The organism is Providencia sp. PROV236, assembly GCF_033676985.1.
GTDB lineage: Bacteria > Pseudomonadota > Gammaproteobacteria > Enterobacterales > Enterobacteriaceae > Providencia > Providencia manganoxydans.
The window spans coordinates 634,388-692,058 of the sequence record NZ_CP096297.1 but is presented as its reverse complement, the minus strand read 5'-3'; the positions used below and the strand labels follow the sequence as shown (position 1 = coordinate 692,058).

The following is a 57,671-nucleotide window of genomic DNA, read 5'->3' as shown; positions in this document are numbered from 1 at the left end:
CTTTCGCCGCCTCTTCCCACGCTTTTTCACTATTAGCATGAATAATAGCAAGTGGTGTTTGGCTATCAACTGTTGCACCCAGTGCCGCGATATCGCTTAAACCAACGCTATAATCAATCGGATCTGTTGCTTTGCGACGCCCACCGCCCAATGTCACCACGGACATACCCAGTGCTCTGGTATCCATAGCGCTAACAATGCCTGATTTCTCTGCATATACCGCTTTGTTCAATACGGCGGTAGGTAGATATTTGCTATAATTCTCAACGAAATCACTTGGGCCTTTTTGTGCAGCAACCATGCGTCCAAAGACTTCCGCGGCTTTACCATTATCCAACACCGCTTGTAGTTTCTGACGTGCTTCATCTCTACTGGCAGCCAAAGTACCGGATACGAGCATTTCAACACATAATGCCATAGTCACTTCATACAAACGTGGATTACGATATTCACCCGTTAAAAATTGTACCGCTTCACGTACCTCAACCGCATTACCTGCACTAGAAGCCAGTACTTCATTCATATCCGTCAGTAAAGCCGTAGTTTTACAACCCGCACCATTCGCTACTTTAACGATTGACTCGGCAAGTTGCTCTGATTTTTCATAAGTTGGCATAAATGCACCTGAGCCAACTTTGACATCCATAACTAATGCATCAAGGCCTTCAGCCAATTTTTTACCTAAAATAGATGCCGTAATTAATGGAATTGAATCTACAGTCGCTGTGATATCACGTGTCGCATAAAAACGTTTATCAGCCGGTGCGAGTGAGTTAGTTTGACCAATAATTGCCACACCAACATCACTAATGATGTCACGGAAACGTTCATCATTAGGAAAAATATCAAAATTAGGGATTGCTTCGAGCTTATCTAGCGTTCCCCCTGTATGACCTAGCCCACGCCCTGAAATCATGGGCACGTAACCACCACATGCTGCTACCATTGGGCCTAACATCAGTGAAGTCACATCACCAACACCACCCGTAGAATGCTTATCAACTAACGGGCCATTGAGGTTTAGTGATTTCCAATTTAATACAGTGCCTGAATCACGCATTGCTAACGTTAGTGCAACACGTTCATCCATTGTCATATCGTTGAAATAAATGGTCATTGCCAAAGCAGCTATCTGACCTTCTGAAACGGAATTGTCACGAACGCCATTAATAAAGAAACGAATTTCTTCTTCACTCAGTACTTTACCATCACGTTTTTTACGGATAATTTCTTGTGCCAGAAACACGGTATGCTCCTTAACTCAAACAGGATTTAGGTAATTGCTTAAATTAATAGCTACTACTTGATTTTTTTGTTTCGAAACCAAGTGTATTCAGCAAGTTAGCTAGCAAACTAGATGCACCAAAACGAAAATGGCGCGAGTCTGCCCAGCCTTTACCTAAAATACGATCTGCTAATGCTAAGTATTGAGCGGCTTCTTCTGCCGTACGAACACCACCAGCAGGTTTAAAGCCCACTGTTTTTGCAACGCCCATATCATGGATAACTTGCATCATGATCTCAGCACTTTCGAGAGTCGCATTAACCGGTACTTTACCTGTTGATGTTTTGATAAAATCCGCACCCGCTTTAATAGAAATTTCAGACGCTTTACGGATAAGAGCAGGATCTTTAAGTTCACCTGTTTCAATGATCACTTTCAATAATACATTCGCTTGTGCGCATGCATCTTTACAGGCTTTCACTAAATCAAAACCAATTTTTTCATTCCCTGCCATCAAAGCTCTATAAGGGAAAACCACATCGACTTCATCTGCACCATAAGCAATAGCAGCACGAGTTTCAGCCAATGCAATATCAATATCATCATTACCATGTGGGAAATTGGTAACTGTAGCAATGCGTACTTCTGGAGTACCTTGCTCACGTAAAGTCTTACGTGCAATCGGGATAAAACGAGGGTAAATACAGATGGCAGCAGTTTGGCCCGCAGGGCTTTTTGCTTGATGACACAACGCGATCACTTTTTCATCCGTATCGTCGTCATTTAGGGTAGTTAAATCCATCAGGTTCAGTGCGCGTTGCGCAGCTGCGGTTAAATCAGTCATAAAAACTCTCCAACGTTGTGAATTCTGTCAGAACAACACGTTCTTTGTTGGCGAGCGGGCTTGGTTCCTTAAAGATGCTACTCGAAAACCCGAATGTAGCAGCTGAATTCCTTCTCACCGCACAATGCCCTAGAGTGCATCCACTCTGAGAACTAGCAGTCCATAGCAGCTTACTTATACCTATTTGACCATAGAACTAGGCTATTTTGTGTGCTACAAATCACATTAATTGCCTGAACGTTACATTGTTAAATAAAAATTTGTGAACATTATCGCAATTATACGCTATTTCATTTCATTTTTATTCTCTCTAATGGCTTTTCTTTTTCATTTTATGCCATTAAGAGTAGTTCAAAAATGCTGATGTGGGCGTAAAAGTAGAAAGAATATAACTGAATATATGAACTGAAAAGGGCAAATGCCCTTTTCAGATTATAGACTTATTAGATTTCACGTTGCAGTGCTGTTGACTATGTCTGCTCGACCTTAGTCACATACTGAATGTGACTAAGGTCTTATTCGCTGGTCGCCTACCTGCATCTCGAATTATTTAGAGTATAGATAGACTAGATAATTGCTAGGGTTAAGAAGAAACCAGCAATAGTTGCACTCATTAAGTTAGAGAGAGTACCTGCCAAAACAGCTTTCATGCCAAGACGAGCAACATCACTACGACGATTAGGCGCCATGCCACCTAAACCACCGAGCAAAATCGCCACAGAAGACAAGTTAGCAAAGCCACACAGTGCAAATGAAATAATCGCTTTAGTGTGATCAGACAGGACTTGTTTACCTGCTGCCAACACATCAGCATCTGGTTTCATATATTCGCCAAAGTTCATAAAGGCAACAAATTCGTTAACAACTACTTTTTGCCCAATAAATGAACCCGCAATATTGGCTTCACTCCATGGCACACCAATCAAGTAAGCAATTGGGGCAAACACCCAACCAAGAATTAACTCAAGAGAAAGCTGTGGATAATCAAACCAGTTACCGATCCCACCAAGAATGCCGTTGATCAGGGCAATTAACGCAATAAATGCTAATAACATCGCCCCTACGTTTAGCGCCAACTGCATACCAGAAGCTGCACCTGATGCCGCGGCATCAATAATATTCGCGGGACGTTCATCTTCTGCAACCAAATCAGTTGCATTAACATTATCACGAGCTTCTTCAGTTTCAGGAACTAATAGCTTAGCAAACAACAATCCACCCGGAGCCGCCATAAACGACGCCGCAATCAGGTATTCCATTGGTACGCCCATTTGTGCGTAACCTGCCAATACCGAGCCCGCAACGGAGGCTAAACCACCACACATCACCGCAAACAATTCCGAGTTTGTCATCGTTGAAATGTATGGACGCACCACTAATGGCGCTTCTGTTTGACCAACAAAGATATTGGCTGTGGCAGATAGTGATTCAGTTCTTGATGTACCCAGTATTTTTTGTAAGCCACCGCCCAATACTTTAATAACCAATTGCATAATGCCTAGGTAGTAAAGTACCGCGATTAAAGAAGAGAAGAAAACAATGATTGGCAGTACACGTAATGCGAAAATAAATCCACCGCCGCCAAACAATTCAAACATTTTGTCAGAAACAAGGCCGCCAAAAATAAAGCTCATACCATCTTGACCATAGCTGATTACCTTAGAAACGCCATCAGACATCCCCTGTAATACGCTACGACCCGCTGGAACATAAAGAACAAAAGCGCCGATCACGACTTGAATGATAAAAGCTCCGCCAACAGTGCGGAGTTTAATCGCTCGACGATTGCTGGAAAATAGCACGGCGATAGCTATCAGCACCGCCATCCCGACCAGACTCATAATGAGTTGCATGGAAGTATCCCTGTTCACTTAATTATAGATTGATGTAGATAAAGAAACGTACCCGTTTCCTTGACTCTTTGTGCGATGATTATACCTAGTCCACCCCAATAACCCGCAACCTTCGTCACAAATACGCAGTGCAAAAAGTAACAAAAATTCAGTTCTTGTGATTAAGGTCACATTCTATTATCAGTTTAATCTGGAAAGCACAAAAGGACGTAACAAATAGGTGAAAAACTGGATGGATTAAGGAAAGGAAACCACATCAATTAATAGCCATTGGCAATAAATTTAAAGTGGCTTTAACGATGTATACTCTCAATCATTCGAGTTGCAGGTAGGCGACCAGCAAAAATAGATGGGGAGCATAGATAAACTCAGTGACTCAATGAACATCGCCTAGCCCTCCCCCTGCAACTTGGAATATGATGAGTCTAGCTTAAATAATGATAGACTATTTATATACAGTTGCTCGGCAATTTCATCTGGGCTTTCGTGCCGCAGTTCACATAACGATTTAAAAATTATTTGAATACGTTCAGGGCGATTCGGTTCACCTTGAAACCCTGATACTGGCATATCAGGCGCGTCAGTTTCAAAAACTAAAGACGTTAAAGGCAATTGAGCTATCGCTTGACGGGTTTTATTCGCTCGCTCATAAGTAATGGTTCCGCCTACACCAATAAAATAGCCTAATTTAATAAAGGCTTGAGCTTGCGATAAACTCCCTGCGAAGCCATGAACGACACCACATGCAGGCACTAAATAGCGGCGTAAAATCGCCACTAGCTGGTCATGGCTTTTACGCGAATGTAAAATCACAGGTAAATCAAAACGCTTTGCTAACTTGAGTTGTTCAATCAATATTTTCTGTTGCAGCTCAAATAAGGGATCCTGCATATACAGATCAAGACCAATCTCACCGATAGCAACGCATTTAGTACTATGCTGGGTGAGATAAAACAATAGTGATTCAAAATGCTGTTCTTGAAACCGATTTAAGTACAGTGGATGAAACCCCATCGCAGCATGTAGTTGAGAATAGCTATGTGCTAATTGCCAAACTCGCTCAAAATTATCCACACCAACCGTCGGAATAATAATATCAGAGATCCCTGCCGAGCTGGCTGATGCAAGGCTTTCATCCATCGCATCAATAAAAGGTGGAAAGTCAAAATGACAATGTGTATCAACGAATAGTCTAGTCATTTTTTTCGTTGGCCTGTTTAGCTTCCTCTTCATTGGCTGCCAGTATCGCACCTGTCATAAGTGCTTGCGCTGTATCCGTCATTTTCTTCGCGTGGCTTTGAGCCAGCAATTCCCCTGAGTGCTTCGCCTCAAACAAGGCTTCTGCATAGTCCTCTTGGATTTGCATCTCTTCATGCGCTGCATTTTCAAAACTAAAGCGATTTAATGAGTCATTATCCATGGCGAAATTATGCCCCAAAGCAGCGATAAAATAACGACCGCAACGGCGCCCTGTATGATAATCCTGATTAAGCGATGATAAGCGACTTCCCAATGCACTGCTCTTTAACGGTGTTGGTGGGTAGATTTCAAAAATCTGCAAATTATCTGGCGGATTTTCAATAAACTCTTGGGTGCGACGATAACTTTTCAAATGCACTTTTAGCATAGCCGCCATACGTTGCAAACCATACTTTTCCCCTTCTAACCAACGGGTCATTCTTTTAACCCATTCAGGAGTGAAATACATTTGAGAAGGTACAGTGCGGATCACTACAATAGTTTCAGCGCCACGACGGTATGCTTCTTCCACAGGAATTGCAGCACTGATCCCGCCATCATGGTATAACGTTCCATTAAACTCAACGCCTGTACGGTAAAAGCCAGGAATTGCGCTGGAAGCTCTTATAATATCTAACCATGTATCTTCTGTTGGTTGCAAAAACTCAGCTTCAAAATCATCACTACGACTCGCTCCCATATAAAATTCACGGCCCGCATTGATTAATTCAAGACCTGAATGCATCTGTAAAGGGAACTCTTTTGATGTGCTCTCGACTAACCAATCTAGATCAATAAGATGACCGCCACGGATAAAACGTAGTGGATTAAAGAAAAGAGGGCTGGTCGTATAGCGAGTGATTACGCGTCGTGCATAACCATGTTGCCCGCAGATATACGCTGAAAGATTCTGCGCACCAGCAGAAGTACCGATCATGATATCGAATGGATTAAAGCCTGACTTTAAAAACTCATCCAGTACCCCCGCAGTAAAAATACCACGTTGGCCACCACCTTCGCAGATAAGCGCAGTTTTACCTTTATTGAGTTCATCAAAAAAAGCTAGAGGTTCAATACTACCGAGTGTGACCGCTATATGTTTACCCATACAATTCCCCTGACAATGATTTCTGTCTAGTGGGCCTCACTTAGCGATATAGCCATCAATAGACACGATTGCCATAAATCAATCAGCAAAAACTGAACCTCTTTGAGATAGAGGCTCAGTTTTATTGCTTACAACTAATATAATCTGGTCAATAACTTAATTTAACCGCATTTAAATTATTATATTAATTCGCAACAACTAAACCGTTTTGTACTGATTTCACACCATTAACCATTGAGACAACCTGAACGACCTTGTCTACTTGGCTGTCTGATTTAACAAAACCAGAGAGATAAACCACACCTTTAACGGTTTTTACTGAAATCGAGTTACTGTCAATACCACTGGTTGTCAGTAGCTTACTTTTTACTTGAGCTGTAATAGAGGAATCATCGATATAATTATCGGTACTTTTCACACCGCTCGATACCGCTTCACTCGTATCTTTACCGGCAATGTCTGCGGTCTTCACGGCGCTGTCCCAAGTATCAGAAGCTTGCTCTTTCAAAGGAGCACTGCAAGCAAATAAAGAACCACTTAACCCAATAACCAATAAAGAACGTAAAAGTACTGAATTTTTCATCTTAACCTTCCTTTTTACTGCTGTTTTAAAGATTAGAGTATGACGAATACAGATAACCCATGCTAATAGATAACTCTATTCGTCATACTTCAAGCCGCAGCACCTTGCATTAAGGTAGGATGACAAGATCCTCTCACGACAATCACAGATTTTCTATGTGCCTAATGAGTTGTTCGTTTGTCTTCTCGCTGCATTTCGAATTATTTATAGTATATAGACTATGAGAAAAGCCTCATGAAATAAAGCGTTCTCACGTAAAAGCCAGAGCAATCTGCAAACTTTAGACAAAAAAACAGGAGAGTATTCGAAAATCGATGACAATTAGGAGAAAACCCACTATTAAAATAGATTTTTCAATAGTGGGTGACTTAAAGAAATTAGTGTTCTCTAGTTTTACGGAATTTTACATCAGGGTAGCGTTCACTCGTTAAATTCAAGTTAACCATGGTTGGCGCAATATAAGACAAGTTATCACCACCATCCAATGCAAGGTTTTGTTCATTCTTACGTTTGAACTCTTCGAATTTCTTCACGTCATCACATTCTACCCAACGCGCCGTTGAAACGTTAACCGCTTCATAAATAGCTTCAACGTTGTATTCACTCTTCAAGCGAGCGACCACCACGTCAAACTGAAGCACACCAACTGCGCCAACAATCAAATCATTATTGGTTAACGGGCGGAAAACCTGTACAGCACCTTCTTCTGATAACTGTACTAACCCTTTCAGTAATTGTTTTTGCTTCAGTGGATCGCGTAAACGAATACGACGGAATAGCTCAGGCGCAAAGTTAGGAATACCCGTAAATTTCAGATCTTCGCCTTGCGTAAAAGTATCACCAATTTGAATAGTACCGTGATTATGTAATCCAATAATATCGCCCGCAAAAGCATTTTCAACATGTGAACGATCACCCGCCATAAAGGTCAGAGCATCAGAAATCACCACATCTTTTTTGGTGCGAACTTGGCGCAATTTCATGCCTTTTTCATAAGTGCCTGAAACAATACGCATGAAGGCCACACGGTCACGGTGTTTAGGATCCATATTGGCCTGAATTTTGAAGACGAAACCTGTAAATTTCTCTTCTGTTGCTTCAACTTCACGTACATCCGTTTTACGTGGTTGTGGTGCTGGAGCCCATTGCACTAACCCATCAAGCATATGGTCAACGCCAAAGTTACCTAATGCGGTACCGAAAAAGACTGGCGTCAATTCACCTTCTAAAAAGGCATCATGATCAAACTCATGAGAAGCCCCTTTGACCAGTTCTAATTCATCACGTAATTGAGCTGCAAGGTCACCACCAACCGTTTTATCCAATTCAGGATTATCTAAACCTTTAATGATACGTACTTCTTGGATGGTATGGCCTTGGCCTGTTTGATAAAGGATTGTCTCATCACGCAATAAGTGATAAACCCCTTTAAATAGCTTACCACAACCAATTGGCCATGTGATTGGACAACAAGCAATATTAAGCTCATTTTCCACTTCATCCATCAACTCCATTGGGTCACGAATATCACGGTCAAGTTTATTCATAAAGGTTAGAATAGGTGTATCACGTAAGCGGGTGACTTCCATCAATTTACGTGTACGATCCTCAACCCCTTTACCTGAGTCAATCACCATCAAGCAGCAGTCAACTGCGGTTAATGTCCGGTAAGTATCTTCCGAGAAGTCTTCGTGCCCTGGGGTATCGAGCAAGTTAACTAAGCAATCATGATAAGGGAATTGCATCACTGACGTTGTAATCGAAATACCACGTTGCTTCTCCATTTCCATCCAGTCTGATTTTGCATGTTGGTTAGAGCCACGACCTTTTACTGTTCCCGCACGCTGAATCGCTTGTCCGAACAATAATACTTTTTCAGTGATGGTGGTTTTACCTGCGTCAGGGTGAGAGATGATTGCAAACGTCCTGCGCGCGTTAACTTCATGTAGAAAATTCTGATCTGCCATTTAACCGTTCTTTTTTGTCTGAATACAGATTTGTACATGCATTAGGAGAGGCAATAGGTGGCTCTTAGCTCAGCAAATCCGTTTTGTTAATCGAAATTGGCGGCCATTTTCTCAGATCTTGGGGTTATAAACAATCAAAGCATCACATTATCAACCTAGAGCCAAGAAAATTATCTAGGTTGATAAGATGTTTTTTTAACCTTGGAGCAAAAGAGATATTTTTAATGCGGTTCAAAAGATTATTTTGCAGTAATCAAATCGGCTATCGCTTGACCTAACTGCTGAGTACTTGCATTACCGCCCATATCACGAGTTAAATGGTCACGTTGTTTAATCACCGTTTCAACTGCGTTCATAATGGTATCGTGCATCTCAGTATGGCCAAGATGCTGCATCATCATTGCGGCAGCCCAGATAGTACCAATTGGGTTAGCAATATTTTTTCCCGCTATATCAGGGGCTGACCCATGAACAGGTTCGAACATAGATGGAAATTGCTTTTCTGGATTGATATTTGCCGAAGGTGCAATCGCTATTGTGCCAGTGCAAGCAGGCCCTAAATCAGACAAAATATCCCCAAATAAATTAGATCCTACAATGACATCATAAAATTCAGGCATTCGAACTAAATTAGCCGCAAAAATATCAATGTGGAATTGATCAACTTTAACATCTGGATATTGCTTTGCCATAGCAGCGAAACGACTATCCCAATAAGGCATTGAATGGAAAAGACCGTTTGATTTCGTCGCTGAACTTAAATGCTTTTTCTCTCTGGATTGTGCTAACTCAAATGCATATTTTAAAATACGATCCGTACCTTTGCGTGTAAAAATACTTTGCTGGGAAACGACTTCATCATCAGTCCCTTCATACTGAATACCACCAATTGCAGAGTATTCGCCTTCAACGTTCTCACGTACAACATAAAAATCAATATCACCGGGTTTCTTGTCCGCTAAAGGTGATTTGATCCCTTCAAATAAACGCACAGGACGCAAATTGACATATTGATTAAATGCACGGCGGATGGGTAATAATAATCCCCATAGCGAGATATGATCAGGTACACCAGGAAAGCCAACAGCACCTAAAAAGATCGCATCAAATTTTTTTAACTGCTCTAAACCATCTTCAGGCATCATTCGGCCGGTGCGATGGTAAGTTTCACAAGACCAATCAAAGTGCGTAAAGTTAAATTTTACTTGATATTTAGATGCCGCAGCCTCTAATACTTTTAATCCTTCAGGGATAACTTCTGTTCCAATCCCATCACCCGGTATAACAGCAATATTAAATTGTGACATGTTACGGCTCTCCCACAACAGTGATTTTTATCAGTAAGATCTCCAGTTTATGAGTTGCTGTGATAAAGTATAGCGACAAAGTGTAATCTTTAGGTTTACAAACTATGAACAAGCTACCCGCATTAGAAGACATTAAGGTTTTTATTACTGTCGCGCGCTTAATGAGTTTTTCGCGTGCTGCGGAGTTGCTGCTTGTTTCCCCCGCTTATGTTTCAAAGCGAATTAAACTTCTCGAAGAAAATCTCGGACAAACCCTATTATTACGTAGCGCTCGTACCATAAGTTTGACCCATGAAGGCAGAATAGTGCTGAAAAGTGGTGAGCAGCTATTGTTAGAACTCGATAACATGCACAATGCTTTGAAAGCATGCCGTGAAGAAATTCGAGGTGAATTAAGGGTCAGTTGTAGTACAGGTTTTGGTAGCGCTTATTTAAATCCTTTTATTTTGGCATTACGCGCCAATTATCCGCAATTAGGTATTGATCTGACATTAACCGATAGATCTGTCGATATTATTAGTGAAAATATCGATCTTGATATCTATATTGGTGGCACTATTCCTGATCACTATATCGCTAAGCGGATCGCTAAAAATAGACGTATTCTCTGTGCAGCCCCTGTTTATTTAGCACAAAATGGCTACCCTACTCACCCACAAGAGCTTGAGAAAAAACACTTTTGCATCACAATTAAAGAACGCAATCAAGCACCTGCGCAATGGAAATTACAGCACCAAACTGAAAGCATGATGATTGCGCCAAATAGCAAATTAATGGTCAATAACGGTGATGTGGCTAAGCAATGGTGCCTTGGTGGTGAAGGCATTTTACTTCGTTCGTTATGGAGTGTTTTACCCGAGCTGGAAACAGGAAAATTGACGCGAGTACTCACTAAATGGCATCAACCCGCAGATGTATATGCTGTTTATTCAAGAACAACCCGTAATAATGCAAATTTACGCGTGTTTATTGAAAATCTAGAGCAATACTTATCAAAACATTTACCGCATCAATTTCAGGATGAATAAACAATAGGTGGATATGAGTCGATGACAGAAACGCAAACATTTGGACAACGTTTGCTGGCCTTATTGAAACAAAAAAAAATGAGCCAGTTAAAAGCTGCTGAAGCACTTGGAATATCTCGAACAGCAGTCAACAAATGGACAAAAGGAGGCATGATTGATGAAAGCAACCTTGAAAGTTTAGCCCAATTGCTAAATGTTGATAAGATTTGGCTCAAATATGGCGAATATGCCAATCATTCATCAGCAGCATTCCCTTCTTCGGTTATCCGCAATATTAATGAAGTTCATTTACAAGAATCTACTGAAATTGTCACTTGGGAATGGGATTTGCTCACCGGTGAACTTAATTACTCAGATAACGTAGAAGATGTCTACGGGATCAAAATTACCACTAACGATGATTTTTGGGCATTAATGAACCAAGAATCCAAAGAAAAATTGATTAATGGCTACTCAAAAATCATTCGTGAAGGTGGCGCTCATGAAATGGATTTTAAAATCGCATGGGATGATGGGTATCGCTGGATCACATCACGAGCAACTGGTGTAAAAGGGCCTAATGGTAAGGTCACCAAGCTCGTTGGGATCAGTTTGGACAATACTGAGCGTAAAAATACAGAGCTTCGACTCAGTAAAATCAAATGCTATTTTAATGTACTTCTCGCCCATTTTAATCACCTTGTGGTATTTACCGATAAGGCGTGCGAAATTTTAACTAGTAATCTAGAAAGCCAATCTATTGATATTGATTATTTAGAACTACAACGACTTCTTTATCAGCTCGCAATTAACCATAAAGAATGGTTAGAAAAGGTATATCAGACAGGTCATGGCCATATACATTTTCAAGATCAAGAGATTAGTGCGTCATACCATCTAAACGATGAAAACCAACCATTTTTAATGTTTCAACTTAAATAAACTCAAACAGCCCCATAGGGGCTGTCAGATCCGCAATACCCAATAATGGTTAAAGATCTAATACTAACCGTTTCGTTTTAGCACGTGAAACACATAACATCATGGTTTTTTGCTCTGCGCGTTCATCATCATCTAAATAGTGATCACGATGATCTGCTTCACCTTCTAAAATAGCTGTTTCACAGGTACCACAGACACCATTACGGCATAAGCACTCTACCTGAATACGTTTATCTGCTTCGATTGCCTGTAAAATTGACATATCTTCGCCAATATTCAAGCTAAAACCTGAGCGTTGGAAATGAACCTCAAATGCATTTCCCTCATTTGCCACTTCACCGAAGTTTTCAAAATGTACCCGTTCTTTTCCTAAGTGAGTATTACCATGCTCAATGACAGCATTGATCAGCGATTCAGGCCCACAGACATACACATGACTATTTTCAGGTTGCTCTTTAATCAATTGTTCAACGGATAAACGCTGCCCTTTCGCATTATCATACAGATATAAGTGCTCCCCAATTTGCTGCTGAAGTTGTTCAACAAATGCTGCGCTGTTTTGATCACGGAAACAATAATGAAGTTCAAAATTCATCCCTGTTTGTTCCAATTCATACAGATATGACATAAATGGGGTAATACCAATTCCACCGGCAATAAGAATATGCTTACAGGAATCGTCATGCTCCAATGAAAAATAGTTTTCTGCTGGAGACAAATAAACGACATCCCCTTCTGCGAGCTGCTCATGCATATAAGCAGAACCACCTTTAGAGTTTTCATCTCGCAATACAGAGATACGATAATGATCACTGTTACTTGGATCACTAATTAGCGAGTAAGCACGTTGTAGCCCCATTTCTTCATTCATATGCACCGTCACATGACTCCCTGCACTAAATGGATCCAGCACCGTATCTTTCGCAATGAATTCAAACATTTTAATAGTAGGGCTAACTTGCTCTATGCGGCTCACATGAACAGCTATTTTTTGTTGGTTCATAACAATTCCTTCTTTGAATCCGTTATTACTTAAGCAACATCAATGCACAGATATTTCACACTGAGGTAATCTTCAATTCCATATCGCGAACCTTCTTTACCTAAGCCAGATTGCTTAACCCCACCAAATGGTGCAACCTCATTTGAAATCATGCCTGTATTGACCCCAACCATGCCGCTTTGTAATTTCTCCGCGACACGATATACACGTCTAATGTCTTTAGAAAAAAAGTAAGCGGCTAAACCATAAATGGTGTTATTTGCACGCTTAATGACTTCTTCCTCATCATAAAAACGGATCAACGTTGCAATTGGCCCAAAAATTTCTTCATGAACGATATCCATAGAATCATCAACATCCACCAACACTTTTGGGTTGATAAAATTGCCTTGTTCAACAATTTCATGACCAAGTACCAACTGGCGAGCCCCTTTTGCTAACGCATCTTTAACTAATTTCGCCATTCCACTGATAGCACGCGCTGTGATCATCGGGCCAATATCTGTTTCTTCATCAAGACCGTTACCTACACGTAGCTTTGCCACTTTATCAGCGAATTTCTCTAAAAATTGCTCATAAATATCATCATGAATATAAAAACGATTTACACAAACACAGGTTTGCCCACCGTTACGAAATTTAGCTTGAATTGCACTATCCACCGCTTTATCGATATCGGCATCTTCAAACACAATAAATGGGGCATTGCCACCAAGCTCCAAGGAGGTTTTTTTGATCGTCGATGCACACTGCGCATACAACTGTCGACCCACTTGCGTAGATCCCGTAAACGAAAACTTACTGATTAATTCATGTTTGGTCAGCAGTTCGCCTAACACTCTAGACTCACCAGTTACTATGTTAAATACCCCAGCAGGGATCCCCGCCTGTTCGGCTAGTGCAGCCAGTCCTAAGGCAGTAAAAGGCGTTTCGGACGCTGGCTTTATGATCATGCTACAGCCCGCAGCCAGTGCTGGAGCGGCTTTACGTGTGATCATCGCAGCAGGAAAATTCCATGGGGTAATCGCACTACAAACACCAATAGGCTGTTTAATTGTTGAAATACGATTGCTAGTTACCGTCTGAGGGATCGTTTCACCATAAACACGTTTACCTTCTTCCGCAAACCACTCAATAAAGGATGCAGCATAGCGGATTTCACCTTTGGCCTCTTGTAATGGCTTGCCTTGCTCTAATGTCATCAGTAGGCCAAGATCATCAATGTTGTCTTCAATTAAGGTAAACCAACGACGTAAGATAATAGAACGAGCTTTTGCAGTTAATTTTCCCCATCCCTCCATGGCTTGATGTGCTTTGATAATTGCATCATTCACTTGCTCAATCGAGAGACAGGGAACCGTTCCCAACACAGATTGATCGACAGGATTAGTGACTGAAATGGTTTTTGCATTATCAACCCATTGACCATTGATATAGCAGGACTGGCGAAATAATGACGAATTAATCAGTTGTTTCATAAGTGGTTTCTCCATAGTGCTGGGGCTGTCGACCTTTTAAAAATCATTCATAAAGGTCACCAGCCCTTAACGGTTACGCAGTATGAGCGCCCGCCAGTAATTTATGAAAGTGCGCCACACCGTGCTCACTGATCCCACTTCGTTGCCTGTCAGCCATGATCCGCCCTTGCCCACGATAACCTCGTGAACGTAGTCCTTTTTGTACACTTTCAACTAAGCGCAGATCTTCAGGGCGAAAAACAGTCCGATACCATTCCACTAAGTTTTTCTGATACTCAGTCAATTCTTCATTGAGGAAATAGATATCATAATGCTGCAAAGTTTCACCTGCACTGGTAGGAAACTCGTAGATGACAGTCATAAAATCACCACCTGGAGGCATGTTAAACATGGTGCTAGGCCAGATCCAAAATCCGAAGAAACGCGGATCAAGCACCGACTCATCAAATTGATATGATGATTCCGATGGCTTAGCCTTACCAATCTGTACAGTCCAGTTCTCATTCAATTGGTGTTCATACACATTCACATCGACCGAGCTGGCAAAACTGACGTGGTTAGTTGGGCAGTGATAACATTCGATATAGTTATCAACGATCGTTTTCCAGTTAGCGGGAGTCTGACTAACAAAGCGAGCAGCTAATTTCAAATCACGGATCACAGAACAAGCTTCTTCCATTTTGGCCGCTAAACCAGGTAATTGCTCTTCAATCGGTTGAGGCTCACCTTGCGTCAAGTTAATGTAGATAAATCCTGCATGTTCAATAACATGGAAACTGCTCAGCGACATTGCTTCTGCGTCAAAATTATTGACGTTCTCACAGTTAGTTGCATGAGCTAACTGACCATCGAGTTTGAATGCCCACGCATGATAAGGGCAAGTAATTACATTCTTCATTTTGCCGCTTTCACCACTAATTAGCTGGTGCCCACGATGTGGGCATACGTTATAAAAGCCCCGCAAAACGTCATCTCTGCCTCGGACAATGACCAGACTCTCTCCAATCAATTGGCGAGTGATATAAGCATTTTTCTCTTTAACTTCACTACAATGGGCAACACATACCCAAGAGTTAGCAAAGATATTTTCTTTTTCAAATTCAAATACATCATCAGATGTGTAATAGCGTGCAGGGATCGTCCATGCGTTATCAATATCAAGGTGATCATTAATTGAAATGACTTTGTTTGCATTGCTCATCATTGCCCTCACTTATGTAAACTTATAGTTAACATTGTTTTTAAGAATGTTAATCCAGATCTCAATAATGATCAAATGAAAAGTTAACAAAAATAGCACATAACAAATTTAATCAATAAAAATCAAACATATAAATACATAACCAAACCAATTAATGTTAACTGATGGTTAATTAATTGTTGACTGCGTAATGTTTGCATGGATATTCTCTGTAAACCAAAAGTAGCATTTCCTGCAAACCAACTCTCATTAAAAGACATAAAAATAAGTGAGCAACTGGAGAAGAGGTATGATGAATAATAAGAAATCAGTATTTTACGTATCGCTCGCCTTTAGTTTGGCATTAATTAGCTTAGGCGCTTTTATACCTGACAAACTCGAAGCATTTTCAAATTACTCTCTGGGTTTTATCTATAACAATTTAGGCTGGTTTATACTCGGAGCCGTTTTTATCTTTTTTAGCTTTTGTATGTACCTCGGTTTCTCCAAGTTTGGTCATATTCGACTTGGTAATGATGCCGATCGCCCTGAGTACAACACCGCCACATGGGTCGGTATGCTATTTAGCGCCTCTATTGGGATCAGTTTAGTCTTTTGGGGAGTCGCTGAACCCGTGTCTTACTACATTAGCCCTCCCGTCGGTACTGGTTACACTGAACAAGCAGCCAAAACTGCCATGCAATATGTCTATTTGCACTGGGGTGTATCTGCTTGGGCATGCTATGCGCTAGTCGGTGTATCATTAGCTTTTTTCCAATTCAGAAAAAAACTACCTTCATCACTGAGCTCAGTGTTCTACCCCCTGATTGGCGATCGCATCAAAGGATCCATTGGTAAATGGATTGATGTGCTCGTTGTTCTATCGATTGTTATAGGCATCGCCACATCACTTGGCTTTGGTACTCTACAAGTTAATACGGGTATGAATTATCTCTGGGGAATGCCGATTAGTATTTGGATCCAAGCCGCCATTATTGCCATCGTGACAGTCATTTATATCGCTTCAACCATTTCGGGACTACAAGGTGCAATCAAGCATCTATCAAACCTGAATATGCTATTAGCCTTTGCATTGATGGGCTTTATTCTGTTTGCTGGACCAACACAAACTATCTTAAAGGTCCTTTTTCAGGGTATCGGTGATTATGTACAAAACTTTGTCAGCATGTCATTCCGTACAGAACCATATAATGATGGCGCGTGGATTGCCAACTGGACACTATTTTATTTCGGATGGTGGATCGCATGGGCGCCATTAGTGGGAAGTTTTGTTGCTAGGATCTCTAAAGGCCGTACGATCAAAGAATTTATGATTGGTGCTGTATTCATCCCTGTACTCGGCTCATTTACTTGGTTTGCCGTAATGGGAGGCTCTGCCATCCATTTGATTCAAAATATGGGACAAAAGGCACTCGCTGAAGCCGTTAAAACCGATGTGACATCCGCATTTTTTAAATTTTTAGATTACTTCCCTGCCAGTACTTTTATGTGCATATTGGCGATGGTACTGGTCATGGTATTTTTCATTACTTCAGCCAATTCCGCAGTATTTGTGCTGGGAATGGTCAGTGAAAATGGTAACCCAAACCCAACTCATACGACGAAAACCATTTGGGGTGTGGTCATTGCCGCCATCGCTATCGTATTAATCATCACGGGCGGCTTATCCGGTTTACAATCTGCGCTTGTTGCCACTGCAATCCCTCTTTCTATTTTGATGCTAATAATGTGTTACTCAACCTATAAAGGATTAAATGAAGAAATTAGTCTTGAAAAAGCAGAAAAAAAATACCGAAAGAAGCTTAAAATAACCGCTGGGAAACCGATTTTGCCCGCGACAGAAAAACTACCTGAGTAATTAATAATCATATTAAAATAATTAAGCCACTGTATAATACGGTGGCTTTTTATTAAAAATAACTAAAACTAATAATAAAAAATAAGCATTATTAAAATAATTTTAAATCCACCTATAGAAATAAAATCAAAAACATTATTTCAATCATCAAAAACAACTCACGACGTGGTTAATAGCAAGTAAGTTATTAGTCTATAATACATTCTATAATTTAATTGTTTTTATATTTTATTATTATCTAATTAATGAACTGGAAATATAAAACTCAAGTTTATTATTTAATATAATTCATCAGGTTAATTATAGGTATAATAAAATCATGCCAACAAACAAATCAACGCCTTATATTTTCTTAAGTGAAGAAATTGCCGCTATTTTACAAGAAAAATCCTATCAATTAGCATTAAAAGGGGGACCGCAAGAAACTGGTAATCAAAAATTAGCAGAGGATATCGCCACAGAGCTCTTCGAGTTATTTAATGATAATGATAAGAAGTTAATTAATGATTATATTTCAGGAAAAATTACTCACTTAGTTTTTGATGGTTTCCTTAATACGGATATTGATGGCAATCCCATAAAACTACCTCAGGAAAATCAATTTCCTACGCTTGAAGAGCTTGAAGCTGATATTGAAGTTTTAAAATTAGCCTCCCAAGAACAAATCATATTAGCCTTACTCAATGAAACAACTTTTGCCTTTGACTCTGAAAATGAAGGTAAAATTGTGCGCGTTGTTGCAAACTTTCGTGGAGGTGGCACCCAAAAACTTGCCAATGAAGCACCCGATGGTAGCTCTCACTCAGGTAAAGCCGTCGTTCCCCATACTGAAGATCCTTATTACTCATCAACAAAAGTCGAGCAAGGGCATTCACCATCACCTTCATCATTGATCCTTACAGCAAGGTGGAATCCATTATCAGAAACAACAAAGCTAGCACCAATTGAACGAGTGTTAAGCCAGTTATCCAAAGAAGAAATCGTTGCTTTAGCGGGTAAAAACTTTAATTTTCGTGCCGCAAAAACGGCAAGTGAAGGTAAAAGTGTCGGTGGAACCCATGTTTCAATACTAGATTTAAATGACAAAGGAAGGCTTGCAGCAAACTATAATTTAGAACGTTTTTCCGTTGATCCCGCTGCGTCAGAATTTATAAAAGACACCTATGCTAAATTTAGTCAACTTGCTGCTGAGATTAAATTTGACGAAATAAACCTACAACCAAATAGAACACTTGTGATTAATAACCCTCTCAACTTCCATTGCAGGGATACAGTTAAAGATAATCGACGAGTGCTTGTACGTGTATTTGGTTATCGGAAAAATGTGGATTATCTTCCTATTAATCAAGATCCCTTAATTGTTAAAGGATAAATAAACTCAGCCACAGCATATTACTGGCTGTGGCTACTTATAATAAAATCATTCATCTTTAAACAAGGTTAATGCCAAAATCAAGGCATCCTCACGCCCTTCCTTTGCAGGATAATAATCTTTGCGTACCGTCACTTGATGAAACCCTAACTTATCATACAGATGTAATGCAGCTGCATTAGACTCACGCACTTCAAGCCACAACGTTAAAACATTTTTACTAGAGAGATCATCGATTAAATGCTCCATAAGAACACGTCCATAACCCTTCCCTTGGTAATCAGGATGTATCGCAATATTAAATAACGTTGCTTCATCAAGGATACATTGTGTTATAGCAAACCCAACAATCTGATTATCAACAGAAATTTTAATATTATGATATTTTTCCCCCTGATTTCCATAGAAAACACGTTCAGACCAAGGAAAATCATGGCTTAATTTCTCAATTAAGAATGCGGTGGCAAGATCAGACTGCTTTAGTGCTGAAATTTTCGTCATATTGATAAATCTGCTTCCATAGTGCCTGTTTAGCGTTATTGCTGGCTATCAGCTCATCTAATACAGGAGATATAAAGGTTGTTTTTATACTTTCAAGATGAGATTGGCTGCCTAAGACCCAACAATTGATCGTTATTGGTGTTGGGAGCATCGACAATTGTTCCGAATTAATACAAACCACATCCGTAGGATCCACTTTCATGGCCAAAAAAATATCTTTCAGCAGACGATGGTTTAAATCTAGGCTCTCATCAGTAATAATAATCAACTTAGCCGAATCTGGAATTCTTACACCACGTTCACCGCGCAATACAGCAGGGTTTCTCACTACCCATTGAGTGATACCCATTTGATTTAAAAGCCTGTCACGTCGTGCCATTCATTTATTTCCAGTCGCTATGTTAAGTAAGGTATCTTATCAAAGGGGACTAATAGCGCCAACATAGCAATGCTATTTCCCTGTTTTCTGATAAAGTGTGCGCAAAATAATTGGGTTTGCATACCTATTGCAAGTAATTTGTTGCTGCTGGATATGTCAAAACGCTGCAACCTGAAGTATCAAAAGTATGACAAGTAAGGAGATTTTTAATTATGTCACTACTAACCCCCGCTAGTGAAGTTATCCAGCGCCATCTTGAGCACTTTACAGAACGTCATGTAGTCTTGGCAGGTGATATTCAAGATGAACTCGCCGCGACTTTAGAAGCTGCAAGTGTTCGTGTTATCACTAACCAATACCATCGCTGGAAAAGCCTAAGTAGCTTAATGGGAACAAATGCGCAATTTGCTGCAATTGCTGACGCTGATTTTATCCGCCCTTGCAATACGCTGATCTATTTCTGGCCAAAAAACAAACAAGAAGCCTGCTTTCAGCTCGACGATCTGTGCACTCACCTCACAGCGGGTAGCCAAATTTTCGTGGTCGGTGAAAACCGTAGTGGTGTCAAAAGCGCAGAATCCATCATGGAAGGCATTGCAACACTGCAAAAAATTGATTCAGCTAGACGTTGTGGTCTGTATTATGGTGAACTAGAACAGCCAACTCAGTTCGATATTACGCACTGGTGGCGCCGCTATGAAGCTGAGAATGTACAAATTCATGCTCTTCCTGGCGTATTCAGCCATAATGAATTGGACATTGGCAGCGATTTACTTCTTTCTACTCTTAATGAACCTGTAATGGGTAATGTTCTTGATATTGCCTGTGGCAATGGCGTATTAGCGGCAGTGATTGGAAAAAATAACCCTGATGCCACCTTAACGCTCAGTGATGTGAGTGCTGCTGCGCTGATGTCTTCTACCGCAACATTGCAAGCTAACCAATTAACAGGAAAGGTCATTGCTAGCGATGTCTACTCTAACATCAATGACCAATTTGACTGGATCATCTCCAATCCCCCATTCCATGATGGTCTTAATACCAGTTACAGCGCAGTAGAAAATATGATTTATCAGGCGCCTAAGTACCTAAAAAGAGGAGGTAAATTCCGTATCGTCGCAAATGCGTTCTTACCTTACCCTGACATGCTTGATAAGGCCTTTGGTAGCCATGAGTTGTTAGCTAAAACAGGTAAATTTAAAGTTTATCAAGCGACCAAACGTTAATTACCAATAAATATAATATTACAGTCGGGCAAACGTCTTATATTTGGCGGCAGTGACGGAGCTTTTAAAATAAATTAGGCAAATCAACCCGTTGATTTTCAGCTAATAACACGAAGCAGGGAAACTCTACGTTATACTGCTTCGTCGTCAATCTCAGGCCAACCAGAAGTGTTGGCCTTTTTTACTTGAAATATCTCGCGAACAGTAAAAAAATTATTGACGTCTGAATAAATTAGCCTAAAATCCGCAGCGTGCTATCAACATAAGATAGAGTCTGATATTGCGAGGGTGGCGGAATTGGTAGACGCGCTAGCTTCAGGTGTTAGTGTCCTTCGGACGTGGGGGTTCAAGTCCCCCCTTTCGCACCATGCAGGCCTTGTTTTTAAATAGACCGATAGTTCTTTTAATAATTAACAGTATTTGCGAGGGTGGCGGAATTGGTAGACGCGCTAGCTTCAGGTGTTAGTGCCCTTCGGGCGTGGGGGTTCAAGTCCCCCCTTTCGCACCACTGTTAACTTATCTCATTCCCTTCACTTTTAAGCATTATGTTGCAACACCAATGCGACCAAACTACAGAGAAGAGCAATAACAGCAGGAACAATCAGCAAACGCCGAGAGCCGCGACTGAATAACATAGCGGCAGTCATCAGCATGGTAATAATGGTGATAATTTTTAGGCTGTTCATCCCTATATTGCTGAGTAGATAAATCACGCTCAACAAAATAACGGCGAAAACACCCCATAATCCCGCAGTAAAGCGGCGCAGATCAGTGCTTTTGGTTACGCTATTTGGCATCGCTACCTCAACAATTTAAATGATAATGATTATCAATCATATCTTGTTTTTAGCAAAAAACAATGTTTTTTGTTAAGAAAGCGACGCTATTTGTCATCAAAATGGATAAATAAAATGGATATCCTCTGGCTCTAACGCAAATAGCTCAGGATCAGGCTTATCAATCAATTTACATCCCATATATTGATAGAAATGTACTGTGTTTTCAGAGGGCGTTGCAGAAATATAAAGCCCTTCAGCTTTCTTCTCTTTTGCCAGCTGACAACATCGCTTAAAAAGCATCCCACCTAACCCTTCGCCACGATAGTGCTTGCTAACATGTAAAAATGATAATTGCAGTAAGTTATGAGCTTCCCCACGCCAAATATTATCAAGACTGGCCGCAGCAATTAATGTGTTCTCATCAAATACTCCAATAAATACCGCACCATTGTCATAACTCTCAAGCAGATGTGGGGTATAAGCCTCAGGCTCACCTTCTGGCCAGCCTTTCATGTCAAAACGCTGTGCTGATAGAACTAGCTGCCCTTTTTCATGTAGATATAAATGTTCAATTAATTCAGTTCTATCTATCGACCAAACAGATGGGATTTCATCCCTTTGTAACTCACGTATTTTTCTCATTTTCCAAACTCATTTGCTCTTTACGACTCTCAGCGACACCTTCTAGGGCATGATATGCAACAGCACAAAATAATGAATTTAGTCGCTTCATATCACCCAATAAACTGACATGTAAGTTACTAGTATCTAAACTTTGCATGTTTTGTTCATGTAGTCTTTCCACATGTGCATAGGCAAAACGCTGATTGATCAAACGAAAACGATGCTTAGCACGACGTAAACGTTTTGCATTATCAATATCAGCTGAGACAAACACTGACATCCCTAAATTTAAATTAGCCTGTAATCGTTCAAGTAATGACAGCAATTCTTTAAAGCCCTCATTCGAAAATGAACGACGATTATCAATTGATTTTTTCACCAATTCAGAAGTCATGCGATGAATAATCGTTGAAGATTGCTGAAGGTTAAAAGCCGTATCAATAATTTCAGCCCAACGCCTTGAATCTTCTTCGCTTAGCTCACTTTGCTGCAATTGAGCCAAATAAAGCTTAATACTACTATGCAGCATATCGACTTCTTCTTCTAAGCGGCTAATTTCTCTTTTTTGTTCTTTATTACCATTAAGCACATCTCTAAAACGCTGCAACATTAGCTCCAGCACATCTCCCATCCTCAGCGTTTCTCGCACTGCATTCGCAATCGCCAACGATGGAGTTTCTAAAGCACTTTTATCTAGATAACGAGGGGCTATTTGCTGTTCAGCAGAAGGTGAAATGGGGATCAATCGATTACAGAATTTAGCCATTGGCCCGACAAAAGGCAACATCACTAGGCAACGAATGAGATTATAAAAAACATGGAAATAGATAACCACTTCAGCCGCATTAAAACCATACTCACCAATCCATTGTGCGATCGGTTTTACCCATGGTAATACCACCACACAACCAATCAGTTTAAATAACAAGCTCCCCAACACGACTTGGCGAGAAATTTCATTCTGCCCGCGGCTGCTCATCATAGCGAGTAAGCCACTACCAATATTAGAACCAATCACAATACTTAAACTAATATAAAGTGGTACTAAGCCTGTCGCACTTAGCGTTGCGGTTAACAATACCGCAGCTAAACTTGAATAGCTGATCATGGCAAATAGTGCACCTACCAACAATGCTAATACTACATCGCCACTTAATGACGTAAAAATGGCTTTTACAGCATCCGCATGAGTAATCGGTTCTGCCGATGCCACAATCAGTTGTAAGGCTAATAAAATTAGGCCTAGACCGATTCCTACGCGACCAATTTGCCCTGTACGATTCTTTTTTTGGCTTAAAAATGTTGCCACCCCAATCAGGATCAGCAATGGAGATAGCCATGAAAGATCGAATGTCAAAATTCGGGCCATTAATGCAGTACCGACATCAGCGCCAAGCATAATGACCATGGCTGGCGTTAATGAAATTAACCCTTGAGAGACAAAAGAAATGACCAGCAATGCTGTTGCATTACTACTTTGAACGAGTGCGGTGACCCCGACGCCGGAGAGAAATGCGCTTGATTTACGACTTACACTTTTTCCTAAAATACGCCTTAAGTCAGCACCAAAAACTCGCATGATGCCAGTACGGACAATATGTGTTCCCCAAACCAGCAATGCGACCGATGATAAAAGATGTAAAAGGGGCAACATTGAAATTTGAATCCTATATATTTATATTTTTAAATAAAACAATCAGTTATTGAAATTTAGAGATTTTTTATGACCAGCTAAAAACGGTCATAATACGGTTCAATAGATGAAATCATTAGATGTTTAAGAATGAGGCGACTAATACAAAAACACTTCATTATACATTATTTTCTTTATTTTTCAAAAAGTTAAAGTTTAAAGTGTTATTAGAAGCGATAATCTGATTAATGATAAGGCAACACGAACAAATAAAACTTCAACGCCAAATAATTTTTATACATGAATCGACTAATTAACGCAAAGTTCATAATGTAATTTAGCATTAATATGAAGGATGATAGTTGGAAGGGAAAATAAAAAATCCTCTACAACATCCTGTCGCAGAGGATTTAACTTACAAGGTTGGTTTATTGTTTCAATCCCATGGCATCACGCATGGTAAAGAACAAATCAGTTTGGTCAGTCAGACCCATAACGTTGGCTGCATGTGGACCATAAGCCGCAACGCGCAGTTGTGCACCTGTATGCTCCTGTGAATCATCTTCTTCAGAGTTACCGTAGTTCACAACCATCACAGAACCATCTTTCGTGATCAGCGCTTGTGTCAAACCCGTTGATTTAGTGCCTTCTGGAATAATTTGGCTAGAGTGCGCATGGTCAGCGGTCACGATAACTAAAGTGTCACCATGTTTTTTTGCAAACTCTAAGCCAACTTGCACCGCTTCATCCAATGCGACGGTTTCACCAATTTGACCACATGGGTTCGCTTTATGATCTTGTTTATCGATAGAAGCACTTTCAACTTGTAAGAAGAAGCCATTTGGATTGGTTTTTAATAAATCAATGGCCTTCTCTGTCATTTGAGCCAATGTCGGTGCATTAGGATCTAATTTAGAATTCGGCTTACATTCAAGTGGTGGGTTATTAATATTACCGTAATGTGTTGCTTTAGGTCCTTCCCAAGCCACCGCCATATTCCCCTCATGGAATAAACCTAACACTGGCTTGTCTTGGTTAGCTACAGTGACGGCTTCCAGTGATTTTGCATCACGAACAATGTTAAAACCACGTTCTTTCGCTTGCTCTTCTAACGTTTTACCTTGGTAATCGCCAGCCTTCGCCACTTGCTTGAAGCTCTTCGCGCCACCACCTAATGTAACATCGGCGCGCGTCACGAGTAGCTGCTCAGAGATAGAGCCACGCCCACCATTTTCTAAGGCATTCGTCGCACACTTTTCTGACGTTTCTTCAGGACCATAACATTTACGGGCTGTAACATGGGAAAATTGAGCAGCAGGTGTCGCATCTTGAATTTCTGACGTGGTTACGTTCCCCGTCGCTTTACCATTACGTTTAGCCAGCTCAATTAAGGTATCGTGATCTTTATCGAAAACATCAACACCAAGCGCGCCATTATAGGTTTTCACACCTGATGACCACGCCGTTGCTGACGCAGCAGAATCCGTTACATAGTCTGGTTTCTTGGTTTTTTTGTTTAATGCGTAATGGGTATACTGACCCGTAATCGGTAGTGCATCAATGCCTTTAAAGAAGCCACCAGCACCTTCAGCATAATTGCGTGCAACCGTAATTTCAGAGTCTCCCATCCCATCACCGATAAACAGGATCACGTTCTTAGCTTGTCCATTGTGCAAAGCGGCTTTCATGATATCAGTTTGTTCTTGTGCTAAACGACGAGCACCACCAAATTGGGTTATATCACCTTGTGCCGCGCGATTTTCTGAAACTGCATCGTTTGGTGTTGCTGCATTTGCTGGCAGAGTACCACTTAAAAGCATTGTACTCACAGCAACAGCTAAAATCGATTTCATGCAATGACCTGTCATAATCATTTCCTTGCCAATAAAAGAAGTTTAAATATTAAGTTGCTTCGAATAATGATTGGCATGCTAAGCTAGCTAGATGACAGTTGGATGAAGGTTTTATGTCGAAAAAAAGATGATTGTCATTAATATGCAAAAAGGCAGTCACCAATGAACTGCCTTTTAGTGTTTTGAAGCATGAAAAATAGCGAATTACTTAGCGATATTACCGCTTAAATAGCGAGTTCCTTCATACAGTGTTTCACACCAAGAAACATAATCATGTCCACTCGGTAATTCAGTTGCTTCAACTTGATAGCCTTTATGTTTTAATACATCCAATAACCGATAATGATTCTGGATGATCCCTCCCCAGCTACCCCGTTGCTCAAACAACCCCGCCTCTAAATAGAAACGTAACGGTCTCTTTGACATCTGTTCTATTTCGCGGATCAACCATTCTGGATCTTTCCCTTTAGGCGCCCACCAATATGAACCAGACATACTAATCACATTACCAAATAGCTCAGGGTGAGTTAATGCATTCCATGTTGCCCCTAGACCACCATAGCTCGATCCTGCAATGATCGTTGATTCAGCTGGCGCATTGATCCCTTTTGCCCGCAATAATGGCATGAGCTCCTTGGCAAGCATTTCAGGAAAGTCACTGTTTGGAGGCAGTTCATTATTTCTATGCTCAGAACTAATACTGTCTAGAAACACCACATACATAGGCGGTATTTTGCCTTCTAGCATCCACTTATCAAAAAAGTCTGCCATTTTGTAAGTATTAAGATAAGTTTGTCCATCCAGTAGTACCAGTACTGAAGGTTGTTTCATCACGACAGAAGGGCGGTATATTGAAATTTTTCTATTATTATTCAATATATTGCTTTGAAATGAAAATGACTCTAATTGACCATTAAGCTGATGACGCTCAATTTTGGCAAAATCACACTGACGTTTTTCTGGCGCTAAAGACAATAAAGAAAACCGATTATAACGATCATTAAAAAATGAAGGAACAGCATAAGTATTAAAGGGATCTGCTTGCGCCGTGACTAAAATCGCTTTACGTTGCGCCAGCCCACCTTCAGCAATCTTTGGAACATCAGGTGCTATTTTATATTGCGACAACGTATCATTTGGCACAATGAAACTACGATACCAGATATCCTTATTCGGCACTCTCGCCATCGTTTCATGATTACCCGAGGGCGCCCCCAATATATAGGCATTCGACTGCGCACCTCGCCATAAAAAAGTCACTCTCTTTTGCCCTTTCTTGTAATCTTCAATCAAGGGAGTGCCCTGCAATTTGATCTCCTGCCAAAAAGCATCAGTGGTTTTATCTTGCTGATGTGCATCAAGTAAGGCTTGTAACTTAGGGCTATCAATCTTGTGTTCAGCTTCAATCGCTAAAGGCTGATAATCCGCTAAATTAAATTTGAGATGCCATGGCTGCTCTGGTACACCTTGTAATTTGAGGTAATATTGACCTTTTTTTGGGGCAATATAAGAAATAGCGTGCGTTTCAGACTGCGGCCAACCCTGTAAAAGAACACGAATTGGTGCCTTACTGCTTTTCAGTAAAATCGCTTCAGCGATCCCATCACCTTCTTGGCGAACAACCTGTTTATCCGAAATTTCAACTAACAAACAGCTATGACCTTCACTATCATGCACGCCCTCAATAGAAGAGGACAGCTCATCTAAACGAATACACTCTGCAACAGCTGACATAGCAACCGATGAAAGCAAAATACAGCCGATTAACGGTAAAGATTTCACATCATTTTCCATTAAAAATTTATTTAATGGAAAATATTACTATCAAATTAATATTTCAAACTCAATGATTAACAAAATGTTTTTCCATAAATTGGTGAATCAACTGTAAAGCGCTCAATAAACGATGTCTTTGCTCGGAAGTTAACCGTAAATAACGCCTTGTGGCAGGGATCCTGCTAACCATTTCAGATGCAGTAAAAGGCTCAATTTCACAATGCCATACACCATGTTTAATGTTTAAATGGCAATAATTAAAATCTAACTCTTCGAGCGTACTGGTAATGATTGGGTATTGCTTTAGTAAGCTCACTAACGATTGTCCTTGCTCATCCTTCGATACAAAATCAATATGTTTTTTACGTAAATTACCACTTGTTTTCACGGTGACTTGTGCATTGATAGCTTGGCGACAATTTCCCGTTACCGAAAATCGACTAAACACAATAAATGCCATAAACAGTGTTTTAACTCTTTCCGTGACACAGATCGTTAATTCATCTTGTGGGCGGATAAGGAGCTCCCCAGGAGCTCCCCATTCACACTGATAAGGCAAAATATCACGCTCCACTTTATTTAGCGTTAAGCCTTGCTGGTACCCTGTTGGCAGACGCTTTTGCGTTAAGCGTCGCCAGAAAGAATATTTAGGCGAGGTTGCGTAATGGCTCAATTTTACCTCCATTTAACTCTTCCTCTGTAAATGTGTTTGATAACACCTGCTCAACCGGAACGGGTTTGAATGGATTAACCTTTTGCACAAAGAGCGTCCAAATTAATGCATAGCTGGCAGTTAGTCCTAACATAATAATAAATGGAATATAAACATCCGATTTATTCATTCCTGGAGGGGTGATATACACAATGGCTAAAATAATCCCTACACTCGAAATAATTTGTGGGATAGGAAAAAATGGCGAACGATACGCACGATGTAAGTCAGGACGACGTATACGTAATAATATGACTGAAACAGTGACTAACAGATAAGCCGTGCCCCAAGAACATACAGCAGCCAATACCAATGGCATGATGCGATCTAAATCACCTTGGATAGCAAACGTGTGCAGACAAGGGATCATTACTGCAACAAGGATCCCAAAGACTGGCGTTTTAAAACGTGGGTGCAAGTAAGCAAATATACGAGGTAACGCACCATCCAGCGCCATCCCATAAAGGATCCGCGGAACCGCTGCCATTAATGTATTAATCGTTGCTCCACCAGCAAGCAATAGCGCAATACCAATCCAATATTTACCAATATCACCAAAAACTTGGCTAGCAAAAGCAGGGATAGCCATCGGTGTTTCTAGCAGGCTAACATTATTTGTCGGATCAACAATGACGTTTTCGACTTGATTTGTCATCGCTGCGCCAAATAAAAACATACAAAATGCGACACCGCACAGCCCTGTTGCCATCGCACGCGGAATAACTTTAGCTGAGTTTTTAATTTCAGGCGCCATTGGCGTGACCAACTCACAGCCAACAAACATGAACATCGCCATACCAACAAAACTCAAAACAAGAGTCGGATCAGAAATATTCAAACCTTGACCAAACCATCCATCAACAGAAGTGTGGAAAGGGATCAATAATCCACCAATACTGAAAATAACTAAGGTGCTCCACATCGCAAAGGTAAGCACGACTTCAACTTTACTGAAAGCTTCAATCCCTAAAGCATTGAGTAGACCAAATGTGATCACCAAGCCTACCCCAACCATCCAAGAGGTATTACTGGTTTCCATTACGGTATTTAAGCTTTCAAAATTAACTAATGCCATGATCCCCGACAAAATCGTTTCTGCCGTTCCCGCAAATACATGCACAATTAAATAAGCTGACAACGCTCCGGTTATCGCCCAGAAGCGCCCCATACCACATGAAATATAATCATAAACCGAGCCTGATGTTGGTAAAATAGCCGCCGCTTCGGAGAACGTCGTCAATTGAGCCTGCATCATGATAAAGCTCAGTAATACGGCTAAAGCAAACGTATCGCCACCAATGCCAAAACCACTCGTCACCGTCAAAATAACAGGACTTGCCATAATCACGCCCACAGAACTCGCTAAAGTTGTTGGAAAACCAACTTTCCCCTTCTCAATGTGAGACGTTAATTTTGAGGACATATTCATTTTGCTTCCCTCTCTTTCTGGAACACAGTCGTGATTGTGAATTTTTTGTAAAAATAAAATGACTGCATTGCCACTATAAAAATAAGCACAAACATGTCGCTATCGTCCTAAAGGACGATACCTATCGGGGGAGGAAAAGAGAAAGGAGTTGGCGAAAAGTACCGAATTAATTAATCAAAAAAAAGATAAAGCATGGAATATCAATAGATAACACTTTACCACTTCATTAATATATTAATAAAAACACAACGAAATATACCGATAGATGCATTTAGCCTATTGGCTCCTTGCCAGTGAAGTTCAAATATTGCAACCAAGCTCACGTTATTAACATGTTTATTTTATGTTAACGAAAAATAATTGCATGATAATAATTAGGCTCTCTATGGAAGGGAATATGATGAAAACACCACCTTTGTGCTACCACCAGCGAACATTAATTAACTGTTGTTTAAACACAATCGCCCATATTATTCCTGTTTCAGCATCCGTTTACTACTTAGTGGATGATTTTTGGCAACCTGATAATCATGTTTTATATGGGATCAGCTCTAGCATGCATCAAGATTACTTACAGCACTTTTATCAATTAGATCCGCTGCATCCTGATAAATTCCGAGGCGATGACTTACGTCTAGTTAGAATGGCGCCTGATATGAAACAGCAGAGCCAAGAGTTTTATAATGATTTTATGCGTCCCAATAATATTACTGATATGGCTGAGATTTTTATTCGCCGTAAAAATAAAATCATTGCAGGTATCTCCGTACTGCGTGATAGGCCGTTTCAGCAACAAGAAGTGATGCGATTGAATGCTATTTTACCTATTGCAGAGCTAATGACCTTTGACATACTGCCTGATTCACTGGTCTCTTACACACCTAAAGAGCAAGAAATCATTCACTTAGTACGTGAGGGAGCAAGTAATAAACGTATCGCACTGCTACTTGGCGTTTCATTGTCTACCGTGAAAACGCACTTACGCAATATATTCACTAAAGCGAATGTCAGTAACCGAACCGAGCTTGTTTCATCCGGTTTTATTATTCGCCAAGAAAAGATGATGTGAGTACTCAGCGACTCACATCATTAAAATACTATAGACCGCCACCCGCATCGATAATAGCGCCAGTCACATAAGATGACGTATCACTCAGTAACCATGTGATCACATCAGCGATCTCTTCGGGCTTTCCCCCTCTTTTCATTGGCACAACCTGTGCAACGCGGTCGACACGCTCAGGCTCACCACCATCTGCATGGATCTCTGTGTAAATCACACCGGGTCGCACAGCATTGACACGAATGCCTAATTCAGCCAATTCAATTGAAAGGCCCTTTGTGATTGTATCTACTGCACCTTTGGAAGCCGCATAGTCAACATACTCCCCAGCCGATCCTGTACGCGAAGCGATAGAAGATACATTAACAATTGCCTTTCCTTGGAAGCTATCAAAGTGGCGCGCACTTTTAATAAACTCTCGACTACAAATCAGTAGCCCTGTCACATTCGTTGCTAATACCTGATTAATACGTTCTGCTGTAAGGTGTTCCGTCGTACTATGCTGAAATAAAATACCTGCATTATTCACTAAGTAATCTAAATCGCCATACTGTTCGCGAATGGTAGCAAACATCTGCGTAATTTCGCTTTCATCCGCAATATTCGCTTGGATAGCAACAGCTTTACCACCAGTCGCAGTTATCTGATTAACCACCTCATCAGCAGCAACTTTATTATTTTTATAGTTAATAATCACCTGCATTCCTAAGCCAGCAAGCTGTATTGCCGTCGCTCTGCCAATCCCTCTGCTTCCACCTGTAATTAATACATTCTTCATTAAAAACTCCTTATAAGCGATGAGCTTCCACAGTAGGCAATTATTTATTGTTAATTTTATTTTGAGATTAAATGCGAATAAAAAAAGCCCAGCATTTGCTGGGAAACCACTATAAAATCAATACGTTAATACTAATAACGGATCATGACTGACTTCAACTCTGTGTAATGCTCAATAAAAGCACTACCAAACTCACGCCCGATCCCAGAAGATTTGATGCCGCCAAATGGAACTGCGGGGTCAAGGAACGTATGCATATTTACCCATACTGTTCCTGCTTCAATACGAGAAATCATACGCATCGCTTTACTTAAATCATTAGTCCAAAGGCTTGCTGCAAGACCAAAAGGTGTACTGTTCATTTGCTTAATGAGCTCTTCTTCATCATCGTAACTTAAGAAGGTTCCGACGGGCCCAAATGTTTCTTCTGTCATTAATGCATCATTTGGACTGTTAGCTCGAATGATTGTAGGCGGAACGAAGTAACCAGCACCGGCGATAGGCTGACCACCATAAATAATTTCATTGCCTTCTTTACGTGCTTTATCAAATAGCCCTAAAATTTTGTCGTAATGAGCCTTATTAGCTAAAGGCCCCATCTCAGTGGTTTCATCCAATGGAGAACCAATTTTAAATGTAGAAAGACGCTGTTTCAGCTGAGCTAAAACCTCATCAATCAGCGATGATGGAATATAAAAACGCTCTGCTGCTGCACAAATTTGCCCTTGATTCAAATAGCCTGCTTCAATAATACCATCAACAATTTTTTCAACTGGCAGATCAGCTAAGAAAGCAGCACCATTTTTACCTCCCAGCTCAAGGGTTACGCGTGTTAATTTACCTTCCATCGCCGCACGGCCTACCGCAAGGCCCGTCGGTACAGAGCCTGTAAAAGTCACTTTTGAGCAAAGAGGATGACTAATTAATGCAGGGCCAACTTCACGCCCACCACCATTAATAATATTAATAACGCCATCAGGGATACCCGCTTCCTTCGCTAATTCGACAACTCTTAGCATCGTCAGCGGTGTAAATTCACTTGGTTTGAGAACAATAGTACAACCACAAGTCAGTGCTGCCGCCAACTTCCATATGGAAATCATAATCGAAAAGTTCCAAGGAATAATCCCTGCAACTACGCCAACGGGTTCACGCTGAGTGAAGGCTGAATACTGTTCACCTTTAAAAGAAGGTAGAGAAACATTCAGTGTCTCACCACTGATTTTTGTTGCCCAGCCAGCAAAATAGCGTAAAAACTGCGCAGCGGAGCCAACTTCAAGGAAACGCGATAGTTGAATAGTTTTACCTGAACACAAAGTTTCTAACTGCGCCAGTTCCTCTAAATGCTTTTCAAGCAAATCAGCTAAACGATTGAGGCAATTCCCTCTTTCCATAGGTGTAGTTTGCGCCCACGCCCCATGAAAAGCACCGTAGGCGGCTTCCATCGCTGCATCGACTTCAGCCTTCGTACCTTCTTTCACTTTAGCAATAACTTGTTCAGTGGCCGGGTTAACGACTTCAAAATAAGCCTCTCCCTTACCGGAAACAGGCTGACCGTTAATAAAATGTGCATGTTGGCGCTGTAAGAAGGCGCTGACTTCCGGCAATAAGGCTAATTGACTCATCGTTATCACTCCACTTTTAAAAGTTAATTACGCGTTTACACAAGCAAGATAATGCTTAACAAAACGCTCAGCGGTGATCTCCCACAGGACTTCAGTGCCTTTCGCAGCAAACCAAGTGTCACCTTTATGATATTCAACAGTTTGACCTGTTTTGACATCCGTTAATTTCACTGAACCTTCATGAACAGTCGCCATTTCATCGAATGGGTAAACCATTTTAAATTTGCCTTTAGTACAAGCAAAGATACCACATGTTAGGTTATCAGTTGGCTCACCGTGGATCATCGCAACACTTGCTTGCGGGTCACCCTCAACAACCACAGAACCTAAATTAGTTACACTACCAATATTGAGTAGTTCAGGAAGTGGTTTGTTTAACAGTAATGGACTAATCATGATTTTACCCTTCTATATATTATATAAATGATACAAAACTGTTGCTCTAGCGGCGCCCTTGCCAATAGCCCGAGGTTTGATGCCAAATTTTAGCCAGTGATACAATCACATTACGCATGCTATCTTTACCTGCGATATTGGCATGAGGAATCGAACTCATTAAATCATAACGGTGTGAGCCTTCTGCCATTCCTTCTGCCAATACCTTACACACAATATGGCTTGGCGTTACACCGAAACCTGAATAACCTTGTACAAAGAAGATATTGTTATGTCTCGGCAATGAACCTATTTGAGGGAACAGGTTGGCACTACATGCCATCGGACCTCCCCAAGCCAATTCAATTTTCACATCCTTCAAATAAGGGAAAATTTTCAGCATTAGGTTACGGTTCCACGCTTTTAAATCAGATGGAATGTATTCAAGAAAATGGGTTGAGCTACCGAACAATAAACGGTTTTCTTTGGTCACTCGGTAATAGTCAATAACTGGACGAATATCACTGTATGCGCCACGGATCGGACTAATACGCTCAATCATTTCGTCAGATAACTCTTCCGTCATCAGCTGATAAGCATAGGTATTAATCGTTTTTGGGTAGATGGTTGGCTCTAAGCCGTTCAAAAATGAGTCACATGCCCAGAGCATTTTTTTCGCACGAACAGAACCCATAGCTGTGCGTACCGTTACGGTATCGCCATATTCCACATTAAGAACTTGGCTATTTTCAAAAATTTTAACACCATAATCAGTGACCGCTTTTGCTTCACCTAATAACAAGTTCAGAGAATGAACATGCCCCCCTCCCATGTGTTTTATGCCACAGGTATAAGCATCTGAACCAATGATCTGTTTTAGATCAGAACCCGTATAAAACTCAATTTCTTCGTCTGGTGACACTGATTTAAAATCCGTCAACCAACCCCGCAAGGTTTTTTCTTGACGTTTATTACTCCCTAAATAGGCATAGCCATGACAAAAATCAGCATCAATATTATATTTCGCAATACGTTCACGAATAATCCCTGCGCCCATATTACTAATTTTAAATATTGTCTCTAACCCTTCTGAGCCAACGTGCTTTTTGATCACATCAAGGTCATGACCGATCCCTGCCATCACCTGCCCACCATTTCGGCCTGAACCACCATAGCCAATATGACGGCCTTCAATGATCGCAATATTTGTGATCCCTTTTTCACATAGTTCAAGCGCGGTATTCACACCGGAAAAGCCACCACCGATGATCACAACATCAACATCAAGATCTTCTTTCAGTGTAGGGAAACGAAGATCATACTTCTTGGTCGCTGCGTAATAGGTTAATGATTCAACTTGGTTATTCATATTGGATACCCTGTTAGTATCTTGTCATAACCACGATTATCTTAACCCAACATTAACATTTACATAGCCCTTTAGGGACATTTGAAACATTGATTTAACATTTGTGATGTGAGTAGAATATTTTGATATAAACAATAAATATTCAAAATATAAATAAACTCAATTTTATCAATCAATTAAAAAAATAAATAATGTTAATGATATGAATAAAAATCCATTCTTAACATAAATGATTACGGCTTGAAGTGTGACGAGCGTGACCCATTAATAAGTTAAATAATTCACCTTGAGAATTGATATCTAATTTCTGATAGATATTTTTCCGATGATTTTTCACTGTACCTAAACTAATAAATAATGATTGAGCAATCTGTGGTGAGCCTTTGCCTTCAAGGATCAATTCCACCACCTCACACTCTCTTGGCGTCAGACCAAATCGTGTTTGCATGTCTGCCAACCGGTAATGGCTAGAGACTTCACTCGGGGAAATTTCTTTGTGCAGTTTCGCCATACTGCGAATAATTTCAAAAGCTTCTTTTAATGGAGCCTGCGTTCTTTTCTCTGATAGAAATGGCTCGTCTTCATTACCAAAAAAGATCCCTAACTGCCTATCACTGGTAATTTCTAGCAAGAGTGCTGCCTCATCACACCAACCTGTTTTGCGATAAAAATTGAGATAATAATCAGTATGATAAAAACCTTTAGGCGCAAGCTCTCTTAATGTTAATACCTGCGAACCCGTTCCCTTTTGCAATGCCTGATAAAACGGATCCATTAAATAAGCGCCACGCTGATAAATACGGTTTACACTATCACTATTGCGTTTTTCAACTTTAGATAAGAAGCGTGGGGGGGCATTTTTTTCAAAGGAATAAACAATCGCGTTATCAAACACAATAAAAGAAGATAACCACGTCAACAAATTAGGATAAAACTGGTTAGTCGCAACAGAATCAATCACATCAGGTAGTTTATCCAGATAGTTTTCCATTCTGCCTCCAATATTATCAACTTATTAATAAACCCAATTTTGCTGTACCAGAGAATCACCTGCCAAATACTTATAAAGACCACATTATCTCATGCAACTCAAATCAATTGTTATTAATATGTTAATTAAATCACATTATCGTCCGAAAGTATTAATAATATGTTAATAGAGACTAAATAAAAGCACATTAAAAAAGGGAGCTTATTAACACATAAACTCCCTTAAATGACTTACTTAGCAGCCGCTTTTAGCTTTGTATAGCGGCGGATCAAACGCCATTTTAATTTGATGGTTGTTGCGTGAGACCAAACAACATCCCAATAGCCACTTTCAATAAATTTCTGAGCCATCTCACGCTGAATTTCAGGCGACTTAATTGCAAGTATGGCTTGAATGACCCCCAACCCTTCTTTACCCACTTGCCACAAACAAGCAGGCGCTTGCTTAACTTGCTCCGGGTAACGTTTGTAAATCGCCAATAACATATCAATAATCTTCAAATACGTATTGATCTTACGTACTGAACGCTCATCACCTTGTAATGAGTGAGAAACCGACTGGTTATGGATCAAATAATCGTAATACTGTTCATTGATAAACTGTACTTTCTTTGCCACCAGTAATAGCTCTGTTGTCCAAGGGATATCCTGATGATGCAGCTTTGGTTCAAATGAAAAATTATGCTGACGGATCAATTCTAAACGATAGAGATTTAACCAAGTGACATGCAAAAATTTGCGTGAACTTAACCCCATTTCTAACCACTCAGGACCACTAATCACACCAGTTGAAGGCACTTTATTCGGTGGAAAAATAGCTTTTGGGGCATCACCATTGGTATAAATATAAGTTCCATTACAGGTAGCCACATCTAAGTCACCTGCTAGTGCAATTTCCAATAAGCGGCCATACATTTTAGGGCTGATTTCATCATCAATATCAGGAAAAGTAATATATTGACCTGTGGCTTGCGCCATCCCTGTATTACGAGCCACTGAAACGCCCTGATTTTCCTGTGTTAGTAATTTAAAATGGCTAAATTTGTCTTGGTATTGACGGATGACCTCTTCACTATTGTCTTTAGAGCCATCGTTGACCACGATAAGCTCCCAGTGGCTGAGGTTTTGTGCTAATAAGCTATCAAAAAAATGAGGAAGAAATTTTTCACCATTATAAACGGCAACCACAATACTCAAAACAGGATGGGAAGACATGTATTAACCTTATAAAATCCTATATTAACCAGCCACTTAGGCTAGCCACTTGATACTCTACATATTTCATACAGCGACTTAATCATATTTGAAATCATTGAGAGTATATTAATTATCTTTTTGAAATTACCGACCAAACAATTTCATCTCAAGGTAAAATTAAATTATTAGAGAAAAAATAAATACTTTGGTTCCATTATCACAGATCAATATTCACACTTTATTACACCATAAGTGTAATTTTTACTTAAATCAGACTTATTCCCTCTTTTACCAATGAGCTAATTATCGCAATATCGACCTAACAAACATTAAATGTACGTTAACTCAGATAATAAGGGAAAAACTGTGGCCGGAACAAGCTTACTCGCTTTACTTGATGATATCGCCGCCGTATTGGATGACATATCGGTTATGACCAAAATGGCCGCGAAAAAAACCTCTGGGGTACTTGGCGATGACCTAGCGCTAAACGCACAACAAGTCACTGGTGTCAGAGCAGAACGAGAAATCCCTGTCGTATGGGCGGTCGCTAAAGGCTCGTTTATCAACAAATTGATATTAGTACCACTTGCACTATTGATTAGCGCTTTTATCCCTTGGGCAGTAACACCACTATTGATGATTGGCGGCGCTTACCTTTGCTTTGAAGGTGCTGAAAAATTGATGCATAAATACCTTCATGCCCCCCAAGAACATAGCGAAAAGAAAGAACAAGAAGCCACCATGTCACCGGAAGAAATAGCCTCTTTCGAAAAAAATAAAATCAAAGGAGCCATACGAACTGACTTTGTACTATCTGCCGAAATCATTGCTATCACACTAGGTATTGTTTCTTCTACAACACTAATTAACCAGCTAGCAATTCTTTCTATCATAGCCATAGTGATGACTGTTGGGGTGTATGGAATTGTGGCAGGGATCGTTAAAATCGATGATCTTGGCTTTTATTTACAGAAAAAAACCTCAAAATTCCTCAGTAAATTAGGCAAAAGCTTAATTTATGCGACACCGTACTTAATGAAAACATTATCAGTAGTTGGAACTGCTGCGATGTTTATGGTTGGGGGTGGTATACTAACTCACGGTATTACATTCATCTATCAGTGGATTGAAGAAATTGCCTTAGCCGCATTACTAACCCCAGCTATCGGCTCGATTATGCACCTCGTTATACCTTCAATCGCTAACCTTATTTTTGGACTTATTTTTGGTATTGTACTGGTACTATTGATAACGCTAATAAAACAAATTAAATCACGTTTAACAACTTGAAGTATGGCGAGTATTTGGGAAGGAACTGGGTATGCCGACATTCCATCGTCGATTTTCTATAATTAGTCAAATCATTGGATTAATGTTACTTATTGCAGTGCTTGGTATCATTGGAATGACGATTTCAAATCGCATCATCATTGGTGTACAAGGCAATGCTCATGCCATTAATAAGTCAGGCTCCCTTCGCATGCAAAGCTATCGGCTACTCTCTTTAGTACCTTTAAATGACGATTCAAAGCAATATCTTTCAGAGCTCGAGAGCGACTTATCGAGCCCTGAATTAACGCAAGTTGCTAAAGCTGAGGCGCTCACCACCAAACTAGGTGAACTAGATGATTTTTGGCAGACCACCTTGCGTCCCTCATTACTAAATGCAAATACATCTAATGACGCTCGTTATGAAGTTATCGCCTTCGTTAATAAACTTGATGAGCTTGTTCATGATATTGATGAAAAAACTGAACGAAAAATTGCTTATGTCGCAATGACACAAATGATTTTTATTGTTTTAGTATTTCTATTATTAATGGCTACCATTTGGCATCTGCGACGTAAAATTTATTACCCATGGATGAAGTTACTCTCAATGGTTCATGCCATCGGCCAAAAAGATTTTAGTCAACGCTATCCAAGTAATAATCAACAAGATGAATTGAATGCTCTTGGTTTAACCTTAAACCAAATGTCCGATGAGCTAGCGCAAAGCTATCACCGACTAGAATCAAGGGTTGCCGAAAAAACAGCAGACCTACGTAATAAGAACCGAGTGCTTTCCTATCTATATCAGTCAAACCAAACTCTGCACTCTACTGAACCACTAGATTTAAGATTACAAAAAGTACTTAATGAACTGCAAAGCATTACACGACTAACAAGTGTCAATTTAAAACTCTATGAAGACAGTAATGAAGAATATTTTCATGAAATTCATAGCATAACTGAAATTTGTGAGGAACCAATAACTTCACTGTCGTGGGAACTTTCTGACAATATTCACCGATACGGTGTCATTATTGGTGAGATGAGAGAAGATCAACAATTATCTGAAGAAGAAAATAACCTAGTATTGATGTTAGCGAAGCAAATATCAGGAATGCTCGCAATGGAGTACCAAATAGAGCAACAGCAGCAGCTCCTGATTATGGATGAGCGCTCAGCTATCGCTAGAGAGCTACATGATTCTATCGCTCAATCACTCTCTTGCCTAAAAATGCAGATCAGCTACTTGCAAATGCAGCCTCAGCCATTACCTGAAAAACATCAGCAACTACTAGGGGAAATGCGAGGGGAAATTAATACAGCATACAGCCAACTCAGAGAGCTACTAACAACCTTCAGATTAAAATTAACCGAACCAGGGCTACTTCCATCACTAAAAAGTACTATCGATGAGTTTAGTCAAAAAATGGGCTTCGAAATTTTATTACACTACCATCTACCCGCGAAAAGTATTTCACCACATCAATCCATTCATATTTTACAGATTATCAGAGAGGCGCTTAGCAATATATTAAAACATGCGCATGCAAATTGGGCACAAGTCACTCTCCAACAAAATTCCAACACCGTAACAATAATTATTGAAGATAATGGTGAAGGAATAGGCTCTACACCTGAAAAACAAAACCATTATGGGTTAATTATAATGAGGGAAAGAGCACTTAGCTTAAATGGTGAGTGCAATATTATTCCAAGAGAGCAAGGTGGAACAAAGGTTGAAGTTACGTTCTCCTTAGCTATAACTTAATGTATAGATTCATTATTTTTTAGAGCAGAGTAATTCATGGAAAATACAAATATAACAAATGAAAAATCAACAATTTTACTGATTGATGACCATCCAATGCTAAGAAATGGTGTTAAACAACTGATTAGCCTTGAACCATCATTACTCGTCATTGGTGAAGCAGGAGATGGCGCGGCAGGTATCAAGATCGCAGAAGAACAGGATCCAGATCTTATCCTTCTAGATCTAAATATGCCCGGTATGAATGGTTTTGAAACTTTAGACGAACTAAGAAAGCGCGAGCTATCAGGCCGCATTATACTTTTCACTGTCTCTAATTACGGTGAAGATCTTGTCAATGCACTTAAACGTGGCGCTGATGGCTATTTATTGAAAGATATGGAACCAGAGGAGCTTATTACTGCGCTTAAAGAAGCTGCTAGCGGTAAAATGGTAGTAAGTCCTGCTTTAACCTCAGTGCTTGCTGAATCACTAAAAGCGACACGACCACAGACAGGCAATAACCTACTGTCTTTAACGCCAAGAGAAGCTGATATTTTAGAACTCATCTCCCAAGGGCTTGCAAACAAAATGATCGCTCGAAAATTGGATATTGCGGAAAGTACAGTCAAAGTCCATGTGAAGCATTTATTGAAGAAATTGAATCTTAAATCACGAGTTGAAGCAGCGGTATGGGTACTTCAGCAAAAATAACAATTGGCTAACTCACAGCTATCATTTTGAATAGCTGTGAGTAATTACATTACTCAATTATAAAGCTCAAACCTACAAGTAATTCGAATAAAACTGTAATATGATCCCACAAATTAGATAGATGATGAAAGATAAGACCCCATGGAACAAGATATTATTTTAGTTGATGAGTTGGATACACCTGTAGGTATCATGCCGAAACTCTTAGCACACCAGCTTGGTAAGCTACACCGCGCTTTCTCAGTGTTTATTTTTAATAGCAAAGGTGAATTACTGATCCAACAACGCGCAGCTCATAAATATCACTCAGCTGGACAATGGGCTAATAGCTGTTGTAGTCACCCTGCCCCAAATGAAGATACCATGGTTGCAGCTAAGCGTAGGCTGATGGAAGAGCTGGGCTTCACTACCCAACTTTCACATGTTGGTCATTTTCTTTATCATGCTCAAGTCAACGGCGGCTTAACTGAGCATGAATACGATCATCTATTCATCGGTAACTATGACGGTACCATTATACCAAATCCCGATGAAGTATCTGCGATCCGTTGGCTGCATCCTTCAGCTTTACAGAAAGAGATAAAACAAAATCCCGAACAATTTACACCTTGGTTTAAATTAATTATCAATAAATATCCACAACTCAAATTTAATTGATTTTTTTAGTGGCAATTTCTATCCCAATTAGTAATTAATTGGTTAATTACTGATAAATCTGTTGATAAGCTTCTATCCGCCTCAATAAATCCAACCTTATCTCTAATCCTAGAATAAAGATTTAAAGCAGAGGATGACAGCCTTAACATTTTATTTTTTTGAACTCTAAGATCAATCGCTTGAGCTGCATAAAGCAACAAAATAGATAATAAATCAAAACTATATAAAATTTGTGCTAATAATCTATCCGCCGATAAAGGCGCATTAGTTGCGATATCCTCAACACCACCAGAAACCGGTAAATAATCTAAGGAAACTGGATAGGCTAATAGTTTAATTTGTGTTCCAAGTGAGACTGCGGTTTTTTCTAATGCTGCAAGACCATGTACTGTTTTATCTGCCCAGAGATAGCGACTTAAATGTGTGAGACTAGGATCACTAAATTTGATAATTTGCTGAACTTGAGATAATCCGTTATGCGCCAATGCGAGTTGTAGATTTTCAAGCGCTAAAACCCAAGGTAACGTTTCGAAATTTGCACTAGGAACAACGCTATCACTATAATCAGCTTCATCTATATTATCGAGCAAAACACATGGGTTATCATCTGAGCTATTTAATTGAATATATAGCTGAGAATAAGCTTCATCATAGTATTTACGTAAAGCAGCCAGTATATAAACACCACAACGAAAACTTAAGGGATCTTGTAATTCACGCGAAGGATCTGATAACTCAAGTGATGAACCAGATGTAAGCTGACGCAATTTATCCCCCATAGCATTAACTTCATCATATGGTCGTACAGATAACACTAATTCATTAAATGGTGAGAGATTTCCATTCAATGACTGTAAGGTGAGGCTATAGGCTATTTCATTAATATCTAAATAACGTGCCATTTTTGCAAGCGCAAGAGAAGCTATCGCAGCTGAGTAAGCGTTCGAAGACAGAATGGATAAAGCATCTTTTGCCCACGGTTTAATGAGCGGCACTTTTGCATCACTTAATGCATCTATCGCAATACATTGCTTCCCTTTATAAATAACATTTCCTTCGCCGATCATTGCTAAACCAACATGACTAATAATAGTAATATCAGCCTCACCAACTGATCCAACAACTGGAATTACAGGGATTATATCTAAATTCAAAAATGCAATGTAACTGTTGATTATAGCTGGTTGGATACCACTATGAGCAGATAATAGATTATTTAATCGAATTGCAATTAAAGCTCGAACAATATTTTTTTCTATACTAGCACCAACACCAACTGAATGGGCGCGTAATAAATTAATATTAAACTGTACTGATTTTTCTATGACTTCATTGGTTAATTTACCATTAAGGTCAATCCACTCTTGGTCCTTATTTAATCCAACCCCAACAGTAAGACCATATATTTTTATACCTTGCAATGCAGCTTTAATGAGTATGCTATGAGCTAATTTAACTTTTTCCATAGCGAAAGGATCAACACAAACTTTCTCGCCATTAGCTATTGATTCAACAATCGAAGGAGTTAATGAATTTCCATTGAGCTTTATCATAAATATTCTTTTAATGAATGAGAGTAATATACAATTACCTCAAAAATAAATATTTATATATTCCAATTAAAATCAGCTGACTCAATCTTTATATCTTAACTAAAATAAATTAGCTGAATAATTAGCTGAATAAAGTATAAATTATCATCCAAAAGCAAAAAAGCCACCCATTGGGTGGCTTCTTCACTAATTTAATGTCTGGCAGTTCCCTACTCTCACATGGGGAGACCCCACACTACCATCGGCGCTACGGCGTTTCACTGCTGAGTTCGGCATGGGGTCAGGTGGGACCACCGCGCTATTGCCGCCAGACAAATTCTGTTTCGTTCCCGTTTGCAGTTATCTCAACGCAAACCAGAACCTCAATCTCAAACAAGCTGCGTGTCCCTCACCTTTCGGCTTCTCACTACGCAAAAACAACTCAATCTCTCTAAAACACCTTCGGTGTTGTCAGGTTAAGCCTCACGGTTCATTAGTACTGGTTAGCTCAACGTATCGCTACGCTTACACACCCAGCCTATCAACGTCTTAGTCTTAAACGTTCCTTTAGGACCCTTAAAGAGTCAGGGAAGACTCATCTCAAGGCAAGTTTCCCGCTTAGATGCTTTCAGCGGTTATCTCTTCCGCACTTAGCTACCGGGCAATGCCATTGGCATGACAACCCGAACACCAGTGGTGCGTCCACTCCGGTCCTCTCGTACTAGGAGCAGCCCCTTTCAATCTTCCAACGCCCACGGCAGATAGGGACCGAACTGTCTCACGACGTTCTAAACCCAGCTCGCGTACCACTTTAAATGGCGAACAGCCATACCCTTGGGACCTACTTCAGCCCCAGGATGTGATGAGCCGACATCGAGGTGCCAAACACCGCCGTCGATATGAACTCTTGGGCGGTATCAGCCTGTTATCCCCGGAGTACCTTTTATCCGTTGAGCGATGGCCCTTCCATTCAGAACCACCGGATCACTAAGACCTACTTTCGTACCTGCTCGAGCCGTCACTCTCGCAGTCAAGCTGGCTTATGCCTTTGCACTAACCGCATGATGTCCGACCATGCTTAGCCAACCTTCGTGCTCCTCCGTTACTCTTTGGGAGGAGACCGCCCCAGTCAAACTACCCACCAGACACTGTCCGCACCCCGGATCACGGGGCAACGTTAGAACATCAAACATTAAAGGGTGGTATTTCAAGGTTGGCTCCATGCAGACTGGCGTCCACACTTCAAAGCCTCCCACCTATCCTACACATCAAGGCTCAATGTTCAGTGTCAAGCTATAGTAAAGGTTCACGGGGTCTTTCCGTCTTGCCGCGGGTACACTGCATCTTCACAGCGAGTTCAATTTCACTGAGTCTCGGGTGGAGACAGCCTGGCCATCATTACGCCATTCGTGCAGGTCGGAACTTACCCGACAAGGAATTTCGCTACCTTAGGACCGTTATAGTTACGGCCGCCGTTTACTGGGGCTTCGATCAAGAGCTTCTCCTTACGGATAACCCCATCAATTAACCTTCCAGCACCGGGCAGGCGTCACACCGTATACGTCCACTTTCGTGTTTGCACAGTGCTGTGTTTTTAATAAACAGTTGCAGCCAGCTGGTATCTGCGACTGGCTTCAGCTCCATGGGTAAACCACTTCACCTAGCGCCAGCGTGCCTTCTCCCGAAGTTACGGCACCATTTTGCCTAGTTCCTTCACCCGAGTTCTCTCAAGCGCCTGAGTATTCTCTACCTGACCACCTGTGTCGGTTTGGGGTACGATTAATGATAATCTAGAGCTTAGAGGCTTTTCCTGGAAGCGGGGCATGAGCTACTTCATCACCGTAGTGACTCGTCATCAGACCTCAGCATGGAGTGAACCGGATTTGCCTAATTCACCTGCCTACATCCTTAAACCGGGACAACCGTCGCCCGGATAGCCTAGCCTTCTCCGTCCCCCCATCGCAATTATCACCAGTACAGGAATATTAACCTGTTTCCCATCGACTACGCATTTCTGCCTCGCCTTAGGGGTCGACTCACCCTGCCCCGATTAACGTTGGACAGGAACCCTTGGTCTTCCGGCGTGCGGGTTTTTCACCCGCATTATCGTTACTTATGTCAGCATTCGCACTTCTGATACCTCCAGCATGCCTCACAGCACACCTTCGCAGGCTTACAGAACGCTCCCCTACCCAACAACATCTAAATGTCGCTGCCGCAGCTTCGGTGCATGGTTTAGCCCCGTTACATCTTCCGCGCAGGCCGACTCGACCAGTGAGCTATTACGCTTTCTTTAAATGATGGCTGCTTCTAAGCCAACATCCTGGCTGTCTGAGCCTTCCCACTTCGTTTCCCACTTAACCATGACTTTGGGACCTTAGCTGGCGGTCTGGGTTGTTTCCCTCTTCACGACGAACGTTAGCACCCGCCGTGTGTCTCCCGTGATAACATTCTTCGGTATTCGTAGTTTGCATCGAGTTGGTAAGTCGGGATGACCCCCTAGTCGAAACAGTGCTCTACCCCCGAAGATGAGTTCACGAGGCGCTACCTAAATAGCTTTCGGGGAGAACCAGCTATCTCCCGGTTTGATTGGCCTTTCACCCCCAGCCACAAGTCATCCGCTAATTTTTCAACATTAGTCGGTTCGGTCCTCCAGTTAGTGTTACCCAACCTTCAACCTGCCCATGGCTAGATCACCGGGTTTCGGGTCTATACCCTGCAACTCATTCGCCCAGTTAAGACTCGGTTTCCCTACGGCTCCCCTATACGGTTAACCTTGCTACAGAATATAAGTCGCTGACCCATTATACAAAAGGTACGCAGTCACACCCGAAGGTGCTCCCACTGCTTGTACGTACTCGGTTTCAGGTTCTATTTCACTCCCCTCGCCGGGGTTCTTTTCGCCTTTCCCTCACGGTACTGGTTCACTATCGGTCAATCAGGAGTATTTAGCCTTGGAGGATGGTCCCCCCATATTCAGACAGGATAACACGTGTCCCGCCCTACTCGTCGAGTTCACAACACCAACACCTTCGGATACGGGGCTATCACCCTTTACTGCCGGACTTTCCAGACCGTTCTCCTGATGCTGATGCTGATTAAGACTCTGGGCTGCTCCCCGTTCGCTCGCCGCTACTAGGGGAATCTCGGTTGATTTCTTTTCCTCGGGGTACTGAGATGTTTCAGTTCCCCCGGTTCGCTTCGTTTGACTATGTATTCATCAAACGATAGTGCAACGAATTGCACTGGGTTTCCCCATTCGGAAATCGTCGGGTATAACGGTTCATATCACCTTACCGACGCTTATCGCAGATTAGCACGTCCTTCATCGCCTCTGATTGCCTAGGCATCCACCGTGTACGCTTAGTCGCTTAACCTCACAACCCGAAGGTGTCTTTTTTGTCAGTCGACACGAAACCCGACGGTTTCTGTCTGTTGACGACATCTTCAAGTTGAGATTTTTGAGAGACTCTCACATTGTTTAAGCGATAAACAATGTGCGTTGTTTTCAATTTTCAGCTTGTTCCAGATTGTTAAAGAGCATAATTGTTAAACCCACTACACTGTAATGGGCTTAATCATTATTGGGGTATCGCCTTTCACTCGATGACCGGCGCATTGGCGTCCCCTAGGGGATTCGAACCCCTGTTACCGCCGTGAAAGGGCGGTGTCCTAGGCCTCTAGACGAAGGGGACATCAGTCTCTGCTTCGCAGACGCGCTTGCTGCTCTACTTTCTATCAGACAATCTGTGTGAGCACTTCACAAAAACACTTCAATGGTAAGGAGGTGATCCAACCGCAGGTTCCCCTACGGTTACCTTGTTACGACTTCACCCCAGTCATGAATCACAAAGTGGTAAGCGCCCTCCCGAAGGTTAAGCTACCTACTTCTTTTGCAACCCACTCCCATGGTGTGACGGGCGGTGTGTACAAGGCCCGGGAACGTATTCACCGTAGCATTCTGATCTACGATTACTAGCGATTCCGACTTCATGGAGTCGAGTTGCAGACTCCAATCCGGACTACGACGTACTTTATGAGTTCCGCTTGCTCTCGCGAGGTCGCTTCTCTTTGTATACGCCATTGTAGCACGTGTGTAGCCCTACTCGTAAGGGCCATGATGACTTGACGTCATCCCCACCTTCCTCCGGTTTATCACCGGCAGTCTCCTTTGAGTTCCGACCGAATCGCTGGCAACAAAGGATAAGGGTTGCGCTCGTTGCGGGACTTAACCCAACATTTCACAACACGAGCTGACGACAGCCATGCAGCACCTGTCTCAGAGTTCCCGAAGGCACCAAAGCATCTCTGCTAAGTTCTCTGGATGTCAAGAGTAGGTAAGGTTCTTCGCGTTGCATCGAATTAAACCACATGCTCCACCGCTTGTGCGGGCCCCCGTCAATTCATTTGAGTTTTAACCTTGCGGCCGTACTCCCCAGGCGGTCGATTTAACGCGTTAGCTCCGGAAGCCACGCCTCAAGGGCACAACCTCCAAATCGACATCGTTTACAGCGTGGACTACCAGGGTATCTAATCCTGTTTGCTCCCCACGCTTTCGCACCTGAGCGTCAGTCTTTGTCCAGGGGGCCGCCTTCGCCACCGGTATTCCTCCACATCTCTACGCATTTCACCGCTACACATGGAATTCTACCCCCCTCTACAAGACTCTAGCTGACCAGTCTTAGATGCCATTCCCAGGTTAAGCCCGGGGATTTCACATCTAACTTAATCAACCGCCTGCGTGCGCTTTACGCCCAGTAATTCCGATTAACGCTTGCACCCTCCGTATTACCGCGGCTGCTGGCACGGAGTTAGCCGGTGCTTCTTCTGTCGGTAACGTCAATCGTTGATGATATTAGCATCAACGCCTTCCTCCCGACTGAAAGTACTTTACAACCCTAGGGCCTTCTTCATACACGCGGCATGGCTGCATCAGGCTTGCGCCCATTGTGCAATATTCCCCACTGCTGCCTCCCGTAGGAGTCTGGGCCGTGTCTCAGTCCCAGTGTGGCTGATCATCCTCTCAGACCAGCTAGGGATCGTCGCCTAGGTGAGCCATTACCCCACCTACTAGCTAATCCCATATGGGTTCATCCGATAGCGCAAGGACCTAAGTTCCCCTGCTTTGCTCCTAAGAGATTATGCGGTATTAGCCACCGTTTCCAGTAGTTATCCCCCTCTATCGGGCAGATCCCCATACATTACTCACCCGTCCGCCGCTCGTCAGCGAGAAGCAAGCTTCTCCTGTTACCGCTCGACTTGCATGTGTTAGGCCTGCCGCCAGCGTTCAATCTGAGCCATGATCAAACTCTTCAATTAAAAGTGTTTGATGCTCAAAGAATGTTTTACTGTCGCCTGATTTCCTAAGAAACCAGATTACCTATTAGTTCATATGTATATGAATTAACGTGTTAGTCACTCTTCAAGACTTTAAAATCAAATATTTTTTTGATAGTGTCTTGTGAGTGCCCACACAGATTGTCTGATAAATTGTTAAAGAGCGTTGCGACTTTATCTTTCGATATTAACCGTTTAGGTTGTTGTCGCGAGGTGTCGTATACTACGTTTTTCTATCAGAAAGTCAAGTAATTATTTTTAACTTTTTCTTTCTTTTTCACCTCTGTCATCACTAGGCTTCTTTTCTAACCTTACCACCGGAGCGGTTTGTCGTGACAACGGATGCGCATTATAGGGAGTCGAAAAAATCTATCAAGTGTTTTTTTAACTTTTTATCTTAACTGCTGAAACATTAAACAAATCGATTAAATACACTTCTTATCGTTGAAAATTAATACTACAAATCCTCAAACTCTCTAGCAAACAAACTCACTTTATCCCAGTCTGTGTACTCAATCTCTGTTTTTGGATCTGTAGGCCCATCCGTCATCTTCATAATAAAGCGGATCATTGTCTTATCAAACCACCCATATTGTGGATACATCAGTGCCCCAGCAAAAACCGACTTCAAATTTGGTTGCCAAGGACTTTTTTCTAGAAACTTACGTGTGTATGCGTTTGTTTCAGGAGTGTTTTTACCTTCTTTTCTAGCCGTTAAATTAACAGCAAAGAAAGCCGTCTTCATTGAATTCAACTGATTTTGGTGTGTCGTAACAAACCGTAAGAGGGCTTTATTAAAATGGCCATAGCGTATGGATGCTCCAACCAATATCTTCTCATAAGCAATAACATTAATATTCTTTTCGTTATTTAAATCACGGATATCACACTGGCGACCCAAGCTGCGTAGCTGCTCCGCAATTTTTAATATAATTTTCTTAGTTTGCCCATCCGTGCTTGAATGCAGAAGTAAATAACTCATTTTTAATCCTATTACCTAATCACGCCAAAATGTTGGTGTAAACAAAACTAATAATGTAAACACTTCAAGACGACCGAACAGCATCGTCACGACGAGTATCCATTTTCCTACGGGGTTCATCGTTGTAAAGTTATCAGCGACGGTTCCAAGCCCTGGACCTAAGTTATTAAGAGTGGTTGCAATAGCAGAAAAAGCAGAGAACTCATCAACGCCCGTTGCGATTAATAACAATAAACTGACGACAAAAACTAACGCATATGCCGAAAAGAACCCCCATACCGCTTCTATAATTCTTTCAGGTAACGCCCTTTGTCCTAACTTGATGGTATAAACGGCATTTGGATGGACAAGCCTTTTTAACTCACGCGATCCCTGTAAAAATAGCAATAAAATACGAATAACTTTTAAGCCACCGCCAGTTGACCCCGCACAACCACCAACAAATGCCGCACACAATAGCAACATAGGTAAAAAAAGCGGCCATCCAGCAAAGCTGTCAGTCGTAAACCCTGCGGTCGTTGCCATTGATACTACTTGGAAAAAAGCTTGATCTAACGTTTGCCCAAACGAGCCATAAACAGAATGGTAGAGCAAAACTAATGTACATATCGTTACTAAAACGAATTGAAAGCTAATAAAAGTTCTAAATTCAGGATCACGCCAGTAAATTCCTAAACTACGTCCCGTCAGTACCGCAAAGTGCAACCCAAAATTACAGCCTGAAATAATTAAAAAAACAGCGATTATCGTATTTATGGCTGGACTATTAAAATAACCGATACTGGCATCATGGGTTGAGAACCCCCCGATAGCGATGGTTGAAAAGCTATGAGAAATGGCATCAAAGACATCCATTCCTGCAATCCAAAGTGCAATTGCACAGATAATTGTTAGTAAAACATATATAAGCCAAAGTGTTTTCGCCGTTTCGGCAATTCTTGGGCGCATTTTATTATCTTTGAGAGGTCCAGGCATCTCAGCCCGATAAAGCTGCATTCCCCCAACCCCCAATAAAGGGAGGATGGCGACAGCAAGCACAATGATCCCCATACCACCTAGCCACTGTAGCATCTGCCGATAAAATAAAATGGCTTTTGGAAGCGTATCTAAACCCGTTAGTGTCGTCGCACCTGTTGTTGTTAACCCTGAAAATGATTCAAAGAAAGCATCCGTAACTGAAAGATTAGGTTTTTCAGAGAAAATAAATGGTAATGCCCCAACGCTTCCCAATACAGTCCAAAACAATACCACGATCAAAAAGCCTTCCTTCGCTTTCAACTCATGTTTACTGTTTCGGGTTGGGATCCATAAAATCAGACCAATGATAAGTGCAACAACAAAAGTCTGGCTGAATGCTCGCCCTGCACCATCACGATAAATCAACGCGACAATACCAGGAACGACCATGGTAAAAGAAAAAATAATGACGAGCAGCCCGACGATGCGGGTTATTGCACGAAAATGCATTCGGCAGGTTCCTTGCTAACCAATTGACTATTCAGTTTCTGTTATGAGTTCCAGCGCGCCGCGACTCATATCACGTAATTTATCATTGACTTCTCGTTCTAGGGTAGCAGGAATTGAAATACGCAAAGATACAACCTCATTGTATTCACTATGTAAAACTACCCCTCCAATCTGTGTGATGAGCTGTTCAATCGAATTAATTAATGAGTAATCACAAACTAACTGAAAAATTTTTTGTGGTACTTTAGTTTGTGTCGGCAATAGCTTAAGCGCTTGCTGGGCACCATTACCATAGGCTTTAACTAATCCACCTGTTCCAAGTTTTATTCCACCAAAATAACGCACAACCACACACGTGATTTCTCCCAACTGGCTCCCAAGTAGCTGAGCCATTATCGGTTTACCTGCCGTTCCGGTAGGTTCCCCATCATCAGAAAAACCTAATTGTTGTGAATCATCAGGACGGCCCGCGACAAAAGCCCAGCAATGGTGCCGGGCATCTGGATATTGAGCCTTAATCGATTGAATGTAATCTTTTGCTGCATCAATACCTTCAGTATGTGCAAGGTAGGTAATAAAACGACTTTTTTTAATTTCTTCTACGTAAGAAATTGATTCAGCCGGTATTAAATAGGGTTTCATTACGGTAGTTGCAGGTCTCTTGTCATATTTTCAATCCGATTATGGTGAATGATGATGTTATCTTCAATACGAATACCACCATAAGGTTTGAATTGCTCAATTTTTTCCCAGTTAAAATATTGGCTAAATTCACCTGAACGCCAAGAAGCTAATAGAGACTCAATAAAGTAAAGTCCTGGCTCAATGGTCATTACCATTCCTGGCTCTAATACACGCGTACAGCGTAGGAAAGGATACATTTTTGGTGCAGCAAGCAAAGTACCATTCTCATCTTGCATAAAACCCGCAGCATCATGAACCTGTAAACCAAGTGGGTGCCCTAAACCATGAGGGAGAAATGGAGTAGTTAGCCCTTTTTCAACCATAGTTTCTTCGCTAACACCTTTAATTATTGAATGGTTTTTCAATAGCTTGGCTATTCTATGATGCATATCAACATGATAATCGGTATAACGAACACCTGCTTTGATTGTATCTATCAATGCAAGCTGCTCTTTATTAAGATCCGCAACTAATGCTGCAAAATCACTTTTATTTTTAGCTGCGTAAGTACGAGTTATATCCGCTGCATAACCATTATATTCAGCACCTGCATCAATCAAAAAGCTTCTAATTTCATTCGGAACTTGCTGTTGTAATTTAGTGTAGTGTAGTACCGCCGCATTTTCATTGAGCGCAACAATATTACCGTAAGGAACATCTGTATCGCGATGGCCTGTTGCTTGCAAATAGCTAATATTAATATCAAATTCACTCATACCAGCCTGAAATGCTTCAAATGCAGATAAATGACCATTAACTGCCATTTTTTGCGCTTCACGCATGCAATACATTTCATAATCGGTCTTATAGGAACGGTGAAAGTGATAAAAATCAATGACAGGTTTTGGATTGATATTCTGTTGGCGGATCCCCAATGATTCCGCTCTAGCTTTTGAAGAGCCAATATAAGCGACATTATCTTTAACTAAGTAGTTAAGAAGCTCATTGATATCATCAGCATTTTTCAGATGGATCAGCTCAACATCTTTAGTCCAAAAACTCGTTGGTAATGGTTCAACGCTGTGCCAATAGTCTACAGGCGAATAAAACCATAACTTAGGCTTATTTACGCCATCGACTAATAACCATGAGTGCGGTACATCGGTGACAGGAACCCATGCTTTAAAATGAGGGTTCACCTTAAATGGATAATCACTATCATCGAGAAATATACGTATAGGTTCACCCGAATGAATCAATATGGCGTCTAGCTTGCTGCGTTGTAAGACTTGCTGAGTTTTAGTTTGCAAAGTTTTAATATGTTCAGCGTAGAGTGCAGTCAGTTTTTCCATTTCATTCAACCTTTCAGCTTTATAAGAAAATCCAAGCTTAGCACGTTCTTTAATTTACTGGTATGCAGTCTGAGCAATCAATAAGTTAACGCATTGATTATAAGTATAAATCCTATTTCACAACGACTCTATTTCTCTTATTTGCTGTGATCACCATTCCAGTTTTGTTATTGATTATTTGCATTTCCTTAACATTCTAGTCACACTAAATCCATCTGGTCGTACCAGATGATTAAATCATCATAAGGAGAACGGCATGCTTTATCAAAGTGAAACGATCTATGTTCAATGGTTGAAAACAGGTATTGCAGAACTCGTTTTTAACTCGCCTGGGCCAATAAATAAGTTGGATACTCATACCGTTGCTTCACTTGATGAAGCAGTTTCTGTTCTTGAACAACAATCTGATTTATTAGGAGTTATCTTAAGATCTGATAAACCCGCTTTCATTGTAGGCGCTGATATCAAAGAGTTTTTATCATTATTCGAAGCACCTGCTGAAACGCTAAGTGAGTGGTTAGGTTACGCTAATCATATCTTTAATCGCATTGAGGATTTACCTGTACCTACTCTTAGTGCCATTAATGGCTATGCGCTAGGTGGTGGTTGTGAGTGCATCCTTTCTACTGACCTTCGTATTGCGACACCAGATCTACGGGTAGGCCTACCCGAAACGAAATTAGGGATTATGCCTGGCTTTGGTGGCTCTGTTCGCCTTCCTCGATTAATCGGTTTAGATAGTGCTCTTGAGATTATTACTGCGGGTAAAGATGTAGGTGCCGCTGAAGCATTAAAATTAGGTTTAGTAGATGCGGTCGTTGAAACTGAAAAATTACCACAAGCGGCGCTTGAACTGATTGAATCCGCAATTTCAGGAGCCATTAACTGGCAACAAAGGCGTCAACCTAAGTTACAACCATTGCAGCTTAGCCCTATCGAACAAACAATGAGCTTCAATGTTGCTAAAGGTATGGTTTACAAAGTGGCAGGTAAACACTATCCAGCACCGATGGCTGCGGTTAACACAATTGAAAAAGCCGCAAACTGCGCCAGAGATGAAGCTTTAAAATATGAAACCGCTAGCTTTGTTCCTCTCGCACATAGCGATGTCGCCCGTTCTTTAGTTAGCATTTTTCTTAATGACCAACAAGTTAAAGCGACAAGTAAACAACTTTCTCGCCATGTTGATGCACCTCAGCATGCTGCCGTTCTTGGCGCAGGGATAATGGGTGGTGGGATAGCTTACCAATCCGCAAGTAAAGGCATCCCTGTTCTAATGAAAGACATCAATGAAAAATCGTTAGATTTAGGTATTGATGAAGCCCATAAATTATTAAATGCACAGTTTGAAAGAGGAAAAATAAACGCCTCTAAAATGGCAAAAACCCTTGCCTCTATCCACCCTTCACTTTCATATGCAGGCATTGAAAACGCACAGATTATTGTAGAAGCAGTTGTAGAAAATCCGAAAATTAAAGCGGCGGTCTTATCTGAGGTTGAACCTTTAGTCAGCGCTGAAACTGTATTAGCCTCTAATACATCTACAATTCCTATCACTAAATTAGCCAAGGCACTAAAACGACCTGAAAATTTTTGTGGGATGCACTTCTTTAACCCAGTTCATCGCATGCCATTAGTTGAAATTATTCGTGGCGAGAAAACATCCGATGAGACAATAGCGAAGGTCGTTACCTATGCCAGCAAAATGGGTAAAACACCGATAGTTGTCAATGACTGCCCAGGCTTTTTTGTTAATAGAGTCCTGTTTCCTTACTTTGCAGGTTTCAACTTATTACTCCAAGACGGCGCTGACTTTAAAGAAATCGATAAAGTTATGGAGAAAGAATTCGGATGGCCAATGGGTCCTGCATATCTGCTTGATGTCGTTGGTATTGATACCGCTTTCCATGCTGAACAAGTCATGGCATTAGGTTTCCCTGAACGTATGAGTAAAACACGCAAAAATTCCATTGATGTCATGTTTGAAGAAAAACGCTTTGGTCAGAAAAATGGCAAAGGTTTTTATCAATACGAAAAAGATAAAAAAGGTAAACCAAAGAAAATTGATGCTCCCGAGACAAATGAGCTTTTAGCACCAATCAGTAGTGAGAAAAGGTCATTTACAAAAGAAGAGATCATTGCCCGTATGATGATCCCTATGATTAACGAAGTTGTTCGTTGCTTAGAAGAAGGCATTATTCAAAGCCCTGCTGATGCAGATATTGCTTTAGTTTATGGTCTTGGCTTCCCTCCTTTCCGTGGAGGTGCGTTCCGCTATTTAGATACTCTTGGCACGGCAGCTTACGCTAAAACAGCGGAAGCTTACGCTGATTTAAGTCCCTTGTATCAAATTCCTGCGGGTCTTAAAGAAAAGTCGCAGACCAATGCGAGTTATTATGCACAACCTCCTGTTGTGGCAATCGATATTCAAAAAGTTGCGAGAGGCTAAAAGTATGGAAAATGTCGTTATTATCGATGGAATACGTACACCAATGGGGCGTTCAAAAGGTGGTGTATTTCGCCAAGTCCGAGCGGAAGACCTCTCTGCACATCTGATGAATGCAATTTTTGAACGTAACCCAAATGCCAGTAAAAAAGAATTGGATGACATCATTTGGGGATGTGTGCAACAAACGCTTGAACAAGGGTTTAATGTCGCTAAGAATGCAGCATTACTTACTGATATTCCTCATACTGTACCAGCTGTAACAGTTAACCGCCTATGCGGTTCGTCTATGCAGGCTATTCATGATGCAAGCCGGCTAATCATGACAGGCGATGCCAGTTCGGTCTTAATTGGTGGAGTCGAACATATGGGTCATGTTCCAATGACTCATGGTATTGATTTTAACCCTAAGCTCACGCTACGAGTGGCTAAAGCAGCAGGCGCTATGGGGTTAACTGCTGAAATGCTAGCTAAAATGTATAAAATAAGCCGTGAAGAGCAAGACGCATTTGCACTTCGCTCTCATCAAAGAGCAGCTCAGGCAACCAAAAATGGTTCATTTAAGCATGAAATATCCCCTATTGCTGGGCACGATAGTAGCGGGAACCTGTTTGCTGTCGATTACGATGAAGTTATTCGCTTTGATGCTAGTTTAGAAGGATTAGCATCATTAAGACCCGCTTTTGATCCCGTAAGTGGTACTGTAACCGCAGGTAATTCATCAGCTCTTTCTGATGGCGCATCAGCAATGCTGATCACCAGTGAAAATTATGCGAGAAACAAAGGCATAAAGCCAAGAGCACGGATTCGTTCCATGGCAGTTGTAGGCTGTGATCCGTCCACTATGGGATTCGGGCCAGTTCCTGCAACTGAATTAGCGCTCAAACGGGCGGGGTTATCATTAGCAGATATCGATGTTATTGAGTTAAATGAAGCTTTCGCGGCGCAGTCTATTGCGTGTTTAAAAGGCCTGAAATTGCCAGAAAATCAAATTGATGAAAAAGTGAACCTTAACGGTGGTGCTATCGCACTAGGCCACCCTTTAGGGTGCTCAGGAGCGAGGATCACCACCGCTTTACTGAATCAATTAGAGCAGAAGGATAAACAATTCGGTCTAGCAACTATGTGCATTGGGTTTGGGCAAGGGATAGCAACTATCATCGAGCGCATATAATACCCAATACTCTGAATGGCTCAAGGCGCAACAGAGCTAGCTAACTATAATAGTTAAGCATAGGTAACTAAAATTAATAGATACAGCTAGCGACGTTGCAACTTGATGTATGGAGAGTGTATCCACTATTTGCCGTAGTGTTGTTGTATGTTGTCAACATTCCCGCCTAGTCAGGGGCGGGCTTTTTAGTTTAAGGAGCAGCAGCAAACTTCTAGACTAATGCTCACTTTGCTATGTAATCAATACTAAATAAACTCGTAAGCATCACCAAACAGCTGCTCTGGCTTTGCACCACGCTCAGCGCAAAAACGTTCTCTTGCGATTTTAGCCATCTCAAAACGACCCGCGATATAAATATCATAAGCAGATAAATCACCAAAATCGTCTAAAACAGCACTGAGTACTGTGCCTGAGCGTCCTCTCCAAGAGCCATCAGGCTGCTCAACAATAGGAACGATTTTCAGATTAGCATAGCGTTCACTTAAGGCTTGGAGTTCACCTAAATCATATAGATGCTCTAACTGGCGTCCACCCCAATAGAAAGTGATATCACGGGAAGGATTTTCCATTAAAGCAGCGAGTAATACTGAGTGCGTGTAAGAGAATCCGGTTCCGCCTGCAACTAAGATCATCGGATTTTGGCTATTTTCTCTAAACCATGCTTTGCCATGAGGTATATCAATATCAATACGGCGCTGATCTAAAATCCTATCCATAACAGCCATTGCATAAAGATTAATTTCAGAAGCACCAATGTGAAGCTCAATTGTTTCGTTATTTGCAGGTGTTGAGGCCATAGAGAACGGGCGTTTATCTCGCTCATCCATTATGACCATAAGATATTGACCTGCTTTAAAATGAAAGGGCCCATCTGGCAACAAAATAACCCGATAAACGGTATCAGTGATAGATTCAACAGATGTGACTTTGCAGCTCAAAGTTGCCATGGCTCCCCTCTTATTTTCCAAAAATATTCAATTGTTCCCAAATATCATCTACACGTGACTTCACTGCTTCATCCATCACAATTGGCCGTCCCCATTCCCGATTTGTTTCTCCAGGCCATTT

At 41.1% G+C, this 57,671-nt stretch carries 45 protein-coding genes, 3 tRNA genes and 3 rRNA genes (2 of these 51 running past the window's edge); 14 read left to right on the top strand and 37 right to left on the bottom strand.

Going from position 1 to position 57,671, the window contains the following annotated elements; translation table 11 throughout:
• The 8 genes from deoA to M1E96_RS02905 form a co-directional block, all read right to left on the bottom strand.
• A protein-coding gene (gene deoA / locus M1E96_RS02940; protein ID WP_319067050.1) for a thymidine phosphorylase crosses the window boundary here: on the bottom strand, positions 1-1,246 show its 5' portion. Its footprint begins 77 nt before the window's first position; only the first 1,246 of its 1,323 coding nucleotides appear in the window; the start codon lies at positions 1,244-1,246; its stop codon lies beyond the left edge, outside the window.
• Positions 1,247-1,289: 43 nt separating this feature from the next.
• Positions 1,290-2,069, bottom strand: coding sequence for a deoxyribose-phosphate aldolase (gene deoC, locus M1E96_RS02935; protein WP_070926974.1), 780 nt, complete (start codon positions 2,067-2,069; stop codon positions 1,290-1,292).
• Positions 2,070-2,635: 566 nt separating this feature from the next.
• On the bottom strand, positions 2,636-3,910 hold the full coding sequence (locus tag M1E96_RS02930; RefSeq protein ID WP_272580458.1) for a NupC/NupG family nucleoside CNT transporter: 1,275 nt from the start codon (positions 3,908-3,910) through the stop codon (positions 2,636-2,638).
• Positions 3,911-4,312: 402 nt separating this feature from the next.
• Positions 4,313-5,122 carry a TatD family hydrolase gene (locus M1E96_RS02925; RefSeq protein ID WP_337979776.1) on the bottom strand — a complete coding sequence of 270 codons (810 nt, stop codon included), beginning with the start codon at positions 5,120-5,122 and terminating at the stop codon, positions 4,313-4,315.
• The gene (locus tag M1E96_RS02920) at positions 5,115-6,269 is read right to left on the bottom strand and encodes a patatin family protein (RefSeq protein ID WP_272580444.1); all 1,155 of its coding nucleotides are present in this window, start codon (positions 6,267-6,269) and stop codon (positions 5,115-5,117) included. The genes M1E96_RS02925 and M1E96_RS02920 overlap by 8 nt, the downstream gene beginning before the upstream one ends.
• Before the next feature lie 184 nt (positions 6,270-6,453).
• The gene (locus M1E96_RS02915; protein WP_070926980.1) at positions 6,454-6,852 is read right to left on the bottom strand and encodes a BON domain-containing protein; all 399 of its coding nucleotides are present in this window, start codon (positions 6,850-6,852) and stop codon (positions 6,454-6,456) included.
• A gap of 377 nt (positions 6,853-7,229) precedes the next feature.
• Positions 7,230-8,819, bottom strand: a complete 1,590-nt coding sequence (gene prfC / locus M1E96_RS02910) for a peptide chain release factor 3 (protein ID WP_369427363.1) — start codon at positions 8,817-8,819, stop codon at positions 7,230-7,232.
• Positions 8,820-9,058: 239 nt separating this feature from the next.
• Positions 9,059-10,126: a tartrate dehydrogenase gene (locus M1E96_RS02905; RefSeq protein ID WP_070926983.1), complete on the bottom strand. Its 1,068-nt coding sequence runs from the start codon at positions 10,124-10,126 to the stop codon at positions 9,059-9,061.
• A 104-nt stretch (positions 10,127-10,230) separates the two neighbouring features.
• Here M1E96_RS02905 and M1E96_RS02900 point away from each other — a divergent pair, with 104 nt between their 5' ends.
• Both M1E96_RS02900 and M1E96_RS02895 read left to right on the top strand, forming a co-directional pair.
• Positions 10,231-11,154 carry a LysR substrate-binding domain-containing protein gene (locus M1E96_RS02900; RefSeq protein WP_140182537.1) on the top strand — a complete coding sequence of 308 codons (924 nt, stop codon included), beginning with the start codon at positions 10,231-10,233 and terminating at the stop codon, positions 11,152-11,154.
• 21 nt (positions 11,155-11,175) lie between these two features.
• Positions 11,176-12,075, top strand: coding sequence for a helix-turn-helix transcriptional regulator (locus M1E96_RS02895; RefSeq protein ID WP_070926985.1), 900 nt, complete (start codon positions 11,176-11,178; stop codon positions 12,073-12,075).
• A 49-nt stretch (positions 12,076-12,124) separates the two neighbouring features.
• Here M1E96_RS02895 and M1E96_RS02890 read toward each other — a convergent pair whose 3' ends face one another.
• The 3 genes from M1E96_RS02890 to M1E96_RS02880 all read right to left on the bottom strand — a co-directional run bounded on the left by M1E96_RS02890 (position 12,125) and on the right by M1E96_RS02880 (position 15,757).
• Positions 12,125-13,078, bottom strand: coding sequence for a PDR/VanB family oxidoreductase (locus M1E96_RS02890; RefSeq protein ID WP_070926987.1), 954 nt, complete (start codon positions 13,076-13,078; stop codon positions 12,125-12,127).
• 29 nt (positions 13,079-13,107) lie between these two features.
• Positions 13,108-14,556: an NAD-dependent succinate-semialdehyde dehydrogenase gene (locus M1E96_RS02885; RefSeq protein ID WP_369427362.1), complete on the bottom strand. Its 1,449-nt coding sequence runs from the start codon at positions 14,554-14,556 to the stop codon at positions 13,108-13,110.
• A gap of 73 nt (positions 14,557-14,629) precedes the next feature.
• Positions 14,630-15,757 (bottom strand): aromatic ring-hydroxylating dioxygenase subunit alpha, encoded by a 1,128-nt coding sequence (locus tag M1E96_RS02880; protein WP_140182568.1) that lies wholly within the window; start codon positions 15,755-15,757, stop codon positions 14,630-14,632.
• 289 nt (positions 15,758-16,046) lie between these two features.
• On the opposite strand from M1E96_RS02880, the gene M1E96_RS02875 reads away from it, so the two are divergent.
• Positions 16,047-17,615: a BCCT family transporter gene (locus tag M1E96_RS02875; protein ID WP_272580446.1), complete on the top strand. Its 1,569-nt coding sequence runs from the start codon at positions 16,047-16,049 to the stop codon at positions 17,613-17,615.
• A 319-nt stretch (positions 17,616-17,934) separates the two neighbouring features.
• On the top strand, positions 17,935-18,987 hold the full coding sequence (locus M1E96_RS02870) for a hypothetical protein (RefSeq protein ID WP_272580447.1): 1,053 nt from the start codon (positions 17,935-17,937) through the stop codon (positions 18,985-18,987).
• Between the two features lie 48 nt (positions 18,988-19,035).
• On the opposite strand, the gene rimI is transcribed toward M1E96_RS02870, so the two are convergent.
• Together rimI and M1E96_RS02860 are read right to left on the bottom strand one after the other, a co-directional pair.
• Positions 19,036-19,488: a ribosomal protein S18-alanine N-acetyltransferase gene (gene rimI, locus M1E96_RS02865; RefSeq protein ID WP_070926993.1), complete on the bottom strand. Its 453-nt coding sequence runs from the start codon at positions 19,486-19,488 to the stop codon at positions 19,036-19,038.
• Positions 19,457-19,867, bottom strand: coding sequence for a DNA polymerase III subunit psi (locus M1E96_RS02860; protein WP_272580448.1), 411 nt, complete (start codon positions 19,865-19,867; stop codon positions 19,457-19,459). Before M1E96_RS02860 ends, rimI begins: the two co-directional genes overlap by 32 nt.
• Positions 19,868-20,079: 212 nt before the next feature.
• Between M1E96_RS02860 and rsmC the strand changes: the two genes are divergently transcribed.
• The 3 genes from rsmC to M1E96_RS02845 all read left to right on the top strand — a co-directional run bounded on the left by rsmC (position 20,080) and on the right by M1E96_RS02845 (position 21,601).
• Complete coding sequence (rsmC, locus tag M1E96_RS02855; RefSeq protein WP_319067062.1) at positions 20,080-21,093, top strand: 16S rRNA (guanine(1207)-N(2))-methyltransferase RsmC; 1,014 nt, start codon at positions 20,080-20,082, stop codon at positions 21,091-21,093.
• 282 nt (positions 21,094-21,375) lie between these two features.
• Positions 21,376-21,461, top strand: a tRNA-Leu gene (locus M1E96_RS02850).
• A gap of 54 nt (positions 21,462-21,515) precedes the next feature.
• Positions 21,516-21,601 (top strand) — tRNA-Leu (locus M1E96_RS02845).
• Positions 21,602-21,629: 28 nt separating this feature from the next.
• Here M1E96_RS02845 and M1E96_RS02840 read toward each other — a convergent pair.
• The 7 genes from M1E96_RS02840 to M1E96_RS02810 form a co-directional block, all read right to left on the bottom strand.
• A complete protein-coding gene (locus M1E96_RS02840) occupies positions 21,630-21,890 on the bottom strand; it encodes a DUF1435 family protein (RefSeq protein WP_272580450.1) in 261 nt (86 codons plus the stop codon).
• 96 nt (positions 21,891-21,986) lie between these two features.
• Positions 21,987-22,514: a GNAT family N-acetyltransferase gene (locus tag M1E96_RS02835; RefSeq protein ID WP_070926999.1), complete on the bottom strand. Its 528-nt coding sequence runs from the start codon at positions 22,512-22,514 to the stop codon at positions 21,987-21,989.
• On the bottom strand, positions 22,498-24,150 hold the full coding sequence (locus tag M1E96_RS02830; protein WP_272580451.1) for a Na/Pi cotransporter family protein: 1,653 nt from the start codon (positions 24,148-24,150) through the stop codon (positions 22,498-22,500). The genes M1E96_RS02835 and M1E96_RS02830 overlap by 17 nt, the downstream gene beginning before the upstream one ends.
• A 407-nt stretch (positions 24,151-24,557) precedes the next feature.
• A complete protein-coding gene (phoA, locus tag M1E96_RS02825; RefSeq protein ID WP_140182525.1) occupies positions 24,558-25,997 on the bottom strand; it encodes an alkaline phosphatase in 1,440 nt (479 codons plus the stop codon).
• Between the two features lie 189 nt (positions 25,998-26,186).
• The gene (locus M1E96_RS02820) at positions 26,187-27,764 is read right to left on the bottom strand and encodes an alpha/beta hydrolase-fold protein (protein WP_369427361.1); all 1,578 of its coding nucleotides are present in this window, start codon (positions 27,762-27,764) and stop codon (positions 26,187-26,189) included.
• Between the two features lie 61 nt (positions 27,765-27,825).
• Positions 27,826-28,443, bottom strand: a complete 618-nt coding sequence (locus tag M1E96_RS02815) for a DUF3156 family protein (RefSeq protein WP_081335918.1) — start codon at positions 28,441-28,443, stop codon at positions 27,826-27,828.
• Positions 28,406-29,899, bottom strand: coding sequence for an APC family permease (locus M1E96_RS02810; RefSeq protein WP_272580453.1), 1,494 nt, complete (start codon positions 29,897-29,899; stop codon positions 28,406-28,408). Before M1E96_RS02810 ends, M1E96_RS02815 begins: the two co-directional genes overlap by 38 nt.
• Positions 29,900-30,296: 397 nt before the next feature.
• Between M1E96_RS02810 and M1E96_RS02805 the strand changes: the two genes are divergently transcribed.
• On the top strand, positions 30,297-30,968 hold the full coding sequence (locus M1E96_RS02805) for a LuxR C-terminal-related transcriptional regulator (RefSeq protein ID WP_070927007.1): 672 nt from the start codon (positions 30,297-30,299) through the stop codon (positions 30,966-30,968).
• A 28-nt stretch (positions 30,969-30,996) separates the two neighbouring features.
• Here the strand turns inward: M1E96_RS02805 and M1E96_RS02800 are convergent, their stop codons facing one another.
• The 6 genes from M1E96_RS02800 to M1E96_RS02775 form a co-directional block, all read right to left on the bottom strand.
• Positions 30,997-31,740 carry an SDR family oxidoreductase gene (locus M1E96_RS02800; protein ID WP_140182518.1) on the bottom strand — a complete coding sequence of 248 codons (744 nt, stop codon included), beginning with the start codon at positions 31,738-31,740 and terminating at the stop codon, positions 30,997-30,999.
• Positions 31,741-31,871: 131 nt separating this feature from the next.
• Positions 31,872-33,365 (bottom strand): aldehyde dehydrogenase family protein, encoded by a 1,494-nt coding sequence (locus M1E96_RS02795; RefSeq protein WP_070927012.1) that lies wholly within the window; start codon positions 33,363-33,365, stop codon positions 31,872-31,874.
• A 27-nt stretch (positions 33,366-33,392) separates the two neighbouring features.
• Entirely contained in the window at positions 33,393-33,761 is a 369-nt protein-coding gene (locus M1E96_RS02790; RefSeq protein ID WP_070927014.1) for a cupin domain-containing protein, read from the bottom strand.
• Positions 33,762-33,807: 46 nt separating this feature from the next.
• Positions 33,808-35,109, bottom strand: coding sequence for an NAD(P)/FAD-dependent oxidoreductase (locus M1E96_RS02785; RefSeq protein ID WP_369427360.1), 1,302 nt, complete (start codon positions 35,107-35,109; stop codon positions 33,808-33,810).
• A 220-nt stretch (positions 35,110-35,329) separates the two neighbouring features.
• A complete protein-coding gene (locus M1E96_RS02780; protein ID WP_070927017.1) occupies positions 35,330-36,100 on the bottom strand; it encodes a helix-turn-helix transcriptional regulator in 771 nt (256 codons plus the stop codon).
• Positions 36,101-36,330: 230 nt separating this feature from the next.
• On the bottom strand, positions 36,331-37,314 hold the full coding sequence (locus M1E96_RS02775) for a glycosyltransferase (RefSeq protein ID WP_070927019.1): 984 nt from the start codon (positions 37,312-37,314) through the stop codon (positions 36,331-36,333).
• A 348-nt stretch (positions 37,315-37,662) separates the two neighbouring features.
• On the opposite strand from M1E96_RS02775, the gene M1E96_RS02770 reads away from it, so the two are divergent.
• The 4 genes from M1E96_RS02770 to idi all read left to right on the top strand — a co-directional run bounded on the left by M1E96_RS02770 (position 37,663) and on the right by idi (position 41,689).
• Entirely contained in the window at positions 37,663-38,589 is a 927-nt protein-coding gene (locus M1E96_RS02770; protein WP_070927021.1) for a DUF808 domain-containing protein, read from the top strand.
• A 31-nt stretch (positions 38,590-38,620) separates the two neighbouring features.
• Positions 38,621-40,339 carry a nitrate/nitrite two-component system sensor histidine kinase NarX gene (gene narX / locus M1E96_RS02765; RefSeq protein WP_272580454.1) on the top strand — a complete coding sequence of 573 codons (1,719 nt, stop codon included), beginning with the start codon at positions 38,621-38,623 and terminating at the stop codon, positions 40,337-40,339.
• A gap of 36 nt (positions 40,340-40,375) precedes the next feature.
• Positions 40,376-41,032: a two-component system response regulator NarL gene (gene narL / locus M1E96_RS02760; RefSeq protein WP_070927025.1), complete on the top strand. Its 657-nt coding sequence runs from the start codon at positions 40,376-40,378 to the stop codon at positions 41,030-41,032.
• Between the two features lie 141 nt (positions 41,033-41,173).
• Positions 41,174-41,689 carry an isopentenyl-diphosphate Delta-isomerase gene (gene idi / locus M1E96_RS02755; RefSeq protein WP_272580455.1) on the top strand — a complete coding sequence of 172 codons (516 nt, stop codon included), beginning with the start codon at positions 41,174-41,176 and terminating at the stop codon, positions 41,687-41,689.
• A gap of 5 nt (positions 41,690-41,694) precedes the next feature.
• Here idi and hutH read toward each other — a convergent pair whose 3' ends face one another.
• The 9 genes from hutH to pepQ all read right to left on the bottom strand — a co-directional run bounded on the left by hutH (position 41,695) and on the right by pepQ (position 52,983).
• Positions 41,695-43,242, bottom strand: coding sequence for a histidine ammonia-lyase (gene hutH / locus M1E96_RS02750; protein WP_319067076.1), 1,548 nt, complete (start codon positions 43,240-43,242; stop codon positions 41,695-41,697).
• A gap of 196 nt (positions 43,243-43,438) precedes the next feature.
• Positions 43,439-43,554: ribosomal RNA gene (gene rrf, locus M1E96_RS02745) — 5S ribosomal RNA — on the bottom strand.
• A 139-nt stretch (positions 43,555-43,693) separates the two neighbouring features.
• Positions 43,694-46,598 (bottom strand): 23S ribosomal RNA (locus M1E96_RS02740).
• A 242-nt stretch (positions 46,599-46,840) separates the two neighbouring features.
• A tRNA-Glu gene (locus tag M1E96_RS02735) sits at positions 46,841-46,916 on the bottom strand.
• 85 nt (positions 46,917-47,001) lie between these two features.
• A 16S ribosomal RNA gene (locus M1E96_RS02730) occupies positions 47,002-48,540 on the bottom strand.
• The 16S, 23S and 5S rRNA genes sit together here with 1 tRNA gene alongside, the layout of an rRNA operon.
• A gap of 475 nt (positions 48,541-49,015) precedes the next feature.
• A complete protein-coding gene (gene hemG, locus M1E96_RS02725; RefSeq protein WP_070927654.1) occupies positions 49,016-49,540 on the bottom strand; it encodes a menaquinone-dependent protoporphyrinogen IX dehydrogenase in 525 nt (174 codons plus the stop codon).
• A 15-nt stretch (positions 49,541-49,555) separates the two neighbouring features.
• Positions 49,556-51,007: a Trk system potassium transporter TrkH gene (trkH, locus tag M1E96_RS02720; protein ID WP_272581077.1), complete on the bottom strand. Its 1,452-nt coding sequence runs from the start codon at positions 51,005-51,007 to the stop codon at positions 49,556-49,558.
• Between the two features lie 27 nt (positions 51,008-51,034).
• Entirely contained in the window at positions 51,035-51,649 is a 615-nt protein-coding gene (locus M1E96_RS02715; protein WP_070927650.1) for an IMPACT family protein, read from the bottom strand.
• Entirely contained in the window at positions 51,649-52,983 is a 1,335-nt protein-coding gene (gene pepQ, locus M1E96_RS02710) for a Xaa-Pro dipeptidase (RefSeq protein ID WP_070927648.1), read from the bottom strand. The genes M1E96_RS02715 and pepQ overlap by 1 nt, the downstream gene beginning before the upstream one ends.
• A gap of 256 nt (positions 52,984-53,239) precedes the next feature.
• Here pepQ and fadB point away from each other — a divergent pair, with 256 nt between their 5' ends.
• On the top strand, positions 53,240-55,432 hold the full coding sequence (gene fadB / locus M1E96_RS02705; RefSeq protein ID WP_369427359.1) for a fatty acid oxidation complex subunit alpha FadB: 2,193 nt from the start codon (positions 53,240-53,242) through the stop codon (positions 55,430-55,432).
• Between the two features lie 4 nt (positions 55,433-55,436).
• Positions 55,437-56,603 carry an acetyl-CoA C-acyltransferase FadA gene (gene fadA / locus M1E96_RS02700; RefSeq protein ID WP_070927642.1) on the top strand — a complete coding sequence of 389 codons (1,167 nt, stop codon included), beginning with the start codon at positions 55,437-55,439 and terminating at the stop codon, positions 56,601-56,603.
• Positions 56,604-56,848: 245 nt separating this feature from the next.
• Here the strand turns inward: fadA and fre are convergent, their stop codons facing one another.
• On the bottom strand, positions 56,849-57,550 hold the full coding sequence (gene fre, locus M1E96_RS02695; RefSeq protein WP_070927640.1) for an NAD(P)H-flavin reductase: 702 nt from the start codon (positions 57,548-57,550) through the stop codon (positions 56,849-56,851).
• 10 nt (positions 57,551-57,560) lie between these two features.
• Positions 57,561-57,671, bottom strand: the 3' portion of a protein-coding gene (gene ubiD, locus M1E96_RS02690) for a 4-hydroxy-3-polyprenylbenzoate decarboxylase (protein ID WP_140179052.1). It continues 1,362 nt past the right edge of the window; the window shows 111 of its 1,473 coding nt (coding positions 1,363-1,473); its start codon lies beyond the right edge, outside the window; its stop codon occupies positions 57,561-57,563.

Excerpts from the sequence above, each read along its gene's own strand:
- M1E96_RS02900 (WP_140182537.1), top strand. The coding sequence starts at position 10,231 with ATGAACAAGCTACCCGCATTAGAAGACATTAAGGTTTTTATTACTGTC.
- M1E96_RS02795 (WP_070927012.1), bottom strand. The coding sequence starts at position 33,365 with ATGAGTCAATTAGCCTTATTGCCGGAAGTCAGCGCCTTCTTACAGCGC.
- fadB (WP_369427359.1), top strand. The coding sequence starts at position 53,240 with ATGCTTTATCAAAGTGAAACGATCTATGTTCAATGGTTGAAAACAGGT.
- M1E96_RS02715 (WP_070927650.1), bottom strand. The coding sequence starts at position 51,649 with ATGAAACCCTATTTAATACCGGCTGAATCAATTTCTTACGTAGAAGAA.
- M1E96_RS02860 (WP_272580448.1), bottom strand. The coding sequence starts at position 19,867 with ATGGCACGACGTGACAGGCTTTTAAATCAAATGGGTATCACTCAATGG.
- hutH (WP_319067076.1), bottom strand. The coding sequence starts at position 43,242 with ATGATAAAGCTCAATGGAAATTCATTAACTCCTTCGATTGTTGAATCA.
- M1E96_RS02925 (WP_337979776.1), bottom strand. The coding sequence starts at position 5,122 with ATGACTAGACTATTCGTTGATACACATTGTCATTTTGACTTTCCACCT.
- M1E96_RS02880 (WP_140182568.1), bottom strand. The coding sequence starts at position 15,757 with ATGAGCAATGCAAACAAAGTCATTTCAATTAATGATCACCTTGATATT.
- M1E96_RS02830 (WP_272580451.1), bottom strand. The coding sequence starts at position 24,150 with ATGTTGCCCCTTTTACATCTTTTATCATCGGTCGCATTGCTGGTTTGG.
- M1E96_RS02815 (WP_081335918.1), bottom strand. The coding sequence starts at position 28,443 with ATGGAGGTAAAATTGAGCCATTACGCAACCTCGCCTAAATATTCTTTC.
- fadA (WP_070927642.1), top strand. The coding sequence starts at position 55,437 with ATGGAAAATGTCGTTATTATCGATGGAATACGTACACCAATGGGGCGT.
- idi (WP_272580455.1), top strand. The coding sequence starts at position 41,174 with ATGGAACAAGATATTATTTTAGTTGATGAGTTGGATACACCTGTAGGT.
- M1E96_RS02810 (WP_272580453.1), bottom strand. The coding sequence starts at position 29,899 with ATGAATATGTCCTCAAAATTAACGTCTCACATTGAGAAGGGGAAAGTT.
- prfC (WP_369427363.1), bottom strand. The coding sequence starts at position 8,819 with ATGGCAGATCAGAATTTTCTACATGAAGTTAACGCGCGCAGGACGTTT.
- phoA (WP_140182525.1), bottom strand. The coding sequence starts at position 25,997 with ATGACAGGTCATTGCATGAAATCGATTTTAGCTGTTGCTGTGAGTACA.
- pepQ (WP_070927648.1), bottom strand. The coding sequence starts at position 52,983 with ATGGAAAAACTGACTGCACTCTACGCTGAACATATTAAAACTTTGCAA.
- M1E96_RS02915 (WP_070926980.1), bottom strand. The coding sequence starts at position 6,852 with ATGAAAAATTCAGTACTTTTACGTTCTTTATTGGTTATTGGGTTAAGT.
- M1E96_RS02800 (WP_140182518.1), bottom strand. The coding sequence starts at position 31,740 with ATGAAGAATGTATTAATTACAGGTGGAAGCAGAGGGATTGGCAGAGCG.
- M1E96_RS02890 (WP_070926987.1), bottom strand. The coding sequence starts at position 13,078 with ATGAACCAACAAAAAATAGCTGTTCATGTGAGCCGCATAGAGCAAGTT.
- M1E96_RS02920 (WP_272580444.1), bottom strand. The coding sequence starts at position 6,269 with ATGGGTAAACATATAGCGGTCACACTCGGTAGTATTGAACCTCTAGCT.
- deoC (WP_070926974.1), bottom strand. The coding sequence starts at position 2,069 with ATGACTGATTTAACCGCAGCTGCGCAACGCGCACTGAACCTGATGGAT.
- M1E96_RS02905 (WP_070926983.1), bottom strand. The coding sequence starts at position 10,126 with ATGTCACAATTTAATATTGCTGTTATACCGGGTGATGGGATTGGAACA.
- M1E96_RS02785 (WP_369427360.1), bottom strand. The coding sequence starts at position 35,109 with ATGAATAACCAAGTTGAATCATTAACCTATTACGCAGCGACCAAGAAG.
- M1E96_RS02790 (WP_070927014.1), bottom strand. The coding sequence starts at position 33,761 with ATGATTAGTCCATTACTGTTAAACAAACCACTTCCTGAACTACTCAAT.
- M1E96_RS02835 (WP_070926999.1), bottom strand. The coding sequence starts at position 22,514 with ATGAGAAAAATACGTGAGTTACAAAGGGATGAAATCCCATCTGTTTGG.
- narX (WP_272580454.1), top strand. The coding sequence starts at position 38,621 with ATGCCGACATTCCATCGTCGATTTTCTATAATTAGTCAAATCATTGGA.
- M1E96_RS02875 (WP_272580446.1), top strand. The coding sequence starts at position 16,047 with ATGATGAATAATAAGAAATCAGTATTTTACGTATCGCTCGCCTTTAGT.
- rsmC (WP_319067062.1), top strand. The coding sequence starts at position 20,080 with ATGTCACTACTAACCCCCGCTAGTGAAGTTATCCAGCGCCATCTTGAG.
- fre (WP_070927640.1), bottom strand. The coding sequence starts at position 57,550 with ATGGCAACTTTGAGCTGCAAAGTCACATCTGTTGAATCTATCACTGAT.
- trkH (WP_272581077.1), bottom strand. The coding sequence starts at position 51,007 with ATGCATTTTCGTGCAATAACCCGCATCGTCGGGCTGCTCGTCATTATT.
- M1E96_RS02885 (WP_369427362.1), bottom strand. The coding sequence starts at position 14,556 with ATGAAACAACTGATTAATTCGTCATTATTTCGCCAGTCCTGCTATATC.
- M1E96_RS02780 (WP_070927017.1), bottom strand. The coding sequence starts at position 36,100 with ATGGAAAACTATCTGGATAAACTACCTGATGTGATTGATTCTGTTGCG.
- M1E96_RS02775 (WP_070927019.1), bottom strand. The coding sequence starts at position 37,314 with ATGTCTTCCCATCCTGTTTTGAGTATTGTGGTTGCCGTTTATAATGGT.
- M1E96_RS02930 (WP_272580458.1), bottom strand. The coding sequence starts at position 3,910 with ATGAGTCTGGTCGGGATGGCGGTGCTGATAGCTATCGCCGTGCTATTT.
- M1E96_RS02870 (WP_272580447.1), top strand. The coding sequence starts at position 17,935 with ATGCCAACAAACAAATCAACGCCTTATATTTTCTTAAGTGAAGAAATT.
- M1E96_RS02895 (WP_070926985.1), top strand. The coding sequence starts at position 11,176 with ATGACAGAAACGCAAACATTTGGACAACGTTTGCTGGCCTTATTGAAA.
- rimI (WP_070926993.1), bottom strand. The coding sequence starts at position 19,488 with ATGACGAAAATTTCAGCACTAAAGCAGTCTGATCTTGCCACCGCATTC.
- M1E96_RS02805 (WP_070927007.1), top strand. The coding sequence starts at position 30,297 with ATGATGAAAACACCACCTTTGTGCTACCACCAGCGAACATTAATTAAC.
- M1E96_RS02840 (WP_272580450.1), bottom strand. The coding sequence starts at position 21,890 with ATGCCAAATAGCGTAACCAAAAGCACTGATCTGCGCCGCTTTACTGCG.
- narL (WP_070927025.1), top strand. The coding sequence starts at position 40,376 with ATGGAAAATACAAATATAACAAATGAAAAATCAACAATTTTACTGATT.
- hemG (WP_070927654.1), bottom strand. The coding sequence starts at position 49,540 with ATGAGTTATTTACTTCTGCATTCAAGCACGGATGGGCAAACTAAGAAA.